The following is a 57671-nucleotide window of genomic DNA, read 5'->3' as shown; positions in this document are numbered from 1 at the left end:
CCACGATGATCCTCTCCTCGGGGACGCCGAGCGCCACGGCCCGGTCGACGGTGCGCCGCAGGTGGTCGCGGACCTCCCTGACGACGTCGCCATAGGTCGGCCGGGGGACCACGGCCCGGGGTCCGCGCACGTGGGCGAGGGAGTGGGTGACCACGAGGTGCGCGCCCGCGGCGGCCACCACCCGGCCCAGGTCCGCGTGGAACAGCCCCGTGGTGTCGTTGACGACGTCCGCCCCCGCGGCCAGGGCCGCCTCGGCCACGGCCGGCTGGAACGTGTCCGCCGAGAGGATCAGCCGGCGTGACGCCTCGGACGACCCGGCCCCGTCCCCGCTCCGCAGGGCCGCGATCAGGGGGACCACCCGCGCCGCCTCCTCGGCCGGGTCGAGCTCCGCCCCGGGCGCGAACGGCACGCCGCCGACGTCGACCCACTCGGCTCCGGCGTCCGCCGCGGCGTGGGCCTGGGCGAGGGCGTCCTCGAGGACGGCGCCGGCGCCGTCGTCATAGAAGGAGTCCGGGGTGCGGTTGACCACGGCCATCGTGACGATCCGGCGGCGGAAGTCGATCTCGTGGTGGGCGAACCGGTGCACCGGGTGGACGAGCGGGACGGAGGGGGTCGGCACCCGGCCATTCAACCACCGGCGCCGCACGGTGACAGTGCGCCCCGGAAGGACTATGTTTCCCTCCCGTGACATTTACCTCGTCGCCGCGGGTCGGCCCGCGCCGGCCCCGCATCCGTCCGACCCAGCTCGTGGTCGGGTCCTTCCTCGTCGCCATCGTGACGGGCACCGGCGCACTGCTGCTGCCCGCCTCGTATCAGGGCCGCGCGCCCACCCCGCTGGAGGCCGCGTTCACGGCGACCAGCGCCACCACGGTGACGGGCCTCGGCGTCGTGGACACCCAGACGTTCTGGACACCCCTGGGTCAGCTCGTGATCCTCACGCTCATCAAGCTCGGTGGCCTGGGCGTCATGACGTTCACGTCGCTGCTGGGGCTGGTGATCCTCCGGCGGCTCGGCCTCACCCAGCGCCTCGACGCCGCGGCCTCCACCCGGGCCGAGGGGATCGGGGACCTGCCCCGGGTGCTGCGGGCCCTGATCCTGTACTCCACGGCCGTCGAGGCCTCGGTGGCGCTGCTGCTGAGCCTGCGCTTCTGGCTGGGCGCGGGAATGTCCCCGGGCCAGGCACTGTGGCAGGGGGTCTTCCACGCGGTCTCCGCGTTCAACAACGCCGGGTTCGCGCTGTTCAGCGACAACCTCATGGGCTTCGTCTCGGACCCGTTCATCTGCCTGCCGATCGCGGCGGCGATCATCTTGGGCGGCCTGGGCCTGCCGGTCGTGCTGACCCTGCGGCGAGACCTGCGCCGACCCGAGCGGTGGAACCTCACGGTCCGGCTCGTGCTCGTGGGCACCGCGGTGCTGCTGGTGGGCGGCACGCTCATGTACCTCGTCCTCGAGTGGTCCAACCCGCGGACCCTGGGCGGTCTGGACCCGGCCTCGCGCGTGCTCGCGGCGTTCTTCCAGTCCGTCACGACCCGCACCGCCGGCTTCAACACCCTGGACTACGGGCAGATGCACCCCGTGACGCTCTTCGCCACCGACGTGCTCATGTTCATCGGCGGCGGCCCCGCCGGCACCGCCTCGGGCGTGAAGATCACGACGGCGAGCGTCCTGCTGTTCATCGTGCTCGCGGAGATCCGGGGGGAGGGCGCCGTCCATGCGTTCGGCCGCCGGCTCTCCCGGACCACGCACCGCGAGGCGATCACCGTGATCATGCTCTCCGCGACCGCGATCGCCGTCGCCACGATGGCGCTCATGGGCCTGTCCTCGTTCACGACCGACCAGATCCTGTTCGAGTGCGTGTCCGCGTTCGGCACGGTGGGCCTGTCCACCGGCATCACCGCCCAGCTGCCGCCGGCCGCGCAGGGCATCCTGATGCTCCTCATGTTCGTCGGCCGCATCGGCCCCGCCACCGTCGCCGGCAGCCTGGCCCTGACCGACCGCACCCGCCACTTCGAGTACCCGAAGGAGAGGCCCCTCATTGGCTGATCTCACCCGTTCCCTGTTCGCCCCCCGCCGGGGCGACCGCCCCACCGTGGCCGTCCTCGGGCTCGGCCGGTTCGGCTCCGGGGTCGCCCTCGAGCTCATGGAGTCCGACTGCCACGTGCTGGGGGTCGACGCCGATGCCGAGGCCGTCCAGGCGCTCAACGGCCGGCTGACCCACGTCGTCCGCGCGGACAGCACGGACGAGGAGGCGATGCGCCAGCTCTCGGTCCACGAGATGGACCACGTCGTCGTCGCCATCGGCGGCGACCTCGCCGACTCGATCCTCACCGTCTCGCTGATGCGGCGGTTCGGGACGCACCAGCTCTGGGCCAAGGCCAATGACGACCGCCACGGCGAGATCCTGCGTCAGCTCGGCGTGGAGCACGTGGTCCACCCGGAGCGGGACATGGGCCGCCGCGTGGCGCACCTGGTCAGCACGTCCTTCCAGGACTTCGTCGAGGTCGAGCCGGGCCTGGCCATGGTCCGGGCCGCGCCGCCGTCGCGCCTGCTGGGCAGGGACCTGCGAGCCACCGGGCTCGCGGGGGAGCGGGGCATGCGCGTGGTCGCGGTCCGCAGCCGCGGCACGTGGCTCTACCCGCCGAGTCACTACGTGCTCGAGCCCGAGGACACGATCCTCCTGGTGGGCCCGACCCGCGACGTCGAGCGGTTCCTCGCCCGGGACTGAGCCGGGGCACATCCGGGGCGGCTCCTAGACTGGCCGGGTGACCACCCCGGACCGCGTGCACCTGGACCACGCCGCCACCACGACGGTGCGCCCCACCGCGCTCGCGGCCCTGGCCGAGGCGGCCGCGCTGCCGGGCAACCCGGCCTCCCTCCACGCCTCGGGCCGCCGGGCCAAGCTGCGCCTCGAGGAAGCGCGGGAGCGCATCGCCGCGGCGCTCGGGGCGCACCCCACCGAGGTGATCCTCACGTCCGGGGGCACCGAGGCGGACAACCTCGCCGTCCAGGGGCTGTACCGGGCCCGCCGCGCGGCCGCGCCGGAGCGCACCCGGATCGTGCTGACCGGCATCGAGCACCACGCGGTCCTCGACGTGGTGGACTGGCTCGCCGCACACGAGGGTGCCGAGCCGGTGCTCGTCCCGGTCGACGACGACGGGCGGGTCGACCTCGTCGCATGGGAGGCCGCGCTGGCGACCGCGCCCGAGCGGACCGCCCTGGCCACGCTGATGTGGGCCAACAACGAGATCGGCACGGTCCAGCCCGTGGCCGAGGCCGCCCGGCTCGCTGCCGACCACGGGGTCCCGTTGCACACCGACGCCGTCCAGGCCCTCGGGGCGGTGCCCGTGGACTTCGCCGCGTCCGGGGCCGCGACCCTGGTCGTCTCGGGGCACAAGGTCGGCGCCCCCGTGGGTGTCGGCGCCCTGCTCGTGCGCCGGGACGTCACGCTGGAGGCCGTCGTGCACGGCGGCGGCCAGGAACGTCGCCTGCGCTCGGGCACGGTGTCGGTGGCCCTGGCCGCAGCGCTGGCGGCCGCCGTGGCGGAGGCCGTCGGGGAGCAGCCCGCCGAGGCCGCCCGCCTGGGCGGGCTGCGGGACGAGGTGATCGCCGCCGTCGACGCCCTGGACGGGGTGCGCCTGACCGGGCCGCGAGACCTCGACCCGGCGACGGGGCAGGTGCTGTCGCCGGGGACGCGCCGACTGCCCGGCAACGTCCACATCACCGTGCCGGGCCGGACGGCGGACGCGCTGCTGTTCTCCTTCGACATGGCCGGACTGGACACCTCGTCCGGGTCGGCGTGCACCGCCGGGGTGGCGGAACCGTCGCACGTGGTCGCCGCCCTGCCGGGGCGGACGGAGGCCGACGCGCGGGCCACCCAGCGGTTCACCCTCGGCCGGACGACGACGCCGGCCGAGGCAGCCGCGCTCATCGACGCGCTGCGGGCGCTGCTGGGGCCGGGCGTCTAGACTGGACCGCCCGTCCGTCGTCGAGAGAGGAGTACGCCCGTGAAGGTCCTGGCCGCCATGTCCGGGGGAGTCGACTCCGCCGTCGCCGCGGCGCGTGCCGTGGACGCCGGGCACGACGTCGTCGGCGTCCACCTGGCCCTGTCCCGCATGCCCGGCACCCTGCGCACCGGCTCGCGCGGCTGCTGCACCATCGAGGACGCCTCGGATGCGTGGCGCGCGTGCGAGCGGCTCGGCATCCCCTTCTACACGTGGGACTTCTCCGAGCGGTTCGCGGAGGACGTCGTGGACGACTTCGTGGCCGAGTACGAGGCCGGCCGCACGCCCAACCCGTGCATGCGCTGCAACGAGCGCATCAAGTTCGCGGCGCTGCTCGAGCGCGCCCTCGAGCTGGGCTTCGACGCCGTCTGCACCGGCCACTACGCCGCCGTGCGGCCCGGTCCGGACGGCTCGCTGGAGCTGCACCGCGCCGCGGACGACGCGAAGGACCAGTCCTATGTGCTCGGTGTGCTGACCGCGGATCAGCTCGCCCACTGCCTCTTCCCGCTCGCGGACACGCCGTCCAAGGAGCTCGTGCGCGCCGAGGCGGCCGAGCGCGGCCTGTCCGTGGCGGCGAAGCCGGACTCCCACGACATCTGCTTCATCCCCGACGGCGACACCCGCGGCTGGCTGGCCGAGCGCATCGATCTGGCCCCCGGCCCCATCGTGGACCCGGAGGGGCGGGAGCTCGGCACCCACGCGGGCGCCCAGGCGTTCACGGTCGGCCAGCGCAAGGGCCTGGCCATCGGCCGTCCCGCGCCCGACGGCAAGCCCCGGTTCGTGCTCGAGGTGCGGCCGAAGGAGAACACCGTGGTGGTCGGCGGACGCGAGCTGCTCGACGTCGACCGCATCACCGGCATCCGCCCGTCGTGGGCCGGCGCCCCGGTGCCCGAAGCCCGCACGGGCGCCTGGTTCGAGTGTGCGCTGCAGTTCCGGGCCCACGGCGAGATCGTCGAGGCCCGCGCCCGCCAGCGCGCGGACGAGGCGGGGAATCCGGGGTGGGAGATCGAGCCGGCGCGCCCCCTGCGCGGCGTGGCTCCCGGTCAGACGGCCGTCCTGTACCGGGGCACCCGCGTGCTCGGCCAGGCCACCATCGACACCGCCCGCAATGCCCGGCTGTCCGCCCCCGCGGATGCGTAGGCTTCGGCCATGAGCCCGGACTACGACCCCCACGCCAGCTCGCTGCCCGGCACCGCGGACCCGGCGGTCCTCGACGAGCTCTTCGCGATCCGCGGCAGCATCGACAACATCGACGCCTCGCTCGTCTACCTCCTGGCCGAGCGGTTCAAGTTCACGCAGCGGGTCGGTGCGCTGAAGGCCCGCCACGACCTGCCGCCCTCGGACCCCGGGCGTGAGGCCGCCCAGATCGCGCGGCTGCACCGGCTCGCGCTCGAGGCCGACCTCGAGCCCGCGTTCGCCGAGAAGTTCCTGAACTTCATCATCGCCGAGGTCATCCGCCACCACCGCGCGCTGGCGGCCGAGGGCCGGCCGGACGCCGAGGCGGAGTCGGGGGAGAGCCCCGGGGACGCGGATGACTGAGGCCGCCCACGACGCCGGCGCCACCGGCCCCGTCGCCCTCGGCGGCACGCCGTGGCGCGGCACCGACGTCGCCGAGGCGCAGCGCGTCACGCTCGGCGAGCTCGGCGCGGACCACTGGCCGGTGCTCCCCGAGCTGCCCGATCGCGGACCCGGCGCCGACGCCACCGGCCGCTCGGCCGCCCTCCTGCAGGAGCTGGCCGTCGACCTGCAGCCGCACGGCTGGCGGGTCAGCCCGCCCGGGGCCGCCGGCTCCGGCCGCGACCGACGCCGCGCCGTCTCCCTCTGGCGCGAGGACGCACACCGCTGGGCGGACACCGCGGGCGCCGAGGGCGCCGTCGTCGACCGTCTGGCCGTGCGGGTGCGCGGCCCGCTCAGCCTGCTCGCCGGCCTCTGGCTGCCCGGGGGAGAGCGCGTCCTCGGCGACCACGGCGCCCGCCGCGACGTCGCCGAGTCCTATCTCGAGGGACTGCAGGACGCCCTGCCCCGCCTTCGAAGGGCCACCGGGGCGGCCCGCCTCGGCGTCGTCGTCGACGAGCCGTGGGCGGCGGCCGTCCTCGCCGGAACCCTGCCCACCGCGAGCGGGTACCGCACCGTCCGGTCGCTGCCGCGCGAGGAGGCCCGCGGACTGTGGCGCGCCGCCCTCGACGGGCTCACCGCCCTGCCCGACGTCGCCCGGGTGTGGCTCGCGCCGGGCCGCCGCGCCGCCTCCCCGGGGGCCGAGCTGCCCGGGACCGCCGCGCTGGCGACGCTGACGGGAGAGTCCCTGCCCAGGCCCGACGCAGCCGCGGACGCGCCCGCCCCGGCCCCGGTCTCGCTCGTGGTGGGCGTGGGCCCCCTCGACGACGGCGCGGACGGTTCGCCCGGCACCCGCGAGGCGTGGGAGGCGGCGGCCGGCTGGGCCGACGTCGGGCGCGGGCTGACCCTGGCCCCCGAGCCGGGCGTGCGCCCGGTCGACGTCGTCCGCACGTGGGAACGGCTGGGGGTGGACCCCGGACGGGTGGGCGACGTCGGCCTCACGGCGGCGGGGCCGCACGACCCCGCCGTGCTCCGCACTCTGCGGCGGGACGCGGAGGAGCTGGCCGCGCGGCTCGCCGAGCTGCGCGGCTGAGCCGGCGCCCCGACGGACCGGGACGACCTCCGGCGTCGTCGGCCGTGGACGGGCCCGCCCGGCGGGTATCATCGGGCTGATCCTGAAAATTTCCTGTGCCCGGGGCCGGTCCCGCCTGCGGCGCCGGGGGGAGCGCTGACGAGGAGGTCAGGATGGGCAAGGCCAAGATCCTGGTGGTGGACGACGACGAGGCGCTGGCCGAGATGATCGGCATCGTCCTGCGCAACGACGGCTTCGAGCCGGCGTTCGCCGCGGACGGCACCTCCGCACTGCCCGCGTTCCACCGCGAGCGTCCCGATCTCGTGCTGCTGGACCTCATGCTCCCCGGCATCGACGGCATCGAGGTCTGCAGGCTCATCCGAGACGAGTCGGACGTGCCGATCGTGATGCTCACGGCCAAGTCGGACACGGCGGACGTCGTGCGCGGCCTCGAGTCGGGTGCGGACGACTACGTGCCCAAGCCGTTCAAGCCGGCCGAGCTCGTGGCCCGCGTCCGGGCCCGCCTGCGTGAGGGGGAGGCCAAGCCGGCGGAGGTCCTGCACATCGGGGACCTCGAGATCGACGTGGCGGGCCACGAGGTCACCCGCGGCGGCGTCGGCATCGCCCTCACCCCGCTGGAGTTCGACCTCCTCGTGGCCCTCGCCCGGCGGCCGCGCCACGTCTTCACCCGCGAGATGCTGCTGGAGGAGGTCTGGGGGTACCGGCACCAGGCCGACACCCGGCTCGTGAACGTCCACGTCCAGCGCCTGCGCTCGAAGGTCGAGCCGGATCCCGAGAACCCGTGCGTCGTGCTGACCGTCCGCGGCGTCGGGTACAAGGCCGGCCAGGGCTGAGGGCATGACGGTGTCCGGCCCGGGTCTGAGCGCGGCCCCGGCGGCCGAGCCCGGCGCCGAGCCGGTCGAGCCCGCCGCCGGCCGCCCACGGTCGTGGGTCCCCGGCCCCGCGTGGCGTGCGCTGCGCCGCCGGTGGCGTCGGTCCCTGCGGCTGCGCACGGCGGTGCTCGCGGCCCTGCTCTCGATCCTCGCGGGCCTCGTGGTCGCCGCGTTCCTGACGCAGCAGATCACCCAGGCCCTCTTCGAGGCCCGCTACGAGCAGGTCCAGGCCGAGGCCCGCCGTGGCCTGAGTCAGGTGCGCGAGACGTTCGCGCAGACCACCGCCACGGACGCGCAGAGCACGGACGTGCTGGTGACCCAGACCCTGCGTGCCCTCGAGGGGGACTCGGGCACGACGATCCGCCGCCGCTACCACCTCGCCCCGCTGCCGGGCTCCGAGTCCGCGTACGTGGGGACGATCTCCTCCGCCGGTCTCGATCCCGCGGTGATCCCCCAGGAGCTGCAGGACGCGGTCGCCTCCGGGCCGGGCGTGTACGACGCGAGCGTGGCGCTGCCGGACCCCGGCGGCGGCACCCGGCCCGGCCTCGTGTTCGGCGCCCAGGTGGTGCTGCCCCCGGGTGCCACCTACGGGCTCTACCTCGTCTACGACCTCGCGGACGTCCAGAGCTCGCTCGACTCGGTGCTCAGGGTGCTGCTGGTGTTCGGCGTCGGCTTCCTGGTGATCAACGTGCTGGTCTCGTGGTGGGTCTCGCGGCGTGTGACCCTGCCCGTGCAGCAGGCGGCCCGGGCGGCCGAGTCCCTCTCGAGCGGCAACCTGGCCGTGCGGATGCCGGTCGACGGTGAGGACGAGATGGCCCGCCTGGGCATGTCCTTCAACCGGATGGCGGACAGCATCCAGGACCAGATCGGCCAGCTCGCCCAGCTGTCCCAGATGCAGCAGCGGTTCGTCTCGGACGTCTCCCATGAGCTGCGCACGCCGCTGACGACCGTGCGGATGGCGGCCGACGTGCTGCACGGCTCACGCGAGGACTTCGACCCGGTCAGCCGACGCTCGACCGAGCTGCTCTACCACCAGGTGGACCGCTTCCAGGCCATGCTCGCGGACCTGCTGGAGATCACCCGGTTCGACGCCGGCGCCGCCACCCCGGCCCTCGAGGCCACGGACATGCTCGAGCTGGCCCGCGACGTCGTGCTCACCTCTCAGCCGCTGGCCGATCAGATCGGCGTGCCCGTGTACATGGTGCCCATGGACCGGGACCGCGCCGACGGCCACGTCGCCTGGGTCGACCCGCGGCGGATCGAACGGATCCTGCGCAACCTGGTGAACAACGCGATCGAGCACGCCGAGGGCCGGCCGGTGGACGTGCTCGTGGCGGCCGACGAGGAGGCCGTCACGTTCGCCGTCGTGGATCACGGCATCGGCATGAGCCCCGAGCAGGTGCAGCGCGTGTTCGACCGGTTCTGGCGCGCCGACCCCGCACGCAAGCGCACCACCGGCGGGTCCGGACTGGGTCTGGCGATCGCCACCGAGGACACCCGGCTGCACGGCGGCCGGCTCGAGGCGTGGGGCGAGCTGGGGGAGGGATCCACCTTCATGGTGACCCTGCCGCGGGCGCCGCGCCCGGCCGTGCAGGGCGCGGAGGCCCCCGAACCGATCGGCCGCTCCGTGCTGCCCATTCCGCCCCGCTACAGCACGGCGGACCGCCGGTACGCCGATGACCTGTCCCGGCCCGTCCCGCAGGAGGCGGACGCCGACGCCGCCGGCGCGATCACGGACGTCGCCGCGGCGGCCGCGGCCGCCCCGCCGTCCGCGCGCCAGGCCGAGCAGGCCCTGACCGCGCCGACCCGGCCGGTGCGCGTGGTCCCTCCCGCCGACGGGTCGGCTGCCGGGGACCGGACCGGCGATAACGGGGCAGAGGAGGCCCGATGACCACCGTGGATCCGCAGCCGCCCCGCCCGCCGCGGGTCGCCGTCGTCGGCGTGATCGTCGCCCTGGTGCTCGCCCTCAGCGGCTGCACCCAGATCCCCCAGAGCTCCGAGGTGCGCAGCGCCGACCCGGTCGACGGGGCCACCGCGGCCGCCGACGCGCCGCAGTTCCATCCGCCGGGACCGGCCGAGTCGGACACAGCGGAGGAGGCCATCCGGGGCTTCCTGCTCGCGGGCACGAGCCCGCAGGACGACTACGCGGTGGCGCGCGAGTTCCTCGACGGGCCAGCGGCCACCCAGTGGACGCCCGGACAGCGCACTCTCGTGTACTCGGCGGAGCCGCGCATCACCCGGGGCGACGGCGCCGGGCACTACCAGATCCAGGTCGAGGTCGACTCGGAGATCGACGAGTACGGCCTGCGGACCATCGCGCCGCCGGGGACCACGCGGGCTTGGGCGGTCACGGTGCAGGAACGGCCGCAGGGCATGCGGATCACGTCCACGGAGAACGGCACGCTGCTCTCCCAGGCGCAGTTCGGACAGCTGTTCGCCCCGCACGAGCTCGCCTTCTACGACACCGCGAAGCGCTACGTCGTGCCGGACGTGCGGTGGTTCGTCAATCGGGGCACCACCGTGACCGCGGTGACGCGAGCGCTGCTGCGCGGGCCGGCACCGTATCTGGCCGGGGCGGTGGACACGGCCTTCCCGCTGCGCACCGGCACCGACCTGGCCGCGCCCACGGTGCCCGTCGACGACGACGGGGTGGCCCACGTCGACCTCACCCAGGCGGCTGCCGAGGGGGCCGACGCCGACCGGCGGCACCGCATGCGGGAGCAGCTGGAGCTGACCCTGACGGGCCTCCAGTCGGTCAAGGAGGTCGAGGTGACCGTCGCCGGCGCCCAGCTGTCCACGTCGGGAGACGACGGCCCCGCCCCGGTCCAGACCGACGCCGCCGTCGGCTCGGTCCAGGTGGGCATCGACACGGCGACGGGCGGACTCGTCTACGTGCAGGGGACCAGCGTCACGCCGGTGGGCGGCGCCCCGGACGTCACCGCGCTCGATCCGGTCCGCCCGACGATGTCCGGCGACCGCAGCCGCTTCGCGTTCGTCACCCGTGACCGGACGGCGGTCCACGTCGCCGGCACGGACGGCTCCCTGCGGGAGGTGCTGCGCGGCACCGGGCTCACCGTCCCGTCGCTGGACCTCCTGGGCTGGGTGTGGGCGGCCGACCGGGGGACGACCTCGCGGATCCGCGCCGTCTCGGCCCAGCCCGGCGGGCAGGAGCGCATCGTGACGGCCACGTGGCTGCGGCCCGGCGAGCGGATCGTCGACCTGCGGTTGTCCCGGAGCGGGGCCCGGGCCGCGATGCTCGTCGACGACGGCCAGCGGACCACTCTGCGCGTGTCCGGCGTCGTGCGCGGTTCGGACGGGGTGCCGAACGCCCTGACCGAGCCGATCCTGCTGCCCTCCTCCGGGTCGGAGGACTCGGTGGAGTGGGCCGGCGACACGAACCTGCTCGTCTCGGCGTACGCCGAGAAGCCCGACGAGCGCGTGGTGCCGCGGATCGTCTCGATCGACGGCACCGTCCGGGAGCTCAACCCGCTGGGCGGTCTGCGGGGGATCTCCGCCGGCGACGACGGCGCCTATTACGCGGAGACGGAGGAGTTCGTGTTCCTGCTGGTGGGCTCCTCGTGGCGGGCGCAGGAGCTCGACCGCGGGGTGCGCGACCTCTCGTTCCCGGACTGAGCCGGGCCCGCGCCGGGCGCCCGTCGTCCATTCCTGCACAGCCGCCCCGTCCCGCACAGCGGCCCGCCCCGGCGCCCGGACGGCGGTGGCGTGCGGTGGACTCATCGCATGCCTTCCCCGCCGTCCTCCCCGTCCCCGGCGTCGGCGTTCGGCGCCCTCGGTCGGGCCCTGGCCGACCTGGTCCTGCCCGCCGAGTGCGCGGTGTGCGCGGCGCCGGGCCACCGGCTCTGCCCGGCCTGCGCGGAGGGACTGACCGCCGCCCTGTCCCTGCCCTTCCGGGCGGAGCAGGACGCCCCGGCCCTGCCCTTGGGCCCCGGCGGCGCTCCCCTGCCGGTGATGGCGGCCGGTCGCTACGCAGAACCGCTGGCGGCCGCCGTGCTCGCGTTCAAGGACCATCACGCGCTGCACCTGCGCGGCGTGCTGGGCGAGGCCCTCTGCCGGACCGTCGCCGCGGCGCGCCTCGAGCCGGACCTGCCCGGGGCGCGGCACGCCCTGCTCGTCCCGGTCCCGGGCGGCGCGGTCGGATTCCGACGGCGCGGCTACGACCCGCTCGCCGAGCTCACCCGGGCGCTGCCGGCGCCGTGGCTGGTCTCCGACGCCGTCCGTGCGCGCCTGCTGCCCCGCGCGAGCACGCTCCGGGGCGGCGGCCCGTCCCACGCGGGCGCCGGGGCGGGCCAGCGCCGCCGGCGGGCCCGGGACTGGCGCGTCGCCGCCGGGCGGCTGCCGGCCGGCGCGCCCGTCCTGCTCGTGGACGACGTCCTCACCACCGGCGCCACCCTCGCCGCGCTCGCGGAGGCGGTGCGCCGCGCCGGCGGGCACCCCGTCGGGGCCGTCGTGCTCGCGGCCGTGGCCCCGCCGCGGGACCCCGCCGAGCCTGGCCCCCGGCCAGGCCCCCGGGTAGGGTGAACGGCACGGAATCGCCCCTACGGTTCCCGTCCTGCCGACGGCTGGAAGGAGGTCGCACCCTCGGACCCGCCGCCGCCCTGCGGACGCGACACCGAGGCGCACCTCCCCTCCCGAGGCCGGACCCGTGAGAGTCGGACCAGGAGGACGCCATGACCATGGATGTCAGCTACATCGCCCGCAACCTCAGGCTCCCGGAGAGCTTCCGCGACCACGTCGTCGAGCGCACCGAGCGCCTCCAGCCGCTCGCCGAGGGCGCCGACACGCTCGAGGTCCGCGTGACGAAGTCCTCCCACCACAAGCACTCGGACGAGACGGTCCGCGTGGAACTGACGGTCCGTGGCCCGCGGGACGTCGTGCGGGCCGAGGCCGACGCGGACGACAAGCTGGTCGCCTTCGACCAGGCCGCCACCCGACTGGCCGAGCGCCTGCGGCGCATGCGCGACCGCCGCAAGGACCGCCGTCACGGCAAGCTCGGCGCCTCCCGCGGCGCGGGCGAGGTCGGATTCGTGCCGCCGCTGCCGCCGTCGGGTGCCGCGCTGGCCGCGGAGGAGGCCGCCGAGCAGGACGCCCCCGAGGTGGGCACCCCGGTGCGCATCCGCCAGAAGGCGTTCCCCGCGACCCCCATGAGCGTGGACGAGGCCGTGGACGCGATGGAGCTGGTGGGCCATGACTTCTTCCTCTTCCAGAACGCCGAGACCGGCGTGCCCTCCGTGGTCTACCGCCGCCGGGGCTGGAGCTACGGCGTGATCCGCCTGGACGAGTCCCTCCCGCAGGATCACGTCTCCGCCTCCGAGGGGGAGCGGGCCTACCAGGCGCGCGAGGACTGACCGCCCCGCCGACGTCGACCACGACCTGCTGACGCCGCGGCGCCCGTCCCCTCCGGGACGGGCGCCGCGGCCCGTCCGGACTCGGCCCGTACACTGTCCCGGAGACCGCGCCACGGCCGAGCGCGAGGGGCATCCCGTCCCGCCCCGGCCACACCGCAAGGGAGCAGAGAACCAGTGCCTTCGATCATCGACCGCGTCCTGAAGATCTCGGACAACCGCGTCCTCAAGCGCATGCAGGCCACGGTGGACGCCGTGAACCTCCTCGAGGATGACTTCCGGGCGCTCAGCGATGCGGAGCTGCGTGCCGAGACGGACACGCTCCGGGCCCGGCATGCGGACGGCGAGTCGTTGGACCTGCTCCTGCCGGAGGCGTTCGCCGCGGTCCGGGAGGCCGCGGGACGCACGCTCGGCCAGCGGCACTACGACGTCCAGCTGCTCGGCGGCATCGCGCTGCACCAGGGCAACATCGCGGAGATGAAGACCGGCGAGGGCAAGACCCTCGTGGCCACCGCCCCGGCCTACCTCAACGCGCTGTCCGGCAGGGGCGTGCACGTGGTGACGGTCAACGACTTCCTCGCCTCCTACCAGGCCGACCTCATGGGCCGCGTGTTCCGCTTCCTCGGCATGCAGACGGGCGTCATCGTGGCGGGCCAGACCCCGGCCGTACGCCGCGAGCAGTACGCCGCGGACATCACCTACGGCACGAACAACGAGTTCGGCTTCGACTTCCTCCGGGACAACATGGCCTGGTCCCTCGACGAGCTCGTGCAGCGTGAGCACCACTACGCGATCGTCGACGAGGTGGACTCGATCCTCATCGACGAGGCCCGCACCCCGCTGATCATCTCCGGCCCCGCCCAGGGAGAGGCCAACCGGTGGTACGGCGAGTTCGCCCGGCTGGTGCGCCGCCTCGAGGCGGACACGGACTACGAGGTGGACCACAAGAAGCGCACCGTCGGCATCCTCGGCCCCGGCATCGAGAAGGTCGAGGACCACCTCGGCATCACGAACCTGTACGAGACGCAGAACACCACGCTCATCCAGTTCCTGAACAACGCGGTCAAGGCCAAGGAGCTGTTCAAGCGGGACAAGGACTACGTGGTCCTCGACGGCGAGGTGCAGATCGTCGACGAGCACACGGGCCGCGTGCTCAAGGGACGCCGCTACAACGAGGGGCTCCACCAGGCCATCGAGGCCAAGGAGGGCGTCGAGGTCAAGCCCGAGAACCAGACGCTGGCCACGGTGACCCTGCAGAACTACTTCCGCGGCTACGAGAAGCTCGCCGGCATGACGGGCACCGCCGAGACGGAGGCCGCCGAGTTCACGTCGACCTACGGCCTCGGCGTCGTCGTGATCCCGCCGAACCGGGAGCGACAGCGCGTGGACCGCAACGACGTGGTGTACAAGAACGAGAAGGTCAAGTTCGACGCCGTCGCCGACGACATCGCCGAGCGGCACGCGAAGGGCCAACCGGTCCTGGTGGGCACCACCTCGGTGGAGAAGTCCGAGTACCTCTCCACGCTGCTGGCCAAGCGCGGCGTCCGCCACGAGGTCCTGAACGCGAAGAACCACGCCCGCGAGGCCGCCATCGTGGCGCAGGCCGGCCGCCCGGGCGCCGTCACCGTGGCCACCAACATGGCCGGCCGCGGCACCGACATCATGCTCGGCGGCAACGCCGAGTTCACGGCGGTGGCCCGCATGCAGGAGCTGGGCCTCGACGCCGCCGAGGACCCGGAGGCGTACGAGGCCCGCTGGCCCGAGGTGCTGGCGCAGGCCGAGGCCGCCGTGGAGGACGCGCACCGCGCGGTCATCGAGGCCGGCGGCCTGTACGTGGTGGGCACCGAGCGCCACGACTCGCGCCGCATCGACAACCAGCTGCGCGGTCGTTCCGGCCGTCAGGGCGACCCGGGCGAGTCCCGGTTCTACCTCTCCCTCACGGACGAGCTCATGCGCAACTTCAACCCGGGCGTGGCCCAGCGGATCATGAACAGCCCGTCGATCCCGGACGACATGGCGCTCGAGTTCGGCTTCGTCTCGAAGGCGATCCAGAACGCGCAGGCGCAGGTCGAGGGGCGCAACGCCGAGCAGCGCAAGAACGTGCTCAAGTACGACGACGTGATGAACCGCCAGCGCGAGGCCATCTACACGGACCGCCGTTCCATCCTCGAGGGGGAGGACCTGCAGGACCGGGTGCGCCGCTTCGTGGAGGACGCCGTCGGGAACATCGTGGACGCGGCCACCGAGGAGGGCCACGCCACCGACTGGGACCTCGACCAGCTGTGGCGGGACCTGGCAGAGCTCTACCCCGTGGGCATCTCGCAGGAGGACGTCCTCGACGAGGTCGGCGGCCGGGGCCGGCTCAAAGCCGAGGTCCTCAAGCGCGAACTCGTCTCCGATGCGCTCCTGGCGTACGAGGACCGGGAGGCGCAGGTGGGATCCGAGGCACTGCGCGAGGCGGAGCGTCGCGTGGTGCTCGCCACCATCGGGCGCCGCTGGCAGGAGCATCTCTACGAGATGGACTACCTCAAGGAGGGCATCGGGCTGCGCGCGATGGCCCAGCGCGAGCCCCTCGTGGAGTACCAGCGCGAGGGCTACACGATGTTCCAGAACATGCTCGCCGCCATCCGTGAGGACGCCGTGCGCACGCTGTTCCAGGCGCAGATCAGTGCGGCCCCCGCGCCGACGTCTCTGCCCGGCGTCAAGGACGCCCGCGCCGTGACGATGGCACCGCAGATCTCCGTGGAGGGCATCGACGCCCCGCAGCAGCCGGCGCAGCTGCGTTTCACCGGTCCGTCCGAGGACGGGCAGAGCGCGGTCACCCGCAGTGGCACGGACTCCGGCGCCACGGTCGCGGCGGGCACGAACCGCCGCTCCCGCCGTCAGGCGGAGCGCCGCGGCCGCCGCGGCTGACCGGCATCCCGCCACGACGCAGCACGAGGGCCCGCAGACCTCCAGGTCTCCGGGCCCTCGATCGTCAGTCCGACGGGGCGATCCGGCTCAGCCGATCTCGACCGACGTCACCTTCCACCGGCTGAGCCGCCGCTCGAGTCGGAGCGCGAAGGCCCGGGCCCGGCCCTCCCACAGCACCGTCGCGCTGGCCTCCACCCGGCCGGGCGCGACCTCGCACACGCGGGCACCCACCGGGCGGGGTGCGGACGCGGGCGTCCGGGGCGGGACGGCCGCGGAGGGCCGTCGACCGGGCCCGGTCGGCGCGACGGCGCCCAGCAGCTCCATGCGACGGGTCAACTTGTCCAGGACCTCGGGCGAGAGCCAGGCGGAGAGGTCCCGCAGGGCACGGCGGCCCGTCTCTACCTCGACGCAGGCGACGGCGATCACGGCGGCGAGCGAGCGGACGCGGCGCAGCTCCTCGCGCCCCTGTTCGGTGCGGGCCCGCCGGGCGATCTCCTCACCGCGGGGCAGGACCGCGGGGCTGTGGGCGGGCCCGTGGAGGAGGGTGTCGGCGGTGCGCCGGGCGGACGCGGTGCGGGGGCGGGTGGCGAGGGCGGTCATGGCGGTCTCCTGAGGACGAGGCGAAGCGGGGGAGTGCAGGGTCGTGGATGTCATGGCCGTGGTCCGTCCACGCCGGCGTGCGGGGCGAACACGGGGGAGGTCAGCACGGTGCCGGGCAGCAGCAGGTGTGGATCGTCGCCGATCACCCGCCGGTTGGCCTCGTACCAGCGGCGCCACCGGGCGTCGATCTCTCGGGGGGTCGCGTCCGGGCCGAGCTCGGCGGCGGCGAGGTGCCACAGGCAGTCGCCGCGCCGGACGGTGACGGTGGGGTGATCCGGATCCGCACGGCCGGTGCCGGCGCCCGGCGGGGCCGGCGCCGGGGGCCGGGGCGTCCACGCGGCGTCCGGCGCCGGGGCCTCGACGCCGATGGCGTGCGCGGGGGACGCGGCCACGGTCCAGGAGGCGTCCGGCACGGGATGAGCCGCGTCCGCCCACGCGGCCGGCGCCGCGAGCAGCTGGGCACCGACGATGGCGCCGGCCACGCGTCCGAGCAGGGCGGGAGTGAGGCTCCGGCCCAGGCGGGCCCAGGCCGGCCGACCCGCACGGCGCCCCAGCGCGACGAGCGCCAGCCCGATCAGGCCCACCGCCCACCACGCGAGCAGTCCGAGCCCCGCGAGACCGGCACCGAGGCCCAGCACGCGGGTCAGTTCCGCCGCCGGCGCGCTGGGGCCCGTCTGCAGCAGCGCCGCGGCACAGGCGAGCAGGCCGGGTCCGGCCAGAAGCAGGACGGTGAGGCCGACGGCGTCCGCCGCGTCGACCGGACGGTTCGGGGCCGGGCCGGCCGGTGATGTCGAGCGCTCCATGGATTCCCCTCCTGTGCGTCCGTCCGGCCGGGATCCCGCGATCAGGCCGGTGATGATGACCACAGTGAACTGCACGGCCTGATGGTTGTCAAGAGTGATGTTTGATGATGTTTGATGATGACCGATGTCCGGCGCTGAGCCTCCTATGCTGAGCGCATGCGGTGGAACGGACTCTTCGACGACCTGGAGGCGCACTGGGCCGACCTCGGCTGGCAGGAGACGGTGGCCGAGGCCGCGGAGCTGACCCGAGCGGAGTGGATGGCGCTGTCCCTGGCGGACCGCCTGCGCGGAGCTCGAGGGCGGCAGGTCCGGCTCCACCTGGCCTGGGGCGAGGTCGTGGACGGTGTGGTGCACACGGTGGGGCAGGGCTGGGTCGGCGTGCACGTCGACGGTTCGGGGTCGGCGATCGTCGCGGTGGACTGCGTGGCGGCCGTGGAGGCCGACCTGACCCGGGCCGCGGTCGCGCCCGAGCTCGCCGCGGCCGGCTGGGGGACGGTGCTGCGCGGCATCGCGCGGACGCGCCAGCCGGTGGCGGTGACGGGGCGCCTCGGCGCGGCACTGGCAGAGGGCACCGTGGACCGGGTCGGCGGCGACCACCTCGACATCGCCCGCCACCCGCGGGACGAGGCCCGGCGGGCCGCGGCCGTCCGCGGGCGGCTCGTCATCCCGTTCGGGGCGCTGGGGACGGTCCGGACCGCGCTGCGCCCCGCCTGAGCAGACCGTGTGGGCTCAGCGGGCCTGCGCGTCCGCCTCGGTCCACTCCCGGACGCGGGCGCGCGTCACTTCCTTCTGACGCTCCACGTAGTCCTCGAGCCAGGACACCTCGATGCGCCACTGACCGCGGCCCCCGACCTGGATGGCCTGCAGCTCACCCGAGCGGACCAGGGCACGGGCGGCCTGACCGGAGATGTTCAGGGTCTCCGCGACGTCGGTCAGGGTGAGAAAGCGCTGCACGGTGCTCCTTCGGTCGAGGCGTCCAGGACGGTCGCGGGCGGCCCATGACGTCGACCCATTCAACCCCGGGAACACCCGGAGGCGACACTTTTCCACAGCGTACGCGGCGGATCCGGCGATCCACGGCCCCTGTGGTTACTCTGGGCGCAGCGCGGAGGGGCCGACACCGACGGGGTGCCGGGGCCGCGGCGGCCCGCGAGGCCGGTCCGAAGGGGGGAACATCCGGTGTCCACGACCATGTCCGCGTCCGCCGAGGGCGGCCGTCTGCGCCGGCCCCGCTGGCGGGATCCCCGGCTCCTCGTCGGTCTCGTGCTCGTCCTCGCCTCGATCGCCGGCGTGGTGGCGCTGGTCGCCTCCTCCCAGCGGACCGCCGCGTACTGGACGGCCGCGGAGGACCTGCCCCCGGGCACGCCCATCGCGGCCGGGGACCTGCGGCCCGTGGAGGTGAACCTCAGCGAGGCCGGCGAGCGGTACCTCAGCGCCGATGCTCCGGCGCCCGAGGGGCGGATGGTCTCCGGGACGGTCCGGGCCGGCGAGCTGCTGCCTGCGGCGGCACTGGTGGACGCGGACCCGGACGGCCGTCGTCCCGTCGGGGTGGCCCTGGACGAGCCGCTGCCGTCCGGCGTGGGCGTGGGGGACCGCGTGGACGTCTGGGTGGCCATGCCCGCGGAGGGAGGCCGCGGCCATGCGGACCCGGCCCGGCTGGCCGAGGCGCTCGAGATCTCCGAGGTCACGGCGGAGCAGAGTGGCTTCGGCGGCTCGGGCACCACCCGGGTGCAGCTGCTGGCACCGGAAGAGACCCTGCCGCGCATCGTGGACGCGAAGGTCAAGGACGCGCGGGTCACCCTCGTGCCGGCCCACGGGGTGCGCTGACCGTGCGCATCGCCCTGGCCACCACCGTCCAGCCGGGCCTGGACCACATCGGCCCGCTCGAGCGGCACCAGACGGACATCACGGTCCTCCGCCGGGCCGAAGACCTCGCCGAGCTGCTCGCGATCGCCCGCTCCGGTCTCGTGGACGCGGTCCTCGTAGCCGGGGACACCGAGTCCCTCACCGCCGCCTTCCTGGAGGAGACGGCCCGGCTGCCCCGACCCGTGGGCGTGGCGGCGCTCAGCGAGGTCCGTGCCGAGCGTCGTCGCCTCCGCGGCATGGGGGTGCCCTGCGTGCGCGCCGACGCCGACCCCGAGCAGATCGCCGCCGTCGTCGTGGAGTCCGCGAGCGCGGCCGCGGAGGGCCGCCGGCCGGCGACCTCGCACGGGGAGGACGCCGACCACGCCTTGGATCACGCCGAGGACCTCGACGACCTGCCGATCACCCTGGAGACGCTCGGCGCGGACGAGGTGCCCGGCCTCACGGACCCCTGGCGCGGCGCCGACGAGCCCGACGACGCCGGGCCGGGTGCCGCCCCCGCCGCGGCCACGCCCGACGGCGGCCCCGCCACGGCGGACGAGGGAGCCGACCCCGCACCCTCTCCGGAGGAGGGCGAACCGGCCGGACCCGCGCGGGAGTCCCTGGTGACCGTGGTGTGGGGCCCCACCGGCGCTCCGGGACGCACCACCGTCGCCGTGAACCTCGCCGCCGAGCACGCCGTGGCCGGCCGGAACACGCTGTTGATCGACCTGGACACGTACGGCCCCGCCGTCGGTGTGCACCTGGGGCTGACGGAGGAGTCGGCCGGCGTGGCGCGGGCCGTGCGGCGGGCCGACCACGGCCGGCTGGGCGCCGCCGACCTGGCGGCCGCGGGCGTCCGCGTCCGCGTCGCCGGCGCGGACCTGACGGTTCTGACGGGACTCACCCGCGTGGACCGGTGGCCCGAGCTGCGCCCCGCCGCCGTCTCCGCGCTGATCGCGGCCGCCAGGGAACACTGGGACCGCGTGGTCGTCGACGTCGGGTTCGGTCTCGAGCAGGACGAGGAGTTGTCCTTCGACGTGCCCGCCCCACAGCGCAACGGTGCGACCCTGGCGGCGCTCGCCGCGGCCGACGAGGTCATCGCGGTCGGCGGGCCGGACGCCGTCGCACTGCCCCGCCTGGTCCGCGGGGTCGAGGACCTGGCGGAGGCGGCCCCGGCGGCACGGCTGCGCGTCGTGGTCAACCGGCTCCGGCCCGCGGCCGCCGGCGTCGCCCCGCGAGGCCAGGTCGAGGCCGTCTGGAACCGCTACGCCTCGCCCGCCACGCCGCTGGAGGCGTTCCTGCCGTGGGACCCGGCCGCCGCGGACCCCGCGCTGCTCGCCGGCCAGGTGCTCGCCGAGGCCGCTCCGAACAGCCCGCTGCGTCGCGCCCTCGCCACGCTGGCCGGCGTCCCTGCCCGCCCCGCCCGCCGCGGACGGCACCGCGCACGGCCCTCGCAGACCATCGCCGCCGCGTCCTCCGACGACGCCCGCGACGCCACGGACCCGGGCCGCCCGGCACGTCGCCGTACCCTGATCCCATGGTCAGTTCGCTCGCGCAGGACCCCTTGACGTCGCACCCGGACATCGGAGACGAGGACCGCGCCTGGCTGCAGCGGCTCGTGGGGGACTGGCAGCTCGTGGCGGACCTGGCGCTCGCGGACCTCGTGCTCTGGTGCCCCGTGCCCCGCCGCGACGAGGCCGGAGGGTTCGTCGCGCTCGCCCAGGTCCGGCCCTTCACCGCTCCCACCCTCTTCCACCGCGACATCGTGGGCTCGCGCGCCCGCGCGGACCTGCGGGCCGTCGTCGGGCAGACGTGGCACGGCGGGGAGCGGGCCGAGGGGGCCGGCCCCGTCGAGGCCCCGGGAGGCACGCTGCAGGTGCGTCTGTGGCCGGTGGTCCGCGCCGGGAGGGTCATCGCGGTCGTCTCCGCGCACGCGGACCCGAACGGCCGGCCGGCGCGCTCGGTGATCGAGGAGAACTACAGCCGGACGGCCAGCACCCTGCTGGACATGATGCAGCACGGCCGCTGGCCGGCGCCCGAGGAGCCCTCCGGCCTCTGGGCGGGCGGCACGCCGCGGGTGGGGGACGGCCTCGTCGTGCTCGGGCCGGACTCGGTCGCCGAGTTCACCAGTCCCAACGCGGTCTCCGCCCTGCGCCGGCTGGGCATCGCCTCGACCCTCGAGGGGCACCGGCTCACCGACGTGCTGGCCAGCACCGAGGCCGCCCGCGTTCCCACCGACGAGGGGACGTGGGCGGTGCTCACCGGCCTGCGTGCCGGACGGCGGGAGGTGCAGTCCGGCGGGGCGTCCCTCACGGTGCGCTCCGTCCCCCTGCTCGGTCCGGACGGCTGGCAGGGGGCGCTGCTGCTGCTGCGCGACGTGACCGAGCTGCGCCGCCAGGAGCAGCGTCTGCTCACCAAGGACGCGACCATCCGCGAGATCCACCACCGCGTCAAGAACAACCTGCAGACCGTGGGATCGCTGCTGCGCATGCAGGCGCGGCGCACGTCCTCGCCCGAGGCGGAGCGTGCGCTGCGTCAGGCGATGCAGCGGGTGGACACGATCGCCCTCGTCCACCAGACGCTGAGCGAGGAGATCGAGGACCAGGTCCCCGTGGACGGTCTGCTGCAGCGGCAGTTCCGCCTGGCCGTCGAGGTGGCCGGGGACGGGCGGCCGCTGCAGGTCGCGGTCACGGGCGAGTTCGGTGAACTGCCCTCCCACGTGACCACGCCGCTGGCGCTGGTGCTCAATGAGCTGGCGGCCAACGCCGTCGAGCACGGCACGGCGCCGGGCGGTGGCTGCGTGGGCCTGCACGCCGACCGCGAGTCGACCCCCGCGGGAACGGTGCTGGTCGTGTCCGTGACGGACGGCGGCCCCGCCGCCCCCGACGGATGGGTGCCGGGGGAGTCTCCCCGCGCGGGCGAGGGATCGGGGCTCGGCCTGCGCATCGTGCACTCGCTCGTGGAGGGGGACCTGCGCGGCACCCTGCGCTGGGAGCGGTCCGACGACGGCGGCACGCGCGTCGTGCTGCGACTGCCCCTGACGTGAGCCCGGCCGGGCATGACGACGGCCCCGTCGACGAGGTCGACGGGGCCGGTGGTCCGGGTGGGTCAGGAGGCGCGGCGGGCGCGCGCCGCGCGGCGCTTCATGGCGCGCCGCTCGTCCTCGCTCATGCCGCCCCAGACGCCCGAGTCCTGGCCGGACTCCATGGCCCACTTCAGGCACGTGTCCACGACCTCACACGAACGGCACACCGCCTTGGCCTCCTCGATCTGCAGGAGGGCGGGGCCGGTGTTGCCCACGGGGAAGAACAGCTCCGGGTCCTTGTCCAGGCACGCTGCTTTACTGCGCCAATCCATCGGTCCGCTCACTTTCTGTCGGAAGAGCCGGAGCCCGCGGGCGCCGGTGGTCACGGCCTCCGCCGGCGGCGGGCGCGGGGGCCTGCGCGGACGACGCGCGGCACGACCGATACGGAGGGCGACCCTGGTCATTGCAACGGGGACCGCTTTCGTACGAACGCGGCCCCCGGAAATCTTTCGCGTGCCATCCTCGCACGGCCCTCACGAGTGAACAAGAGGTGAATGAGGTGCATCACCGCACCTCCCAGTGAGTCCTTGGTCACACCCATGCCCGGGGCGGCGCGTCGCCGCGGACCTGGCCCGCGCACCGCCCGGCGTACGGTGGGGGACACGTCCGTCCCCGCAGCCGTCCCGCAGGAGAGGCCCCATGGCACAGTCCCGCCGCCCCGACCCCGTCGCCCCGTCCGAGTCGTCGGGCGCCGACGCGACGACGGTCCCGCCCCGCCCCGGCCGGGGCCTGCCGGTGGCCGTCCTCGTGGTCGCCGCGGCGCTCGTGCTCGAGGCGGGCGCGCTCCTCTGGCTCGCCGTGGACGCGGTGGTGCATGCGGCGGACGGGGTGCTCCCGGCCGGCGCCCGCGTGATGCTGGTCGTCATCTACGCGCTGCTCACCCTGTGGATCCTTGCGACCGCCGTCGCCCTGCTGCGCGGTCGGGCGTGGAGCCGCGGCGCCGCCGTCGCGATCCAGCTCTTCGGTGTGCTCCTGTCGTCATGGCTCTTCAGCGTGGACGCCGCCGCTCTGGGTGGGCCGCTGCTCGCGGTCTCCGGCGTCGCGCTGCTCACCCTCTTCACGACGCCGGTCACCCGGCATCTCACCCCCGCCCCGGAGGCCTCGACGGACGCCTGAGCCCGGCTCCGACGACGACGGCGCGCCCCCGGTCGGGGGCGCGCCGTCGTCGTCATCGGGGGGCGTGGTCAGTTCACCGGGCCGGTGAACTTCTCGCCGGGGCCCTTGCCCGGGGCGTCCGGGAACGGGGAGGCCTCACGGAACGCCAGCTGCAGCGAGCGCAGGCCGTCGCGCAGCGGGCCGGCGTGCTGGCTGCCGATCTCGGGGGCCGCGGCCGTGACCAGCCCGGCGAGGGCCGTGATGAGCTTGCGGGCCTCGTCGAGATCGATGAGCTCGCGGGCGTCGGGGGAGTCGGCCAGGCCGCACTTGACGGCGGCGGCGGTCATCAGGTGCACGGCGGTGGTCGTGATGACCTCGACGGCGGGGACCTCGTGGATGTCGCGGATCTCGGCGGGGGCGTCCATGGGGGTGGCGTCCTGGGCCTGACGTTCGTCTGTCATGGTGGTAAGCTTCCCATAGACCACTCGTGGTCCGCGCACGTCCTCGTCATCCGGTGACCCCGGAGCAGGCGTGCACGGGCCAGGAGCAGCAAAGTGGAGGCCTCTCTCCCACCCGCGTCAGCAGGATGTCCGGTTCGCCCCGGGCCGAGTTGCCGGGTCGCCGGTCGGGACCGCCGCGTCGTGGCGCGCAGCCCGCACCGAGGGTCCCGTCCGACGGGATCGTGTCGAGGCCTCCGTCTGCGTCCGCGCAGGGGAGGCCTTCCTCGTTTCCGAGGGCCCCTCCGGTGGGCGCGGGGTCACCCGTCGTCTCACACAGAGGAGTACCACCATCAGCGATCCCCGCATCAACGAGCGTATCCGCGTTCCGGAAGTCCGCCTGGTCGGCCCGAACGGCGAACAGGTCGGCATCGTCCGCGTCGAGGACGCCCTCCGGCTCGCCGCCGAGGCGGACCTGGATCTCGTGGAGGTGGCCCCCACGGCCAAGCCTCCGGTGTGCAAGCTGATGGATTTCGGCAAGTACAAGTACGAGGCCGCGGTGAAGGCCCGTGAGTCGCGCAAGAACCAGGTGAACACGGTCCTCAAGGAGGTCCGCTTCCGCCTGAAGATCGACAAGCACGACTACGAGACCAAGACCGGCCACGCCAAGAAGTTCCTGAGCCAGGGCGACAAGGTCAAGGCCATCATCCAGTTCCGCGGCCGTGAGCAGCAGCGTCCCGAACTCGGCATCAAGCTGCTGCAGCAGTTCGCCGAGGACGTCGCCGAGCTGGGCACCGTCGAATCGCAGCCGCGCCAGGACGGCCGCAACATGGTGATGGTGGTCGGCCCGCTGCGCACCAAGGCCGATGCGCGGGCGGACCAGCGCAAGAACTCGGCCGAGAGCCACCGCGAGCGTCAGGGCGGCGGTTCGCGTCGCGACCAGGCCGCCCGCGAGGCCAAGGAGCGCGCCGCGCAGAAGGCGGCGTCCGACTCCGCCCCGGTGCGGAATTCGGTCGGGGACGCGTTCCCCGAGCAGCTGAAGGCCATGGCCGCCCGGACGCAGGAGAACGCCTCCGCGGCCCCGGCCGAGACGAAGCAGGCGCCGAAGACCCCGGCCCCGGCGGCTCCCCGCCCGGCCGCGGCCGCCCCGGCTGCGAAGCCGGCCTCCAGCGCCACGCCCGCATCGGCCCCGAAGCCGGCCGCGACGCCGAAGCCGCAGTCCTCGGCTGCGCCGGCTGCCACGCCGAAGTCGCGGTCCGCCGCCAAGCCGGCCGCGCCGTCGTCGGCTCCGAAGCCGGCGGCCAAGCCGATGCCGGCCCCGTCCAAGCCCGCCGCCCCCCGCGGCGGTGCCCCCAAGCCCGGTCCTCGGGCCTGACCCCCCGGGGTCGCCACAGACCAGCCCGGTCCGGACGGACCGGGGTGACCAGCACTGCCGTGCGCGCCGCGCACGGCAGCGATGAGTGAAGGAGAACGGCAGCCATGCCGAAGATGAAGACCCACAGCGGTGCCAAGAAGCGCTTCCGCGTGACCGGCTCCGGCAAGATCATGCGCCAGCAGGCGAACCGCCGCCACTACCTGGAGCACAAGTCCTCGCGCCTGACCCGCCGTCTCAAGGGCGACCAGCTCGTCTCCAAGGGCAGCATCAAGCAGATCAAGCGGATGCTCGGCATCTGACACCCCCCCCGGCCTCGCCGGAACCCCTTCCTCCTCGGCCGTGACGCGCCAGTGCGCGCCCCGGGGACCACACAGATTGGAGTACGCACGTGGCACGTGTGAAGCGGGCAGTGAACGCCCACAAGAAGCGTCGGACCATGCTGGAGCGCGCCTCCGGCTACCGCGGCCAGCGGTCTCGCCTGTACCGCAAGGCGAAGGAGCAGATGCTCCACTCGTTCACCTACAACTACCAGCATCGCCACAAGCGCAAGGGTGACTTCCGTCGCCTGTGGATCACCCGCATCAACGCGGCCGCCCGCGCCAACGGCATGACCTACAACCGCTTCATGCAGGGCCTCAAGCTGGCCGGCGTCGAGGTGGACCGCCGCATGCTGGCCGAGATCGCCGTCTCCGACGCCGCGACCTTCGCCGTGCTGGTGAAGACCGCCCGCGAGGCGCTGCCCGCAGACGTGAACGCCCCCGCCGCCTCCCGCTGAGCCGGCTCCGGGGCCTTGAGGGCCCCCACCACCACGTCCCAGGCGTGAGCACCACCGCCGACGGGGCGGGTCCTCCACCGAGGCCCGCCCCGTCGGCGTCTGCGCACCCGCAGCCGAGCCCCGACCAGGAAGACCCCATGACCCCGCACGCCGAGCCGATGACCCATCCCCGCGCCGAGCGCGTGCGCGCGGTGGCAGTCCTGGCGGGCCGCTCCGCCCGACGCCGGACGGGCACGTTCCTCGTCGAGGGGCCGCAGGCCTGCCGCGAGGCCTTGCGCGCCCACCTGGGGGAGGGGCCGGCGGGCGCGGCGCGGCAGTGGCCGGCCGGTCGCGTCCTCACCCAGGTCTACGTCTCCGCCGGGCTCGCCGACCGGGACTCGGAGCTGGCGGCCCTCGTGGAGCGGGTGGCCGCCGACGGGCCCGACGGCGGCGAGCGGGTGTTCGTGCGGGAGGCCTCGGACGAGGTCCTGACGGCCATGGCGGACGCGGTGACGGGCCAGGGCGTCGTGGCCGTGGCCCGCGTCCCGGATCAGCCCGCCCTGGAGGACGCGTTCGACGGTGCGGCGCTGGCGGCCGTGCTGTGCCGCGTGCAGGACCCGGGCAACGCGGGGACGGTGCTGCGCGCGGCGGACGCCGCGGGCGCGGACGCGGTGGTGCTCACCGCCGGATCGGTGGACCCGTTCAATCCGAAGGTGGTCCGCTCCACCGCCGGGTCCCTGTTCCACCTGCCCGTGCTCGCGGGGGTGCAGGCGGAGGACGTGGCGGTGGCTGCCCGGGCGGCGGGTCTACAGGTGTGGGCCGCCGACGGCCACGGGTCCGATCGACTGGACGCCCTGTCCCCGGCGTCGCTGGGGGCGCGCACCGCCTGGCTGTTCGGCAATGAGGCCCAGGGCCTGGACGAGGCGGAGCTGGCCCTGGCGGAGCGCCGGGTGGCCGTGCCCCTCTACGGCGCCGCGGAGTCCCTGAACGTGGGCACGGCGGCCACGGTGTGCCTCTACGCCTCGGCGATGGCCTCGCCGACCACGCGGGACTGAACGCACACGCCAGAAGGGGCGGGGATCCGTGAGGATCCCCGCCCCTTCTGGGGTCGACCCGGCGGGTGCCGGGTCAGCCGATGTCAGCTCAGACGCGGGTGCCGCGGCGGCTGGTGATGGCCTGCCAGATGAAGGCCACGATGACGCCGCCGATCACAGACCAGATGAGCGTCTGCCAGCTGAACGCGTCGCCGAGCCCTTCCCCGCCGAGCAGGGTGGAGATCCAGCCACCGAGAACGGCACCCAGGAGGCCCGTGATGAGGGCACCCAGCCAGCCGGAGCCCTGTCGCCCCGGAAGAATTAGGCGAGCGATGGCACCGGCGATGAGGCCGATAATGATCCAAGCGATGATGGTGAACATGCTGATGTTCCTTTCGAGTTGCGGATGATGACGTACGGAAAGGAACTTAGCAAAGCCGATTCCACCTGTGCCACCTCTGACGGCCCGCTACCCCTCGATCGCGAGGTCAGCCGCCCGTGGACCGAGCGCGCCGCACGCGATTCACACGGTGGCGGCGGAGGGGCCGTCGTGCGGGACGGCGCCGACGGCGGGGGTGCGTCGGACCAGCAGGAGCGCGAGGACGAGGCCGCCGAGGGCAATGGCGGCACCGATGAGCGGCGGGGTCCTCAGGGAGGCTCCGGCGCCGATCGCGGCCGCGCCGACCCAGGCCCCCATGGCGTTGGCCATGTTCAGTGCGGAGTGGTTCAGGGAGCCCGCCAACTGCGGCGCGGTGGGGGCGGAGTCCACCAGCAGCACCTGCAGGGACGGGGCGATCCCGGAGCCGCTGACGGCCACCAGGAAGAGGAAGACCACCATCACGGGCGCCCACTGCGCGGTCAGGCCGACGCCCAGAAGGAAGACAGCGCTGAGTGCGAAGCTCAGACGCAGCGTGCGCACCGGGTCGCGGTCCGTGAGGGCGCCGCCGACGAGCGTGCCGACGACCATGCCCACCCCGTAGAGGGCCAGGACGGCGGGCACCCACCGCTCATCGAGGCCGGACACCGTGGTCAGCAGGGGGGCGATGTAGGTGTAGAGGGCGAACATGCCGGCGAAGCCGAGGACGCCGACGGCCACCGTGGCCCACAGGCGCCCGGACGCCAGGCCGCGCAGCTCGCGGCGCACGGACGCCCCCTCGGGCGCCGGGACCGGCGGCACGAGCCATGCGGTGGCGGCCACGCACAGGGCCGCGCACGTCGCCACGATGACGAACATCCAGCGCCAGCCGGCGGCCTGCCCGAGCGCCGTCGCGCCCGGCACGCCCAGCACGTTGGCCACGGACAGCCCGGCCATCACCCACGCCACGGCCTGGCCGCGGCGGGCGGGCCCGGCGAGGTCCGCCGCGGCCAGGGCGGCCGCGGAGAAGTAGGCGCCGTGGGGCAGGCCCGACACGAACCGGGCCGCCATCATGCTCCCCATGTCCGGGGCGAGGAAGGCGGCCACGTGCCCCACGACGAACAGCAGCATCAGCACGATGCTCGTGACCCGCCGGTCGACGCGGGCGAAGGACGCGGCCAGCAGGGGAGCGCCGATCACGACGCCCAACGCGTACATGGAGATGAGCACGCCGCCGGCCTCGAGACCGATGCCGAGGTCGGCCACCGCCTGCGGCAGCAGGCCCATCATCGCGAACTCCGTGGTGCCGATCGCGAAGCTGCCCAGGGCCAGCGCGAGGATGGCCGGCAGCAGACGCACGCGCCGGCCGCCCAGCAGCGCGCCCGGGCCCGTCGGCGCGGTCGGCGGGATGGGCGGGTCCGGGCGCGTCGGACGCGGGGCGCGGGGGGAACGGTCGTGGGCGCCGTCGGCGGCGGGAGTGGGGGTGGGCACCGACCCAGCCTACGGACTCCGGTCTGCGGGGGCGGGGGCCTCGCTAGCCTGGGCTCATGACCTCCGCCACACCTGCTCGCCCCGTGCTCCCCGCCAGCCCGACGACGTCGCCCCGGGACGGTGCGCGACCGCGGCTGGTCGTGGGGCTCGCGCTGCTCGACGATGCGGCCGCGCCGACCCGCCTGCTGGCGGCCCGCCGCAGCGCGCCCGCCGCGCTGCGGGGACTCTGGGAGTTCCCCGGGGGCAAGGTCGAGCCGGGGGAGGGTGCCCAGGAGGCGCTGCTGCGGGAGTGTCGGGAGGAGCTCGGGGTCGCCGTGCGGCTCGGCCCCGAGGTGGCGGCGCCGGAGCCGGACGGGTGGGAGCTGGCCAACGGCGCCCGGATGCGGGTGTTCTGGGGCGTCCTGGCGGAGGAGGGGACGACACCCCGAGCCCTCCAGGACCACGACCTGCTGGCGTGGCTGCCGCTCGCCGGGCCGGGCGTGCGGCACCTGGACTGGATCCCGGCGGACCGGCCGATCGTGGCCGAGGTGCTCCGTGGCGCCGCCACGGCGTTCTCCGCGGGGCGCTGAGTCGACACGCGGCCGGCCGCGCCCCGCGGACCGGTCAGAACAGCGCGGGCTGCGCCGCCGGAGCGGAGGGCCGGGGTGCCGGGGTGCGCCGGGCCGTGGGACCGTCCTCGCGCCGGATGCCGTGGGCGCCGCCGCGGGCCAGGCCGTGCCGTGCGGCGGCCTCCCCGGCCACCCGGGTGAGCATGCGGCGGTACGACTCGGGCGCGTAGGCGGACCGGGCGTACATCTGCTCGTAGCCGCCCAGCAGATCCGGGTGCTCGCGGCGGATCCAGTCCAGGTACCACTCCTTCGCGCCCGGCCGCAGGTGCAGGGCGCCCGGCATGACGCGCGCCGCCCCGGCGTCCGCCAGCGCGCGCATGAGGGCGTCGATCTCGCGGTCCCCGTCCGTGAGCCACGGCAGCAGAGGCATGGCCATGACGGTGACGTCCGCACCCGCGGCGGCGAGCCGCTCGATCAGGCGCAGGCGTGCGGTCGGCGACGGTGTGCCCGGCTCGACCGCGGCGGCGATGGCGGGGTCGAGCATCGCCAGGGACAGCGAGACCTGCACGGGCACCTGGCGCGAGGCCGCCTGCAGCAGGGGCACATCCCGCGCGAGCAGGGTCCCCTTGGTCAGCACGGAGAACGGGGTGCCGGAATCCGCCAGGGCTCGGATGATCCCGGGCATCAGCGCGTAGCGGCCCTCGGCCCGCTGATACGGGTCCGTGTTGGTCCCCAACGCCACCGCCTCGCGGCCCCACGTGGGGCGGGCGAGCTCGGCGCGCAGCACCTCGGCGACGTTGACCTTCACGACGATCTGCCGGTCGAATTCGGCCCCGGCATCGAGCTCGAGGAAGGTGTGGGTGCTGCGGGCGTAGCAGTACCGGCAGGCGTGGGTGCAGCCGCGGTACGGGTTCACGGTCCAGCGGAACGGCATGGCCGAGGCAGACGGCACCGAGTTCAGCGCGGTCTTCGCGAGCACCTCATGGAAGGTGACCCCCGCGAACTCCGGGGTGGTGACACTCCGCTGCAGGTCCGAGAGCGGCAGCAGGGCGGCGGAGCCGGCCGGTGTGCCGGCCGTCGCCCGCTGGGCTCCGCCCTCGGACCGCAGGGTCTGCGCTTCCCATCGCATGGCCAGAAGTAGAACACATGTTCGAATCGACCCGCAAGCGTGTTCGAGTCCGGGCGTGGCGCGGGCGCCGAGACGCGCCTACCGTGGTCGCCATGACCTCCCGTGCACCCGCCCCGGCCGCCCGCGTCCTGCTCACGGGCTTCGAGCCCTTCGGCGGCGACGTCCACAACCCGTCGATCGCCGCCGCGCGGGACGCCGTGGGCATCCTGGCGGACCGGGGTGTGACGGCCGAGGCGGTCGAGCTGCCGTGCGCGTTCGGCGCGGCGGGGCCTGCCCTGACCGCGGCTCTCGACCGGGTCCGGCCGGAGGCGGCGATCGCCGTGGGGCTGGCCGGCGGCACGGCGGCCGTCCGGGTCGAGCGGGTGGCCGTGAACCTGCAGGACGCCCGGATCCCGGACAACGCGGGGGACCAGCCCGTGGACCGGCCCGTGCGCGCTGACGGGCCCGCGGCCCTGTTCGCCACCCTGCTCGCCAAGCGTGCCGTCTCCGCGATCCGGGCGGCCGGCGTCGCCGCGGAGCCGTCCCTGTCCGCGGGCGCATTCGTGTGCAACCACGTCATGTACTCGCTCCTCGACGCCCCCGGCACCGCCCGGGCCGCCGGCTTCCTCCACGTGCCGTGGGATACCGAGCACCGCCCGACGCCGGACACCCCGGCGCTGCCCGCGGCCGACCTGGCGCGCGCGGTGGCCGAGGCCGCCCTGACGGCGCTGGCCGGCGGCCCCGACCTCGAGGTCCCCGGCGGCACCCTGCACTGACCCCCGGACCCCGGGTCCGTGTCGGCGCGACCGCCCGTGCCCGTCAGCGGCGGCGCCGCAGGCCGCGGACCACGGGCCGCTCGACGTAGCCGCCCAGGGTCAGGCCCGCGCGTCGTTCGAAGACGTTGCGCGACGCCGGGTCCCCGGTCCGCCACGTCGACCACGCCGCCGCCAGCGCGTACGCCGGCAGGAAGGGCAGACCCAGCAGGAGGGCGTACTGGCCCGCATGGCCGGCCTCGTGCCGCCACAGCGCGGGCGTCATGCGCAGGCCGGGGCGGGTGAACACGACGTCGCCGACCGTGAACGCGGCCCCGCCCGGGAACCGGTGCGTCCAGCCGCGGGCCTCGATCAGCCCGTGCGGCCCGGGCCGCAGCGCGCAGCCGGCGACGACGGCGCCCACCAGCCCCAGCGGCGTCGCCAGGTTCAGCAGGTTCCACAGCCCGCGCGCCCGCACGTGCGCCGGAGGCGACGGCCGGGAGGGGGCCGCGGTCATGGCTGTGCCGCCGGATCGGCGTCCCCGGCGGGGGACCCGGACGCGGGGACGTCGAAGTAGAGCGGGGCATGGGCCGCGCAGCCCGGGTTGAACGGCGCCCCGCAGGCCGGGCACGCGGGATCGGCGGCGGCCTCGAGGGCGAGGTAGGCGGTCACGCTCAGCTCGGTGCGGCACACCCCGCACAGCACGTGCGGCCGGTCGAAGTCGCCGGCCGGCACCGGTACGGCCGGGTGGTCGGCGAGTTCCGCGTGGCAGCGGTGGCAGGACCAGTACGCGGGGCAGCAGGCGGAGCGCAGGGCGACGACGTCCCGCGCCGTGGCGTAATGGGCGCAGCGGGTCTGCGCGTCCAGGCCCACGCCCCGCAGCAGCGGGTCGGTGCCGTCGAGGGAGTCCGGGGCGGTCATGCGCCTCAGCCTAGGCCGAGCGCGTCCGGGGCGGACACTAGACTGACGGGCGTCCCACCGTCCCCCATGCGAAGGTCGTTGCCCTGATGACACCCAGCCCCGAGACCGGCGCGGAGCCCACCGCGCCCGTGGCGGAGATCTCCCCCGTGGACGCGGAGGCGGTGGAGGCCGCCGTGCAGGCCGCGCTCGCCGCGTACGAGGCCGCGGCGGACCTCGATGAGCTCAAGGCCGCCCGCCTGGCCCACACCGGCGACCGGGCCCCCCTGACTCTCGCGAACAAGGCGATCGGCGCCCTGCCCAAGGAGCGCAAGGCGGAGGCCGGCAAGCTCATGGGCGCCGCACGCGGCCGCCTGGGCAAGGCCCTGGCCGCCCGCACCGAGGTGCTCGAGGCGGAGCAGGCCGCGCGGATCCTGCGCGAGGAGACGGTGGATGTGACCACCGCGGTCCGTCGCCGCCGCGTCGGCGCCCGTCACCCGCTCTCGCTGACCATGGACCGCGTCTCGGAGATCTTCGTCGGCATGGGCTGGGAGATCGCGGAGGGCCCCGAGCTCGAGTCCGAGTGGTTCAACTTCGACTCCCTCAACTTCGCGCCGGACCATCCGGCCCGCGAGATGCAGGACACCTTCTTCGTGGCCCCGACCGAGGCCCACCTGCTGCTGCGCACCCACACCTCCCCGGTGCAGATGCGCTCCCTGCTCGAGCGGGGCGCCCCCACCTACGTGCTGTGCCCGGGTCGCACCTTCCGCACGGACGAGCTGGACGCCACGCACACCCCGGTGTTCCACCAGTTCGAGGGCCTGGCCGTGGACAAGGGCCTGACCATGGCCCACCTGCGCGGCACCCTCGAGTACTTCGCCCGCCAGATGTTCGGGGCCGAGGCGGCCATCCGCCTGCGCCCGAACTTCTTCCCGTTCACCGAGCCCAGCGCCGAGCTGGACATCTGGCACCCCGGCGCCAAGGGCGGGCCCCGATGGATCGAGTGGGGCGGCTGCGGCATGGTGCACCCGAATGTGCTGCGCGCCGCGGGCCTGGACCCGGAGGAGTACTCCGGGTTCGCGTTCGGCATGGGCGTGGAGCGCACGCTCATGTTCCGCAACGAGGTCCCGGACATGCACGACATGATCGAGGGCGACGTCCGCTTCTCCCAGCACTTCGGAATGGAGGTCTGATCCATGCGCATCCCCCTGGACTGGCTGCGGGAGTTCGTCCCCGTGCCCGCGGAGCACCGTGCCGAGGACGTGATGGCCGACCTCGTCCGCGTCGGCCTCGAGGAGGAGGACGTCCACCGTCCGGCCGCCGAGCTGCAGGGCCCGATCGTCGTCGGGCAGGTGCTCTCCAAGGAGCCCGAGCCGCAGAAGAACGGCAAGACCATCAACTGGTGCTCCGTGCGGGTGGTTCCCGAGGGCGCCGCCCAGCCGCTCACCGGCGAGGGCATCGAGCCCTCCGGCGTGCAGGGCATCGTGTGCGGCGCCCACAACTTCGAGGTCGGGGACAAGGTCGTCGTGACCCTGCCCGGCGCGGTGCTGCCCGGCGACTTCCGCATCAGCCCCCGCAAGACCTACGGGCACGTCTCGGCCGGGATGATCGCCTCCAGCACGGAGCTGGGCATGGGCGACGACGGCACGGACGGGATCATCGTGCTCGGCGACCTCGGGCTCGACCCCGAGCCGGGCACCGACGCCCGGGACGTCCTGGACCTGCACGGCGAGGCCGCCGAGATCAACGTGACGCCCGACCGCGGCTACGCGTTCTCGATGCGCGGCGTCGCGCGCGAGTACGCGCACGCCACCGGCGTGCCCTTCACGGACCCGGCCGCCGCCGTCCACCCGCCCGCGGCCGACGACGCCGGCCCGGCCGTCCGCATCGACGACGACGCGCCGATCCACGGCGAGCCCGGGGCCACCCGCTTCGTGGCCCGCACGGTCTCCGGCGTGGACGCGACCCGCCCGACCCCGCCGTGGCTGGCCGCGCGCCTGCGCCTGGCCGGCATCCGCACCATCTCCCTGCCGGTGGACATCTCCAACTACGTCATGTGGGAGCTGGGCCAGCCCCTGCACTTCTACGACGCGGACACGCTCTCCGGCGAGATCGTGGTGCGCCGCGCGCGGGCCGGAGAGACTCTGACCACCCTCGACGGCAAGGAGCGCGAGCTCGACGCGGAGGACCTGCTCATCACGGACGACTCCGGCCCCATCGGCCTGGCGGGCGTCATGGGCGGGGCCGCCACCGAGGTCACGGACGCCACCACCACGATCGTGGTCGAGTCCGCGAACTTCGACCCCGTGTCGATCGCGCGTACGCGGCGCCGGCACCGCCTGCCCTCGGAGGCGTCGAAGCGCAACGAGCGCGGCGTCGACTGGGAGATCGCCGACGAGGCGGCCGAGCGGGCCGTCCAGATGCTCGTCGAGCTCGCCGGCGGCACCGCCGAGCCCGGGGTCACCGACGTCGGGACGCGGCCGCAGCCGGCCGTCGTCGAGATGGCCGCCGACTTCCCCTCCGCCCTGGTGGGCGTGGCGTACACGACCGACGAGGTCGTGGTGACGCTGGGGGCCCTGGGGGCCGAGGTGACCGTCGCCGAGGCCGCCGCCGACGTCGCCCCGCGGCTGACCGTGACCGCGCCGTCGTGGCGCACGGACCTGCGCATCCCCGAGGACCTCGCCGAGGAGGTCGCGCGCCTGCGCGGCTACGACGCGATCCCCTCCGTGGTGCCCGTGGCCCCGCCGGGCCGCGGCTTCACCCGCCGCCAGGCCCAGCGTCGCCGCGTGTCGGCCGCGCTCGCGGCCGCGGGACTCACCGAGGTGCTCGCCTACCCGTTCGTCTCCGAGGAGCAGAACCGGCGTTTCGGGGCGGACTCGGACGCGCAGGGCCAGGCCCTGGCGATGGTGGCCCTGGCCAATCCGATCGCCTCCCAGTACCGGTACCTGCGCCTGTCGCTGCTGCCGGGCCTCGTCGAGACCGCGCGCCGCAACCTCGGACGCGGCTTCCGCGATCTGGCGCTGTACGAGATGGGGCTGGTCTTCCTGCCCGGCGCGCAGCTGGGCTCGGCGACGATCCCCCCGCGCGCGGTCCACCCCTCCGCCGAGGTCCTCGCCGACCTCGAGGCCGGCATCCCCGCTCAGCCGTGGCACGTGGCCGGTCTGTACGCCGGGCACGACTCGGCGCCCGGGCCGGACCACGACCCCCGCCCGGTGGACTGGCAGGACGCGATCGCCGGGGCCCTCGACGTGGCCGACGTCCTCGGCGTCGAGCTGACCGTCCGGCAGGGCCGGCACCACGCGTTCCACCCGGGCCGGGTGGCCGAGCTCGTCGTCGTGACCGAGCACGGGGACCGGGTGGTGGGCGTCGCCGGCGAGCTGCACCCGCAGTGGCTCGAGGCCGAGGACCTGCCCGCCCGCACGAGCGTGTGGGAGCTGGACCTGGACGCGCTGTGCGCCGCGGCCCCCGAGATCGTGGTCGCCGCACCGCTGTCCACGTTCCCCGTGAGCACGCAGGACGTGGCGCTCGTGGTGGACGAGGCCGTCGTGGCCGGGGACGTGCGCGCGACCCTCGCCGAGGGTGCCGGGGAGCTGCTCGAGGCCGTCGAGCTGTTCGACGTCTACCGGGGCGCGGGCGTGCCGGAGGGGCGGAAGTCCCTCGCGTTCTCCCTGCGCTTCCGCGCCCCTGACCGCACGCTCACCGCGGAGGAGGTCTCCGAGGCCCGCGCCGCGGCCACCGCGCTCGCGGCGCAGCGGCACGGGGCGGTCCAGCGCTGACCGTGTCCGTCGCGACCGGCCCGTGGGGCCTGACCTCGGCCGTCCCCGCCTCGGCGGGGGCGGCCGACGCCGTCTCCGCGCTGCTCGGTCAGGTGCGCACCGCCCTGACGGCGGCCTGGGGCGTGCCGGTGGGGCCGCTCGGGCTCCGGCACGCCTGCCCGCGCTGCGGCTCGGCCGCGCACGGCGTCCCCGCGCTGACCGGCCTGCCCCCCGGCCGGGTCGCCCTCGTCTCGTTCACGCGCGTCCGGATGCCCGGCACTGAGGACCGGGCTCGGATCGGGGCGTGGTGGGCGCCGGCACGGCCCGCCGACGGGCTCGGCCTCGGGGTGGACGTCGAGCGGGCGGACGCCGCGGCCTTCGCGGACGAGGACGGCCTGGGCGGGGTGGGCTTCTCGACGGCGGAGCGCGCCCGGGTGCGGGAGCTTCCCGCCCCCGAGAGGCCCGCCGCGCGGGCCCGGCTGTGGACGCGGAAGGAGGCGCTCGTGAAGGCCGCCGGCACCGGCTTCACGGGCGACCCCGCCGCCGTCGACGCACTGACCGTGCCGGCCGACGTCGTGCTGGTGGACCTCACCGACCGGCTGCCGGGCGGTCTCCTCGGGGCGCTGGCGCTGCGGGGCCGCTGAGTCGACCGCGCGGGCGCCTCAGCCCGGGAACGGCGGCAGCTCGGGCCGCAGCGTCCACGCGTCGAAGAGCTCGTCCACCTGCGCTCGGCTCACCCCGGCGTGCGGGGCCCACGCGTGCACGTGCGTGCGCAGCCCCAGGGAGTCGACGGTGCCGAACCGGTGCTCCCGCACCCAGGCGCGCAGCATGGAGCCGAAGAGGTCCGTGCCCAGCAGGTGCCGCAGCGCCTCCACGGTGAGCGCGCCGCGCTTGTACACCCAGTCCTCGAATATCTCCTCCGGCCCGGGCTCGGCCAGCGCCTGCTCCACCGGGTGCGCGGCCAGCTTCTGCCAGGCCCGCCGCGCCATCGAGGTGATGCTGGACCGCCCCGAGGCCTCGGCCCACAGCCACTCGGACCAGCAGGCGAAGCCCTCGTGCAGCCACAGGTCGGACCAGCGGCCCAGGGTCACGGCGTTGCCGAACCACTGGTGGGACATCTCGTGGGCGATCAGCCGCTCGGACTCCCACGAGCCGTCCAGGTGGTTGGTGCCGAACAGCGACATGCTCGCGGCCTCGAGCGGGATCTCGAGCTCCTCGTCGGCCACGACCGCGGTGTAGTCCTCGAATGGGTATGGCCCGTAGGCGTCGATGAACGTGGCCATCATGGCCGGCTGGGGGGCAAGGGCCCGGAGGGCCCGCTGCTCGGTCCGCGGGGAGACCACGAGGCGCAGCGGCGGCAGGCCCTCGGCGGGAGGGGCGGCGTCCACGAGCCGGTAGCGGCCGATCTGCACGCTGAGCAGGTAGGCGGGCACGGGCTGGTCGAGCCGCCACCGCCACGTGACCCGCGAGCCGCGCGTGCGCACGGGCGCGCCCACGCCGTTGGCGACGGGCAGGTAGCCCGCGTCGCAGGTGAGGGTGATCTCCGCCGTCGAGCGGGAGGTGGGGGAGTCCACGCACGGCAGCCACGTGGAGGCGCCGTGGGGCTGCCCGGCCACGAGCACGCCGTCCGTGAGCTCCTCCCAGCCGATCGTGCCCCACGGGCTGCGCCGCAGCGTGGGCGTGCCCGCGTAGACCACGGTCAGCTCCACGAGCGTGCCCTCCGGCCGGCTCTCGTCCAGGTCGACGACGAGGCGGCTCGGGGCGCGGCCCGGCTGGGTGAACGAGGAGGCGACGGCGCGGCCGTCGACGACGGCGTCCACCCGGGACACGCGCAGCCGGTACAGGTCCAGCTCGATGCGGCGGCTCTGCTTCGTCAGGCGCACGCGCAGGACGGCGGTGCCGGAGACCCGGTTCGCGGCCAGGCGCACGTCGAGGTCCAGCGCGATGTGCTCGACGGTGGCGGCGTCGGTGCCGACGCCCGGGACGTAGGGATCGGTGCTCATGCTTCCTCTCGGGAGGGGGTGGCTGCGGCGGGGTCGCCGTCGGGACGACGCCACGGGGAGACCGGGTTGCCGAGCCACCACGTGCCGGCGGGCAGCTCCTCGCCGCGCATCACGAGGGACCCGGCGCCGACGGTGGTGCCGCGGCCCAGGCGAGCGGCGGGCAGCACCACGGAGTGGGGGCCGAGGGTGGCGCCGTCCTCCAGCACGACGGCGTCCAGGGACATCACGCGGTCGTGGAACAGGTGGGTCTGGACGACGCAGCCGCGGTTCACGGTGGCGCCGTCGCCGAGCTCCACGAGGTCGGCCTCGGGCAGCCAGTAGGACTCGACCCAGGCGCCGTGGCCGATGCGGGCGCCCATCGCGCGCAGGAACCAGACCAGGGCGGGGGTGCCGGCCGCGGCCCGGCTGAACCACGGGGCGGCGAGGAACTCGGTGAAGGTGTCCGCGACCTCGTTGCGCCAGATGAACGAGGACCACAGCGGGTGCTCGCCCGCGCGGATCCGGCCGACGAAGACCCGCTTGGCGAGCACGGTCAGGCCCGCCGCGACCGCGCCGGCCGCGAGCAGGACGACGCCGCCCAGGATGAAGGCCAGCGCCCACGTGCCGACCGCGATGAGGGCGGCCAGCGTCGCGCCGACGGCGATGGACAGGGCCACGTGCAGCCACACCGGGATCGCGCGCAGCAGCTCCCAGGCGGTGCGGGCGGCCTTGAGTCGGGTCGGCGGGTCGTAGGTGAGGGAGGCGTCCGCGGTGACCTCGTTGCGGCGCAGGCGCACGGGCGGGGAGCCCATCCAGGACGTGCCCGCCTTGGTCTTGGCCGGGGTGGTGGACAGCACCGCCACGAGCGAGTCGCGGCGCAGGGTGCGGCCGCCGGGCACCATGCCGGAGTTGCCCACGAACGAGCGCTTGCCGACCTTCGCGGGGGCCACGTGCATCCACCCGCCGTCGAGGGAGTAGGAGGAGACCATCGTGTCGTCGGCGAGGAACGCGCCGTCGCCCACGCGGGTCATGCACGGCACGAGCACCACGGTGGAGGCCTCGACGCCGCGGCCCACCTCAGCGCCCAGCAGGCGCAGCCACGTCGGCGTGAAGCGGGAGGCGTAGATCGGGAAGAGCTGGTCGCGGGCGGCGTCGAGGACGCGCTCGGTGGCCCACACCTGCCAGCCGACCCGGGAGCGCACGGGGTGGTGCCCCTCCGTGATGCCGAGCGCGAGCAGGCGCACGGTGACGAGCACGAGCAGCATCTGGGTCAGGAACCACACGCCGGCCACCAGGGGGCTCGCGGCCAGCAGCCGCGCCGCGGTGGTCCCGACGGCGGCCAGCGGCCCCGCCTCCGGGGCCGGCGGCCACCAGGTCAGCGACCACGCGGCCACCGCGGCCGCCGCGGCGGCGGAGACGAGCGGAAGGAGGGAGATGAGGGTCGAGAGGACGGTCGCCATCAGGCGCCAGCCCCGGGTCTCCCGCGGCGCCTCGGCGGGGCCGCGGGACTTCACCTTGCCCACCTTGACGGCGGGGGAGCCGGCGTGGCGCTGGCCGCCGCGCACCCGCCCGGCGACGGTGGACCCGGCCTCGACGTGCGCCCCGGAGCCGACCTGGGCGCCCGGCAGGAGCGTGGAGCGGGCGCCCACGACGGCGTCCGCGCCGATGCGCACCTCGCCGAGCCGGACGACGTCGCCGTCGACCCAGTAGCCGGACAGGTCCACCTCGGGCTCGATCGCGGCGCCCTCCTCGACCGTGAGCATGCCGGTGACCGGTGGCACGGTGTGCATGTCCACGTCCTTGCCGATCCGGTTGCCCAGCAGTCGCGCGTAGGCGGGCACCCACGTGGCGCCGGCCAGCGAGTAGGGGTCCACGAGGTCGCTGATCTGCTGGGCGAGCCACAGGCGCAGGTGGACGCGGCCGCCGCGCGGGTAGGACCCGGGGCTCACGCCGCGCAGCAGCAGCCGGGCGATCGCGGCGGTGAGCAGCATGCGGCCGGGCACGGTGACCACCAGCAGGCCGGCCACGATCAGCACCCACCACGGCACGGTGGGCAGCCCGGGCGCCAGCCCGGAGAGCGTCAGCAGGTTCAGGGCCAGGCCGGTCCACACGCCCAGGCGCAGGGCGGGCAGGACGAAGACCGGCAGCCCCACGAGGGTCTGGACCCACTGGGTGCGGTGACGGGTGCGGTCGACGTGCCGGTCGTGCACCTCGATGCCGCGGGGGCCGTCCTCGCCCACGACGGCGGCCACGAGGGCCCCGGCGGTGGGGTTGCGGTAGACGTCCTGGACGGTCACGGCCGGGTGGCGCAGGCGCAGGCGGGCCACGAGCTGGGCCGCGGCGAGCGAGCCGCCGCCGGCCTCGAAGAAGTCCGTGTCGGCGTCCTGGGGGGGCGCGCCGAGCACGTCCGCCCACTGGCGCAGCACCCAGCCGTCGGCGGTGTCCTCGTCCGGCTGGGGTGCGTCCTCGTCCACCTCGGCGCCGGGCAGGGGCCACGGCAGCGCATGGCGGTCCACCTTGCCGGAGGTCTTCGTGGGCAGGGAGTCCACGACGGCCAGTCGGGGCACGAGGGCGGCCGGCAGCTCCGCCGCGAGGTGCTCGCGGGCCATGTGCAGGTCGAGCTCGGCCTCGGGGTCCGCGGGCACGAGGTAGCCGACGAGGATCTGGTGGCCCGCCGGGGTGGTCTGCACGGCCGCGGCGCCGCCGTGGACGCCGGGCAGGGCCTGGAGGGCCGCGTCCACCTCGCCGAGCTCGATGCGGCGGCCGCCGAGCTTGACCTGGTCGTCGGCGCGGCCGACGAACAGCAGGCCCTCCGGCTCGAAGACCACGAGGTCGCCGGAGCGGTAGGCGCGCTCCCAGCCGAGGGAGGGCATGGGGGCGTACTTCTCGGCGTCCTTGGCCGGGTCGAGGTAGTGGGCCAGGCCGACGCCGCCGATGATCAGCTCACCCGTCTCGCCCTCGGCCACGGGCAGCGTGGTCTGCGGGTCGACGACGGCCAGGTCCCAGCCGTCCAGGGGCAGGCCGATGCGGACCGGGCCGAGACCGGTGAGCGGGGCCGCGCACGCGACGACGGTGGCCTCCGTGGGGCCGTAGGTGTTCCAGACCTCGCGGCCGTCCTCCGCCAGGCGCGCGGCGAGCTCGGGCGGGCAGGCCTCGCCGCCGAAGATCAGCAGCCGGACGTTGTCCATGGCCTCGGTGGGCCACATCGCGGCGAGGGTCGGCACGGTGGACACGGCGGTGATGCGCCGCTCGGCGAGCCACGGGCCGAGGTCCATGCCGGAGCGCACGAGCGAGCGGGGGGCCGGGACCAGGCACGCGCCGTGACGCCAGGCGAGCCACATCTCCTCGCACGAGGCGTCGAACGCGACGGACAGCCCCGCCAGCACGCGGTCGCCCGGGGCGAGCGGATCGTCCGCCAGGAAGATCCGGGCCTCGGCGTCCACGAAGGCCGCGGCCGAGCGGTGGCTCACCGCCACGCCCTTGGGGGTGCCCGTCGAGCCCGAGGTGAAGATGATCCACGCGTCGTCCTCGAGCCCGGGGGCGCGGGCCTCGGCGGCCGGGTCCACGGTGTGCTCGGGGTGCGGGGCATAGACCCGCTCGTCGGTGAGGACGCCGGCCACCTTCGCCTCGCCGAACACGAGGCGGGCGCGCTCCTCGGGATCGTCCGCGTCCACGGGGACGTAGGCCGCGCCGGCGGCGAGCACGCCGAGGATCGAGACGTACAGCGCGGCCGTGCCCGAGGCGATCCGGACGCCGACCCGGTCTCCCGCCCGCACGCCGGCGGTCCACAGGTGGCGGGCGGTCTCGTCGACGCGCTCCCGCAGCTCCGCGTACGTCAGCGGCTCGACGCCGTCGTCCAGGGCGGTCGCGTCCGGGTGCTCGCGCGCCGTGGCGTCGAAGATCTCGACGAGCGTCCGGGCGGGCGGGGTGCGCTCGGAGCCGGGCAGCTGCGCCCGATGCGGCGCGGCCGTGGGGTCGAGGGGGACGGGGGGCGGGGTGGGCGCGGCGGACGAAAGGGACACGGGGCCTCCGGAGGATCTGAGCGGCGAACCGAGGGTCGGACGCGGACCAGGCCGCAGCGGGACATTCTATGCCTCACCCGTGGTCGCGTGGGGCGCCTGGACGGCACCGGGCGGGTCCGGCTCAGGACAGGGTGAGCACCACCTTGCCCGTCGTCGACCGGGACTCGAGGGCGGCGTGCGCGGCGGCCGCGTCCGCCAGGGGGAAGCGCTCGCCGATCCGGACGTCGAGCTCGCCGGAGGCCCACGCCCCGAACACCTCTCCACCACGCCAGCGGGTCTCCTCGCCCGTGCGCGTGTAGTGCACCAGCGAGGGCCGGGTGACGTACAGCGCGCCGGCCGCGTTGAGCCGCTGCAGGTCGAAGGGGGGCACCTGCCCGGAGGCCCCGCCGAAGAGCACGAGCGTGCCGCGCACGCGCAGCACCTCGAGCGAGGTGTCGAAGGTGTCCTTCCCCACGCCGTCGTACACGGCGTGCGCGCCCTCGCCGTCGGTCAGCTCCGCCACCGTGGCGGCGAGGTCCGGATAGTCCACCGCGGCGACGGCGCCCGCGCCCCGGGACAGCTCCCGCTTCTCCTCCGTGGACGCCGTGGTGACCACGCGGGCGCCGCGGGCCGTCGCGAGCTGGGTGAGCAGGAGCCCCACTCCGCCGGCACCGGCCGTCACGACCACCGTGTGGCCCTCCTCCACCGGGAAGGTGGACCGGCAGAGGTAGTGGGCCGTCATGCCCTGCAGCGGAAGGGCGGCGGCCTCGGCCAGGTCGATGCCCTCCGGGACGGTGAGGAGACGATCCGCGGGGGCGGTGAAGTGCTCGGCGTACGCACCGGTGGCCGTCGCGGTGGCGACACGGGCCCCCAGGAGCGCGGCGTCCACGCCCTCGCCGAGCGCGACGACCTCGCCGGAGCCCTCGGTGCCGGGGGTGAAGGGCAGGTCCATCGTGTAGACCCCGGAGCGCTGGTACGTCTCGATGAAGTTCAGGCCCGCCGCGGCGGTGCGCACCAGCACGTGCCCCGGCGCGGGGGAGGGCACCTCCGTCTCGGTCCACTGCAGGACCTCGGGGCCGCCCGTGGCGGACACGACGACGGCGTGGTGGGTGCGGGGGACGGCGGGGGTGTTCGCAGTGGTCATGGCCCCACTCTAGGAGCGGGCCGGACCATCCGGCCCGGCCCGGGGGGCCCGAAGCGCCGCATAGATATTCGGTGCAGCGCATATCTGCGCTAGCATGAAGCCATGACCCACACCGTCGCCGTCTCCGGAGCCAGCGGCTACGCCGGGGGGGAGGCCCTGCGCCTGCTCGCCGGCCACCCGTCCGTCACCGTCGGAGCCATCACGGCCCACTCGAACGCGGGGGAGCGCCTCGGCGCTCTCCAGCCGCACCTGCACGCCCTGGCGGACCGCGTCCTCGCCGAGACCACCGCGGAGGTCCTCGCCGGCCACGACGTCGTGATCCTCGCGCTGCCCCACGGGGCCTCCGGGGCGCTCGCGGCCGAGATCGCCGAGCGATCCCCGGACACCCTGGTGATCGACGCGGGCGCCGACCACCGCCTCGAGTCCGCCGCAGACTGGGAGGCCTTCTACGGCACCGCGCACGCCGGGACCTGGCCCTACGGCCTGCCCGAGCTGCCCGGTCAGCGCGAGCGACTCGCCGGCACCCGCCGCATCGCCGTCCCCGGGTGCTACCCGACCACCTCGATCCTCGCCCTCGCGCCCGGCTTCGCCGCGGGGCTGCTCGAGCCGCAGGACGTGGTGATCGTCGCCGCCTCGGGCACCTCCGGGGCGGGCAAGGCGCTCAAGCCGCACCTGCTCGGCGCCGAGGTCCTGGGCGGGATGAGCCCGTACGGCGTCGGTGGCGGGCACCGGCACACCCCGGAGATCGAGCAGGGCCTGGCCCAGGCGGCCGGCGAGCCGGTCCGCGTCTCCTTCACGCCCACGCTCGCGCCGATGTCGCGCGGCATCCTCGCGACGGCCACGGCGCGGCTGCGCCCCGGCGTCGCCGCCGCGGACGTGCGCGCCGCATGGGCCGCGGCCTACGGCGGCGAACGCTTCGTGCACCTGCTGCCCGAGGGGCAGTGGCCCACCACGAAGGCGGTCCTCGGCTCCAACCACGTGCAGCTGCAGCTCGCCGTGGATGAGCGGGCCGGCCGCGTGATCGTCTGCGCGGTGCTCGACAACCTCACCAAGGGCACGGCCGGCGGCGCCGTGCAGTCCATGAACATCGCCCTGGGCCTGCCGGAGCACGCGGGGCTCGAGCAGCAGGGGGTCGCGCCGTGAGCGTCACCGCAGCACAGGGGTTCCGGGCGGCCGGTGTCACCGCGGGGCTGAAGGCCTCGGGCACGCCCGACGTCGCCGTCGTCGTCAACCAGGGCCCGCGTGACGCGGCGGCCGCCGTCCTCACCGAGAACCGGGTGGCGGCCGCCCCCGTGGTCTGGACCCGCCGCGCCGTGCGGGACGGCCGCGCGACCGCGGTCGTCCTGAACTCCGGCGGGGCCAACGCGGCCACCGGCGCCGAGGGCCTCGAGGACGCCCGTCGCACCGCCGAGCACGCGGCCGCCGCCCTCGGGACCGCCGCCGACGACGTGCTCGTCTGCTCGACCGGCCTCATCGGCGAGCGCCTGCCGATGGACACGCTCACCGCGGGCGTGTCCGAGGCGGTCGCCGCCCTGAGCCCGGACGGCGGTGAGGACGCCGCCGTCGCGATCAAGACCACGGACACCGTGGCCAAGACCGCCGTGGCCCGCGGCGAGGGCTTCACCGTGGGCGGCATGGCCAAGGGCGCGGGCATGCTGGCACCCGGCATGGCCACCATGCTCAGCGTCATCACCACGGACGCCGACGTCCCCGCCCCCGCCCTCGACGCGGCACTGCGCGAGGCCGTGCGCGCCACCTTCAACCGGGTCGACTCGGACGGGTGCATGTCCACCAATGACACCGTGATCCTGCTGGCCTCGGGTGCGTCCGGGACCGCGCCCGAGCCCGCGGCGTTCGCCGCGGCCCTCCACGAGGTCTGCGCGGACCTGTCCCGCCAGCTCGTCGCCGACGCCGAGGGCGCCCGGCACGACATCGCCGTGCGCGTGGTCCACGCCGAGACCGAGGAGGCGGCCGAGGCCGTCGCGCGCGCCGTCGGCCGCTCCAACCTGTTCAAGACCGCGATCTTCGGCCAGGACCCGAACTGGGGACGCGTGATCGCCGCCGTCGGCACGGTCCCGGAGTCGGTCGCCGCCTTCGACCCGCACGCCCTCGACGTGCGCTTCAACGGCGTCCAGGTGTGCCGCGCCTCCGGCGTGGGGGAGGACCGCTCCCGCGTGGACCTCTCGGCCCGCGAGGTGCGCGTCGAGGTCGACCTGCACGCCGGCGACGCCGAGGCCACGGTCTGGACCAACGACCTGACGCACGACTACGTCCACGAGAACTCCGCCTATTCCACGTGAGGACCCTCAGCATGAGCCCGCACACCGACCCGGCCACGGCGGCCGCACCCGTCCTGTCCACCGCGGACCGGCTCGACCGCGCCGAGTCCAAGGCGGAGGTCCTCGTCGAGGCCCTGCCCTGGATCCGGCGGTTCGCCGGAACCGTCATGGTCGTCAAGTACGGCGGCAACGCCATGGTGTCGGAGGAGCTGCGCCGGGCGTTCGCCGAGGACATCGTGTTCCTGCACCACGTGGGGGTCCACCCCGTGGTGGTGCACGGCGGCGGCCCGCAGATCAACGCGATGCTCGACCGCCTCGGCATCGCGTCCGAGTTCCGCGGCGGCCTGCGCGTGACCACCGAGGAGGCCATGGACGTGGTCCGCATGGTGCTCACGGGACAGGTGGGCCGCGAGCTGGTCGGCCTCGTGAACTCCCACGGCCCGTACGCCGTCGGCTTCTCCGGCGAGGACGCGGGGCTGCTGCGCGCCCGCCGCACGGGCGCCGTCGTCGACGGGCAGGAGGTGGACCTCGGCCTCGTGGGCGAGGTCACCGGCGTCGACCCGACCGCGATCCTCGACGTGATCGAGGCCGGGCGGATCCCCGTGGTCTCGTCGGTCGCCCCCGAGATCGACGACGACGGCGAGCCCACCGGGCAGGTCCTCAACGTCAATGCGGACACCGCCGCCGCGGCCCTGGCCGCCGCCCTCGGCGCCGCGAAGCTCGTGCTGCTCACCGACGTCGAGGGCCTCTACGCCGACTGGCCGGACCGGGACTCCCTCATCAGCTCGCTCACCGCCGCCCAGCTGCGTGCGCTGCTGCCCTCCCTGGCCTCCGGGATGATCCCGAAGATGGCCGCGTGCCTGGCGGCCGTGGACGCCGGCGTGCAGCGCGCCCACGTCGTGGACGGCCGCCGCCCCCACTCGATGCTGCTGGAGGTCTTCACCTCCGCGGGCGTCGGCACCCAGGTGGTGCCCGACGCCGAGCCCACCGCCCCGACCACCCCCGAGGAGGACGCATGAGCACCGACCAGTCCGCGCTGCTGGAGCGCTACCACGCCGCCCTGACCGGAGTCTTCGGCCGCCCCACCCGCGTCCTCGTGCGCGGCGAGGGGGTCCACGTGTGGGACGCCGACGGCCGGCGCTACACGGACCTGCTGGCCGGCATCGCCGTCAACGCGCTCGGCCACGGCCACCCGGCGCTGGTGCGGGCCGTGTCCGAGCAGATCGCCACACTCGGCCACGTGTCCAACCTCTTCACCTCCGAGCCGCAGATCCGCCTGGCCGAGCGCCTGCTGGAGCTGGCCGGCGCGCCCGCGGGCTCCACCGTGTTCTTCGCGAACTCCGGCACGGAGGCCAACGAGGCCGCGTTCAAGCTCGCCCGCCGCCACGGTGCGGAGGACCCGTCCGGCCGCCGGACGCGGGTGATCGCTCTCGAGCGGGCCTTCCACGGCCGCACGATGGGCGCCCTCGCGCTCACGCACAAGGAGGCCTACCGGGCGCCCTTCGAGCCGCTGCCCGGCGGCGTGGAGCACGTGCCGGGCGGGGACGCCGAAGCCCTGCGGGCGGCCCTGGCCCCGGACGACGACGGCGCCACCGTCGCCGCCGTCATCCTCGAGCCGGTCCAGGGCGAGGCCGGCGTGCACGGCTGGCCGGCCGGCTACCTGGCCGAGGTGCGGGCCGCGACCCGCGAGGCCGGCGCCCTGATGATCCTCGACGAGGTGCAGTCCGGCGTGGGCCGTACCGGCACGTGGTTCGGCTTCCAGAATCCGGCGGTCACCGGTGCGGCCGAGCCGGTGGTGCCCGACGCCTTCACCCTGGCGAAGGGACTGGGAGGCGGCGTGCCGATCGGGGCGCTCGTGTGCGTCGGCCCCGCCGTCTCGGGACTGCTCACCGCCGGCCAGCACGGCACCACGTTCGGCGGCAACCCCCTGGCCACCGCCGCGGGCCTGGCCGTGCTCCAGACCGTCGAGGACGAGGGCCTGCTCGGCCACGTCCGCGCCGCGGGTGAGGCCGTGGCCGCCCTGCTGGAGGACCTGCCCGAGGTGGCCGCGGTGCGCGGCCACGGCCTGTGGATCGGCGTCGATCTGGCCGACCCCGCGGGACCGGCCCCGGCCGGCGGGCTGGCCCCCGCCGTCGTCGCCGCCGGCCTCGAGGCGGGCTGGATCCTCAATGCCACCGGCCCCTCCACCCTGCGCCTGGCCCCGCCGCTGACCGTGCCCGTGGCCGAGCTCGAGCGCTTCGCCGCGGCCCTGCCCGGGCTCGTGGCCGCCGCCCTGACCCCCGCCGAAGGAGACCGCCCATGACCCCCACTGCCGCCGTCCGCCACTTCCTGGTGGACACGGACCTCACCCCGGCCGAGCAGGCCGAGGTGCTCGACCTCGCCGCCCAGATGAAGGCCGACCGGTTCCGGCACCGCCCGCTGGCCGGGCCCCGGACCGGCATCGTGTTCTTCGACAAGACCTCCACGCGCACCCGCGTCTCGTTCGCCGCGGGCATCGCCGAGCTCGGCGGGACGCCGTTGATCGTGAACCCGGGGGAGTCGCAGCTGGGCCACAAGGAGTCCGTGGCCGACACGGCCCGCGTGCTGGAGCGGATGGTCGGCGTCATCGTCTGGCGCACGTTCGCCCAGGCCGGCCTCGAGGAGATGGCCGCCCATTCCTCGGTGCCCGTGGTCAATGCGCTCAGCGACGACTACCACCCCTGTCAGATCCTCGCCGACCTGCTGACGGTGCGCGAGCACCTCGGCGGCACGGCGGGCCGCACTCTGGCGTATCTGGGGGACGCGGCGAACAACATGGCCCACTCGTACCTGCTCGGCTGCGCGACGGCCGGCATGCACGTGCGGGTCGCCGGACCCGAGGGGCATCTGCCTGCCGAGGACGTCGTGGCCGCCGCCCGACAGCGGGCAGCGGAGACGGGCGGTTCCATCCTCGTCACGACGGACGCGGCCGAGGCCCTGGCGGACGCGGACGTCGTCGTGACCGACACGTGGGTGTCCATGGGCCAGGAGGAGGAGAAGGAGGCACGCCTGGCGCTGTTCCGCGACTACCAGGTGGACACCGCCGCGATGGCGCGGGCGGCCGACGAAGCGATCTTCCTGCACTGCCTGCCCGCGTACCGGGGCTACGAGGTCACGGCCGAGGTGATCGACGGGCCGCGGTCCGTGGTGTTCGACGAGGCCGAGAACCGCCTGCACGCGCAGAAGGCGCTCATCGCCTGGCTGCTGTACCGCTCCGGTCTGGCCGAGGAGCCGCGCTGATGGCCGCCCCCACGACGAAGATCGCCCGTCAGGCCGCGATCCGGGAGATCCTGGCCACCCGGGGCATCCGCTCCCAGGCCGAACTCTCGGACGCCCTGGGCGATCGCGGGCTGTCCGTCACCCAGGGGACGCTCTCGCGGGACCTCGTGGACCTCGGCGCGGTGCGGACGCGCGGGCCGGCCGGCATGGTCTACGCCCTGCCGGCGGAGGGCGACGACGGCGCCGCGCCGGGCCGCGGCTCGGACGCGCAGCTGAACCGGCTGGCGAGCATGGCCCGCGAGCTGCTCGTCTCCGCCGAGCCCACCGCCAATCTCGTGGTCCTGCGCACGCCCCCGGGCGCGGCGCAGTTCCTGGCCAGCGTGATCGACCAGGCGCGCGTGGAGCACGTGATGGGCACGATCGCCGGCGACGACACCATCCTCGTCATCACCCCGGGGAGCACGTCCGCCCCGGCCGTCGCGGCCCACCTGCTGGGTCTGGCGGGCTAGCCGGACCCATCCGGCCCCGCCCGCGCGGGTGACGGGCACCAGACACGAGGAAGGCCCCCGCCGATGGCGGGGGCCTTCCTCCTGTCGTACCGGTCCGGGGGACCGGTCAGGCGTCTCAGGCCTGCGGCAGGACGAGCTCCTGGCCGACGTAGATCACGGCGGCGTCGGAGACGATGCCCTTGTTGGCCTCGTAGAGGGCGGTCCAGCCACCCTCGACCTCGTACTCGTTGGCGAGCTTCCAGAGGGAGTCACCGGACTTGACGACGATGGTCTCGGCCTCGGCGACGACGGCCTGCTCAGCGGCAGCGGCCTGCTCAGCGGCAGCGGCCTTCTGAGCGGCAGCCTTCTCCGCGGCGGCGGCACGCTGGGCGGCAGCCTTGTCGGCGGCGGCCTGCTCGGCAGCAGCCTGCTTGGCGGCCCAGCGCTCGGCGGCGGCCTGCTCAGCCGCGGCCTGCTCGGCAGCAGCCTGCTCAGCCGCGGCCTGCTCGGCAGCAGCCTGCTCAGCCGCGGCCTGCTCGGCAGCAGCCTCGTCTGCGGCGGACTGACGCTGCACGGTGGCGGTGCGCTCCACGGCGACCGGGGCGGCCTCGGTGGCGTCCACGTCACCGGCCTCCGCGTCAGCCTGGGTCAGGCCCAGCTTCTGCGAGCACAGCGGCCAGGCGCCCCAGCCCTGCAGGTCCTGGAGGATCTCGGCACGCTTGATCTGCTCGGCCTTCGAGGCCTGGTGCGGGTAGCCCTCGCCGCCGACGGCCTGCCAGGAGGACAGGGTGAACTGCACGCCGCCGTAGAAGCCGTTGCCGGTGTTGATGTCCCAGGTGCCGTTGGACTCGCACTCGGCGAGGCGATCCCAGGTGTCCACGGTGGCAGCCTGGGCCGGGGCGGAGAAGCCCACGGCGGCGGCGCCGGCGAGGGTCATGCCCGCGACGATCGAGGCAGTGGCACGGCGGGAGCGGGTGGCGGAAGTGGTGAAGAGAGTCATGGTGTCCATGGCGAGTCCTCGCTGATCGGCGGCCGAGGCGCACCGGGGTCGTCCTTCTCCTTGGTCGGGTCATGCCCTCCGTCGGTTCGAGACGACCCAGCAGCGGGCGACCGTCGGAGGGGGTTCGATGTCGTGGCCTCCCCGTGCCCGACCTCTCGGTCAGATCACGGTTCGATCACGAATCGGCTACGGAAGAGTCAACGACGGGAGCCCCCCTCGCGTCAAATCATGGGTCGACGAATTCTTGCCCGTCTGCCTCAAATTTGAGATCGGGTGACGAATCGATCCCTAGAGTCGTGGGCGCGTGGATGAAATGCACGCTACTGGCCGGAGTTGCTGTCATGGTGTCTGATCCACCGGTGTGGACAACCTCCGTCACAGGAGCATGGGCAAAGGTCACGATCGACGGCCGAGGCCGTGACCTGAGTCGCGTTCGACCCGGGATTCGAGGGCGGGGCGATGGTTGCCCGTGGCCGTCGCTGTCGGCGCAGAGGCGCTGCGCAGGGGCCATTGAGAGCTGATATTCCGTCAGTTGCATATTTATTCAAGACCCGGGTAGGATCGCCACCGAGCACGCCTCCGACGGCCACGCGCCGCGCTCGGAGACCCCCCTATATAAAGAGGAGAAAACGTGAAGGAACGCATCATCCTTGCCTACTCGGGCGGCCTGGACACCTCGGTGGCCATCGGCTGGATCGCCGAGGCCACGGGCGCCGAGGTCGTCGCCGTCGCGGTCGACGTGGGCCAGGGGGGCGAGTCCCTCGAGACGATCCGCCAGCGCGCCCTGGACTGCGGCGCCGTCGAGGCCTACGTCGCCGACGCGCGTGACGAGTTCGCCGAGCAGTACTGCATGCCCACGCTCAAGGCCAACGCCCTCTACATGGACGCCTACCCGCTGGTCTCCGCGATCTCGCGCCCGGTGATCTCCCGCCACCTGGTCGCGGCGGCCCGCCAGTTCGGCGCCTCGACGGTGGCGCACGGCTGCACCGGCAAGGGCAACGACCAGGTCCGCTTCGAGGTCTCCATTCAGACCCTCGGGCCCGACCTGAAGTGCATCGCCCCGGTGCGCGACCTCGCCCTGACCCGTGAGAAGGCCATCGAGTACGCCCAGCGCAACGACCTGCCGATCGTCACCACCAAGAAGAACCCGTTCTCGATCGACCAGAACGTGTGGGGCCGCGCCGTCGAGACCGGCTTCCTCGAGGACATCTGGAACGGCCCCACGAAGGACGTCTACGACTACACGGACGACCCCGCCTTCCCGCCGGCGCCGGACGTGGTCACGATCGCCTTCGAGCGCGGCGTCCCCACGGCCCTCGACGGCCGCGCGCTGAGCCCGCTGGAGATCATCGAGGAGCTCAACCGCCGGGCCGGTGCCCAGGGCGTGGGCCGGATCGACATCGTCGAGGACCGCCTCGTGGGCATCAAGTCCCGCGAGATCTACGAGGCACCGGGGGCCATGGCGCTGATCGCGGCCCACCGTGAGCTCGAGAACGTCACCCTGGAGCGTGAACAGGCGCGCTTCAAGAAGCATGTGGACCAGCGGTGGACCGAGCTGGTCTACGACGGCCAGTGGTACTCCCCGCTGAAGCGGAACCTGGACACGTTCATCGACGCGACCCAGGAGCACGTCAACGGTGAGATCCGCCTGGAGCTCCACGGCGGCCGCGCCACGGTGCAGGGTCGCCGGTCCGAGACCGGCCTGTACGACTTCAACCTCGCCACGTACGACGAGGGCGACTCGTTCGACCAGTCCTCGGCCCGCGGGTTCATCGACATCTTCGGCCTGTCCGCGAAGACGGCCTCCGAGCGCGAGCAGCGCCTGCGCGGCAGCGACGACCTCCAGGACGTCGCCCGCCTGTCCAACGACTGACCCCGCACGCCCCGTGCACGACGGCGGCCCGCCCGCGACCGGGCCGGCCGCCGTCGGCCTGTCACCGACCTCGAGGAGACCTTCGATGACCGAGAACACCGATGCCCGCCACGGGACCAACGAGGGCGCCCTGTGGGGCGGCCGCTTCGCCGGCGGCCCTTCCGAGGCGCTCGCCGCGCTCAGCAAGTCAACGCACTTCGACTGGCGCCTGGCGCCCTATGACATCGCGGGTTCCCGTGCCCACGCCCGGGTGCTGCACACCGCCGGTCTGCTCAGTGCGGACGACCTGGACGGGATGATCGCGGCCCTCGACCGTCTCGAGGCGGACGTGCGTTCCGGTGCCTACACCCCGGCGGCGTCCGATGAGGACGTGCACGGCTCGCTCGAGCGCGGCCTCATCGAGCGGGCCGGTCCCGAGCTCGGCGGCCGCCTGCGGGCCGGCCGATCCCGCAACGACCAGGTCGCCACCCTCGGCCGGATGTTCCTGCGCGACCACGCCCGCATCATCGCGCGGGGCGTGATCGCCACGGTGGACGCGCTGCTCGATCAGGCGCGGGCGCACCCGCACGCGCCGATGCCGGGCCGCACCCACCTGCAGCACGCGCAGCCCGTCCTGCTCTCGCACCACCTGCTCGCGCACGCCTGGGCGTTCGCGCGGGACCTGCAGCGGCTCGTGGACTGGGACGCGCGCGCGGCCGTCTCGCCGTACGGCTCCGGGGCCCTGGCAGGCTCCTCCCTGGGTCTGGACCCGAACGCCGTGGCCACCGAGCTCGGCTTCGAGTCGGCCGTGTGGAACTCGATCGACGGCACCGCCGCCCGCGACGTGTACGCGGAGTTCGCGTGGGTCGCCGCGATGGTCGGCGTCGACCTGTCCCGCATCTCGGAGGAGGTCATCTTCTGGGCCACCAAGGAGGCGGGCTTCGTGACGCTGCACGACGCGTACTCCACAGGGTCCTCGATCATGCCGCAGAAGAAGAACCCGGACGTCGCCGAGCTGGCCCGCGGCAAGTCCGGCCGCCTCATCGGCGACCTCACGGGGCTGCTGGCCACGCTCAAGGGCATGCCGCTGGCCTACAACCGCGACCTGCAGGAGGACAAGGAGCCCGTCTTCGACGCCGCGGACACCCTCGAGCTGCTGCTGCCCGCCGTCTCCGGGATGATCGCCACCCTCGAGTTCCAGACGGAGCGCATGGCGGAGCTGGCCCCGCAGGGCTTCGCGCTGGCCACCGACGTCGCCGAGTGGCTCGTCCGCCAGGGGGTCCCGTTCCGCGAGGCCCACGAGCTGTCCGGCGAGGCCGTGAAGGCGGCCGAGGCCCGGGGCGTGGAGCTGTGGGACCTCACGGACGATGAGTACGCGGCCATCTCGCCGGCGCTGACCCCGCAGGTCCGCGAGGTGCTCAGCACGGAGGGCTCGCTCGCCTCTCGCGACGCCCAGGGCGGGACCGCGCCGACGGCCGTCGCGGCGCAGATCGGGGCGCTCGAGGACGCCCTGGAACCGCTGCGCCGCTGGGCCGACACGCCGGGCTCCGTCGTCGACGCCCGCTGACGCGGTCGCCCGGTCGAGTCGGCGTCGGCCGGGCCGGACGCGGCGGTGCCCGGCAGGGCACCGCCGCGTCACCCGCCGTTCACCGCGGTCGGCGTAGCATGGGTGGTCACTTTTCCGCCGGGCGGGCCGCAGCGTGGTCCGCCTCTCACCGCACCGCGAGGGCCCCCGATGACCGATACCGTGTCCGTCCGCCAGTCCGAGCTCGACCTCGAGCGGGGTCGGGTCGCCGAGCGGTACGCCCGCCTCGACGCCCTGCGTGAGGAGAAGGAGCGCCAGCTCGCGGCCGTGCGCCGGACCGGCCCGCAGGGGTCGCTGCAGAACCACTCCGAGCGCGACGCCTTCGCCAGCCTCTACGAGGACCGACTCGCCCAGCTCTACGCCGTGGACGACCGCCTCGTCTTCGGCCGGCTCGACCTCGACGCCGAGCGGGAGGGTGGGGCCGACGAGCAGCGGTACATCGGGCGCATCGGCCTCACCACCGAGGACCACGAGCGCCTCCTCGTCGACTGGCGCGCGGCCGAGGCCGGCGCCTTCTACCAGGCGACGGCGGCCCACCGGGGCCGCGTGCGCCGTCGTCGTCACCTGATGCTGCGGGGGCGCGAGGTGCGCGACCTCGAGGACGACATCCTGGACCCGACGCTGCTGGGCGAGGACGGCGTGCGCGCCGATGCCCAGGGTGCGCTGCTGGCCGCCGTCACCGCCCGACGCACGGGACGGATGGGGGACATCGTCGCCACGATCCAGGCGGAGCAGGACGAGGTGATCCGCGCGCCCCTGCCCGGGGCGGTCGTGGTGCAGGGCGGGCCCGGCACGGGGAAGACCGCCGTCGCCCTGCACCGCGCCGCCTACCTGCTGTACACCCACCGGGAGCGCCTCGCCCGCTCGGGCGTGCTGATCGTCGGCCCCTCGACCGCGTTCATGCGGTACATCGAGCGGGTGCTGCCCTCGCTGGGCGAGACGGGTGTCGTGATGTCCTCGCTGGGGACGCTGATGCCGGGCGTGCGGGCCGTCCCGGAGCGGGACCTCGACGCGGCGGCGGTGAAGGGCCGGCTGGACATGGTGGACGCCGTCGCCCACGCGGTCGCGCAGCGCCAGCGCCTGCTCGTCGAGCCGCGGCGCCTGATGATCGACGGCACGGCCGTCAAGCTCAAGCCGGCCATGGTCCGGCGCGCCCGGGACAAGGCACGGGCCACCCGCAAGCCCCACAACGAGGCCCGGGTGACGTTCGTGAAGATCCTCGTCCGCGAGCTCGCGGAGAAGCTGCGCAAGAAGCTGGAGAAGTCCTCGGGCGCCCCGGTGCAGCGTGACCTCCTGCTGGAGGACGTGCGCACCTCGCGCGACGTGCGCATCGCGCTCAACCTCTGCTGGATGCCGCTGACGCCGGAGAAGCTCATCGGCGACCTCCTCACCCGGGAGGACCTGCTCCGGGCGGCGGCCCCGTGGCTCTCCGACGCCGAGGTCGGCACGCTCCTGCGGCCGGCCGACGCCCCCTGGACCGAGGCCGACGTGCCCCTGCTGGACGAGGCGGCCGAGCTGCTCGGACGCCTCGAGACCCCGGGCCGGGGCGGTGAGTTCGCGGCCCAGCACGAGCGCAACCTCGAGAACGCCAGGGCGTCCCTGGAGAACATGCACCAGACGCTCGCGGACCTGGGCGTCGACGGCGTCGTGGACGCCGAGCAGCTGGCCGCGGCCAATGAGGCACGCGGGGTGCGACGGACCACCGCTGAGACCGCGGCCCACGACCGCACCTGGACGTACGGGCACGTGGTGGTGGACGAGGCTCAGGAGCTCTCTCCGATGCAGTGGCGCCTGCTGGCGCGCCGCTGCCCGATGAAGTCGTTCACCATCGTGGGGGACATCGCGCAGTCCTCCCGTCGTGACGCGGCCGGCTCGTGGGCGTCCGTCCTCGCCCCGGAGTTCGGGGACCGCTGGCGCCTGGAAGAGCTGACCGTGAACTACCGCTCGCCCGCGCGCGTGATGCGCTGGGCCGCGCAGGTCGCACGGGCGGCCGGGCTCGAGGTCTCCCATCCGCGCGCCGTGCGCGAGGGCGACCACCGCCCGCGCCTGGTGACGGAGCCGGGCGGGGACGTCGCGGCCCTGGCCCTCGACGCGGTCGAGGTCGAGCGGGACCGCGTGCCCGAGGCCCTGACCGCCGTGATCGCCCCCGCCGAGCGGACGGGGGAGCTGCTCACGGCCCTCCGGGAGCGGTGGGGGGAGGCGGCCGTGGACACCGCGCCGCTGCCCGGCGTCGAGATCGTCGTCGCCACCCCGTGGGAGACCAAGGGGCTGGAGTTCGACACCGTCGTGCTCGTCTCGCCCGAGCGGATCGTGGCCGACGCGCGCGGCGTGGTGGGCGATCTGTACGTGGCGATGACCCGCGCCACCCAGTCGCTGTCCGTCGTCGCCGGGACGGACGCGGCCGCGCTGCCGGCCGGGCTGGCGGACGTCCCGGAGTGAGCCCCGCGGGCGACGTCGCACGTGCACGGCGTCGCGGAGGCGCGCGGGCGCGTCGCTAGGCTGGGGGCTATGGCACCCCAGAACGAGGAGCGCGCGGCCCGACTGCGCGCACAGGCGAACGACCCGAGCTTCGAGAACGTCTGGCAGGAGCTGCGCTGGCGCGGGCTCGTGCACGTCTCGACGGACGAGGCCGCGCTGGAACAGGCGCTGGCCGGGGAGCCCGTCTCGTATTACTGCGGCTTCGACCCGACCGCTCCGTCTCTCCACCTGGGACACCTGGTCCAGCTGCTCACACTGCGCCGCCTGCAGCTCGCCGGCCACCGCCCGTATGCCCTCGTGGGCGGCGCCACCGGCCTCATCGGCGACCCGCGGCAGACCTCGGAGCGCGTCCTGAACTCGCAGGAGACCGTGGCGGCGTGGGTGGAGTCGCTGCGCGCGCAGATCGAGCCGTACCTCTCCTTCGAGGGGGAGAACGCGGCGACCATGGTCAACAACCTGGACTGGACCGCGGGCATGAGCGCGCTGGACTTCCTGCGGGACGTCGGCAAGAACTTCCGCGTCGGCACCATGGTGAAGAAGGAGATCGTGGCCAAGCGCCTGAACTCTGATGAGGGCATCTCCTACACGGAGTTCTCCTACCAGGTGCTGCAGGGCAACGACTTCCTCGAGCTGCACCGCCGGCACGGCGTGACCCTCCAGACCGGCGGCTCCGACCAGTGGGGCAACCTCACCGCCGGCACCGAGCTGATCCGCAAGGTGGAGGGGACCCACGCCCATGCGCTGGGCACGCCGCTGATCACGAACGCGGACGGCACCAAGTTCGGCAAGTCCGAGGGCAACGCCGTCTGGCTCGACGCGAAGATGTGCTCCCCGTACGCCTTCTACCAGTTCTGGCTCAACACGGCGGACGCGGACGTCGTCGACCGGCTCAAGGTCTTCACGTTCCTGACCCGCGCGGAGATCGAGGAGTACGCGCAGAAGGTGGCCGACGAGCCGTTCCGCCGGGAGGCCCAGAAGCGCCTGGCGTGGGAGGTCACGGCGCTGGCCCATGGAGAGGAGACGACGACGAAGGTCATCGAGGCCTCCCATGCCGTGTTCGGAGGCGGCGACCTCACCACCGTGGATCCGGACACGCTGACCGCCGTGCTGGCCGAGCTGCCGCAGGCCGACCGGACCCAGTGGGAGGGGGAGCCGGGCACCGTGACCGCGGTCGAGCTGCTGGTCTCCACCGGGCTGGTCGCCTCGCGCTCCGAGGCGCGTCGGACGGTGCGCGACGGCGGCGCCTCGGTGAACAACGTGCGGGTGACGGATGCCGACCAGGTGTTCACCCGAGACGACGCCCTCGCCGGCCGACACCTGCTGGTGCGCCGGGGCAAGAAGAGCATGGCGGGTGCGGACCTGGGGGAGGGCTGACCGCGGCTGCAGACCACCGGTGTCCACCGTGAGTCGCGAAAAGTGACCGAGGACACGACGGGCGGCGACGGCGAAGCAACCGCCCACGGGAGGAGCACAGGGCCCCGTTCCCCGCAGGATTCTGCGGAGAACGGGGCCCTCCTTCGTGCCCGGACGCCGGGTGTCACCCCTGATTTTGTGTTCGGTGGGGTTCGTGTGTAGAGTTCCATCTCGTGCTCAAGACGCCGACCGGGTGACCGGGAGGCGGGGTGAAGAACACAGAATCCGCGGATTCATGCCGAGAATGGCAGGTCCAGGGCGGGTGGTGCTCACCGGGTGCGCGGCCGGCAGTGATGCGGGTCGGGATTCCTGAAGAAGATGATCTGGTTTGACAGCCGGGGATCATGTGGTAAGCTTTTCGAGGCCTTCCACGTGGATGGTCCGGTGAGTGTCTGGCCCTGCGGAAGCGGAGTTGACATGGTCGGATCACGTGGTAAGGTTTTCTAGCCCGGCCATGTGAACGGACGGTGAATGCTTCGGAC

The 57671-nt window shown here is 74.6% G+C and carries 51 protein-coding genes (1 of these 51 running past the window's edge); 36 read left to right on the top strand and 15 right to left on the bottom strand.

The annotated features are described in order from the left end of the window. A protein-coding gene (folP, locus tag KVS67_RS06900; RefSeq protein ID WP_063189524.1) for a dihydropteroate synthase crosses the window boundary here: on the bottom strand, positions 1–619 show its 5' portion. Its footprint begins 374 nt before the window's first position; the window shows 619 of its 993 coding nt (coding positions 1–619); the start codon lies at positions 617–619; the stop codon falls past the left edge of the window. Positions 620–684: 65 nt separating this feature from the next. Between folP and KVS67_RS06895 the strand changes: the two genes are divergently transcribed. The 12 genes from KVS67_RS06895 (at position 685) to secA (ending at position 15796) form a co-directional block, all read left to right on the top strand. Continuing rightward, positions 685–2043 carry a TrkH family potassium uptake protein gene (locus KVS67_RS06895; RefSeq protein WP_166437547.1) on the top strand — a complete coding sequence of 453 codons (1359 nt, stop codon included), beginning with the start codon at positions 685–687 and terminating at the stop codon, positions 2041–2043. Then, positions 2036–2725 carry a TrkA family potassium uptake protein gene (locus KVS67_RS06890; protein WP_063189522.1) on the top strand — a complete coding sequence of 230 codons (690 nt, stop codon included), beginning with the start codon at positions 2036–2038 and terminating at the stop codon, positions 2723–2725. The genes KVS67_RS06895 and KVS67_RS06890 overlap by 8 nt, the downstream gene beginning before the upstream one ends. 37 nt (positions 2726–2762) lie before the next feature. Beyond that, on the top strand, positions 2763–3965 hold the full coding sequence (locus KVS67_RS06885; protein ID WP_061873071.1) for a cysteine desulfurase family protein: 1203 nt from the start codon (positions 2763–2765) through the stop codon (positions 3963–3965). A gap of 39 nt (positions 3966–4004) precedes the next feature. After that, on the top strand, positions 4005–5141 hold the full coding sequence (gene mnmA, locus KVS67_RS06880; RefSeq protein ID WP_061873070.1) for a tRNA 2-thiouridine(34) synthase MnmA: 1137 nt from the start codon (positions 4005–4007) through the stop codon (positions 5139–5141). Positions 5142–5150: 9 nt separating this feature from the next. Next, on the top strand, positions 5151–5540 hold the full coding sequence (locus KVS67_RS06875; protein ID WP_061867004.1) for a chorismate mutase: 390 nt from the start codon (positions 5151–5153) through the stop codon (positions 5538–5540). After that, complete coding sequence (locus KVS67_RS06870; RefSeq protein WP_061867003.1) at positions 5533–6648, top strand: hypothetical protein; 1116 nt, start codon at positions 5533–5535, stop codon at positions 6646–6648. Before KVS67_RS06875 ends, KVS67_RS06870 begins: the two co-directional genes overlap by 8 nt. Positions 6649–6800: 152 nt before the next feature. Further along, positions 6801–7481: an MtrAB system response regulator MtrA gene (gene mtrA, locus KVS67_RS06865; protein WP_061867002.1), complete on the top strand. Its 681-nt coding sequence runs from the start codon at positions 6801–6803 to the stop codon at positions 7479–7481. A gap of 4 nt (positions 7482–7485) precedes the next feature. Continuing rightward, positions 7486–9411, top strand: a complete 1926-nt coding sequence (gene mtrB, locus KVS67_RS06860) for an MtrAB system histidine kinase MtrB (RefSeq protein ID WP_063189520.1) — start codon at positions 7486–7488, stop codon at positions 9409–9411. Then, positions 9408–11153, top strand: a complete 1746-nt coding sequence (locus KVS67_RS06855) for an LpqB family beta-propeller domain-containing protein (RefSeq protein WP_063189513.1) — start codon at positions 9408–9410, stop codon at positions 11151–11153. Before mtrB ends, KVS67_RS06855 begins: the two co-directional genes overlap by 4 nt. Positions 11154–11261: 108 nt before the next feature. Next, positions 11262–12059, top strand: coding sequence for a ComF family protein (locus KVS67_RS06850; protein ID WP_041105230.1), 798 nt, complete (start codon positions 11262–11264; stop codon positions 12057–12059). Between the two features lie 149 nt (positions 12060–12208). Next, positions 12209–12886, top strand: coding sequence for a ribosome-associated translation inhibitor RaiA (gene raiA, locus KVS67_RS06845; protein WP_060973936.1), 678 nt, complete (start codon positions 12209–12211; stop codon positions 12884–12886). Positions 12887–13060: 174 nt separating this feature from the next. Beyond that, positions 13061–15796, top strand: coding sequence for a preprotein translocase subunit SecA (secA, locus tag KVS67_RS06840; protein ID WP_063189511.1), 2736 nt, complete (start codon positions 13061–13063; stop codon positions 15794–15796). 87 nt (positions 15797–15883) lie between these two features. Here the strand turns inward: secA and KVS67_RS06835 are convergent, their stop codons facing one another. Together KVS67_RS06835 and KVS67_RS06830 are read right to left on the bottom strand one after the other, a co-directional pair. Continuing rightward, a complete protein-coding gene (locus KVS67_RS06835; RefSeq protein ID WP_063189509.1) occupies positions 15884–16396 on the bottom strand; it encodes an Rv3235 family protein in 513 nt (170 codons plus the stop codon). A gap of 50 nt (positions 16397–16446) precedes the next feature. After that, positions 16447–17199, bottom strand: a complete 753-nt coding sequence (locus tag KVS67_RS06830) for a LysM peptidoglycan-binding domain-containing protein (protein ID WP_063189507.1) — start codon at positions 17197–17199, stop codon at positions 16447–16449. Between the two features lie 156 nt (positions 17200–17355). On the opposite strand from KVS67_RS06830, the gene KVS67_RS06825 reads away from it, so the two are divergent. After that, positions 17356–17913, top strand: coding sequence for a hypothetical protein (locus tag KVS67_RS06825; protein WP_049147319.1), 558 nt, complete (start codon positions 17356–17358; stop codon positions 17911–17913). A gap of 15 nt (positions 17914–17928) precedes the next feature. Here KVS67_RS06825 and KVS67_RS06820 read toward each other — a convergent pair whose 3' ends face one another. Further along, entirely contained in the window at positions 17929–18153 is a 225-nt protein-coding gene (locus KVS67_RS06820; protein WP_049147317.1) for a helix-turn-helix domain-containing protein, read from the bottom strand. 225 nt (positions 18154–18378) lie between these two features. Between KVS67_RS06820 and KVS67_RS06815 the strand changes: the two genes are divergently transcribed. From KVS67_RS06815 to KVS67_RS06805, 3 genes are read left to right on the top strand one after another with little or no spacing between them, the layout of a single operon-like run. Beyond that, on the top strand, positions 18379–19026 hold the full coding sequence (locus KVS67_RS06815) for an SAF domain-containing protein (protein WP_002854857.1): 648 nt from the start codon (positions 18379–18381) through the stop codon (positions 19024–19026). Positions 19027–19028: 2 nt separating this feature from the next. After that, the gene (locus KVS67_RS06810; RefSeq protein WP_063189505.1) at positions 19029–20612 is read left to right on the top strand and encodes a tyrosine-protein kinase family protein; all 1584 of its coding nucleotides are present in this window, start codon (positions 19029–19031) and stop codon (positions 20610–20612) included. Next, positions 20582–22090, top strand: coding sequence for a sensor histidine kinase (locus tag KVS67_RS06805; RefSeq protein ID WP_036316015.1), 1509 nt, complete (start codon positions 20582–20584; stop codon positions 22088–22090). Before KVS67_RS06810 ends, KVS67_RS06805 begins: the two co-directional genes overlap by 31 nt. Before the next feature lie 62 nt (positions 22091–22152). Here the strand turns inward: KVS67_RS06805 and KVS67_RS06800 are convergent, their stop codons facing one another. Further along, positions 22153–22401 carry a WhiB family transcriptional regulator gene (locus KVS67_RS06800; RefSeq protein ID WP_002854852.1) on the bottom strand — a complete coding sequence of 83 codons (249 nt, stop codon included), beginning with the start codon at positions 22399–22401 and terminating at the stop codon, positions 22153–22155. Positions 22402–22768: 367 nt separating this feature from the next. Between KVS67_RS06800 and KVS67_RS06795 the strand changes: the two genes are divergently transcribed. Then, positions 22769–23245 carry a hypothetical protein gene (locus tag KVS67_RS06795; protein WP_041105247.1) on the top strand — a complete coding sequence of 159 codons (477 nt, stop codon included), beginning with the start codon at positions 22769–22771 and terminating at the stop codon, positions 23243–23245. Positions 23246–23313: 68 nt separating this feature from the next. Here the strand turns inward: KVS67_RS06795 and KVS67_RS06790 are convergent, their stop codons facing one another. Next, a complete protein-coding gene (locus KVS67_RS06790; protein WP_036313345.1) occupies positions 23314–23685 on the bottom strand; it encodes a DUF1844 domain-containing protein in 372 nt (123 codons plus the stop codon). A 328-nt stretch (positions 23686–24013) separates the two neighbouring features. On the opposite strand from KVS67_RS06790, the gene infC reads away from it, so the two are divergent. The 4 genes from infC (at position 24014) to KVS67_RS06770 (ending at position 26845) form a co-directional block, all read left to right on the top strand. Beyond that, positions 24014–25036 (top strand): translation initiation factor IF-3, encoded by a 1023-nt coding sequence (gene infC / locus KVS67_RS06785; protein ID WP_217565153.1) that lies wholly within the window; start codon positions 24014–24016, stop codon positions 25034–25036. Positions 25037–25140: 104 nt separating this feature from the next. Next, a complete protein-coding gene (rpmI, locus tag KVS67_RS06780; RefSeq protein ID WP_002853699.1) occupies positions 25141–25335 on the top strand; it encodes a 50S ribosomal protein L35 in 195 nt (64 codons plus the stop codon). Between the two features lie 89 nt (positions 25336–25424). Beyond that, a complete protein-coding gene (gene rplT / locus KVS67_RS06775) occupies positions 25425–25811 on the top strand; it encodes a 50S ribosomal protein L20 (protein ID WP_002853696.1) in 387 nt (128 codons plus the stop codon). Positions 25812–25948: 137 nt separating this feature from the next. Continuing rightward, positions 25949–26845, top strand: coding sequence for an RNA methyltransferase (locus KVS67_RS06770; RefSeq protein WP_063189503.1), 897 nt, complete (start codon positions 25949–25951; stop codon positions 26843–26845). Positions 26846–26933: 88 nt separating this feature from the next. Here KVS67_RS06770 and KVS67_RS06765 read toward each other — a convergent pair whose 3' ends face one another. Continuing rightward, on the bottom strand, positions 26934–27206 hold the full coding sequence (locus tag KVS67_RS06765; protein ID WP_036315639.1) for a GlsB/YeaQ/YmgE family stress response membrane protein: 273 nt from the start codon (positions 27204–27206) through the stop codon (positions 26934–26936). Between the two features lie 141 nt (positions 27207–27347). After that, positions 27348–28670 carry an MFS transporter gene (locus tag KVS67_RS06760; protein ID WP_063189501.1) on the bottom strand — a complete coding sequence of 441 codons (1323 nt, stop codon included), beginning with the start codon at positions 28668–28670 and terminating at the stop codon, positions 27348–27350. A 56-nt stretch (positions 28671–28726) separates the two neighbouring features. Here KVS67_RS06760 and KVS67_RS06755 point away from each other — a divergent pair, with 56 nt between their 5' ends. Next, positions 28727–29239 carry a (deoxy)nucleoside triphosphate pyrophosphohydrolase gene (locus KVS67_RS06755; protein ID WP_063189499.1) on the top strand — a complete coding sequence of 171 codons (513 nt, stop codon included), beginning with the start codon at positions 28727–28729 and terminating at the stop codon, positions 29237–29239. Positions 29240–29273: 34 nt separating this feature from the next. On the opposite strand, the gene KVS67_RS06750 is transcribed toward KVS67_RS06755, so the two are convergent. Further along, positions 29274–30347, bottom strand: coding sequence for an Rv2578c family radical SAM protein (locus KVS67_RS06750; RefSeq protein WP_063189497.1), 1074 nt, complete (start codon positions 30345–30347; stop codon positions 29274–29276). A gap of 92 nt (positions 30348–30439) precedes the next feature. Here KVS67_RS06750 and KVS67_RS06745 point away from each other — a divergent pair, with 92 nt between their 5' ends. Next, positions 30440–31102: a hypothetical protein gene (locus tag KVS67_RS06745; protein WP_063189574.1), complete on the top strand. Its 663-nt coding sequence runs from the start codon at positions 30440–30442 to the stop codon at positions 31100–31102. A 43-nt stretch (positions 31103–31145) separates the two neighbouring features. Here the strand turns inward: KVS67_RS06745 and KVS67_RS06740 are convergent, their stop codons facing one another. Together KVS67_RS06740 and KVS67_RS06735 are read right to left on the bottom strand one after the other, a co-directional pair. Continuing rightward, entirely contained in the window at positions 31146–31595 is a 450-nt protein-coding gene (locus KVS67_RS06740; protein WP_063189495.1) for a hypothetical protein, read from the bottom strand. Beyond that, on the bottom strand, positions 31592–31999 hold the full coding sequence (locus tag KVS67_RS06735) for a CHY zinc finger protein (RefSeq protein WP_063189494.1): 408 nt from the start codon (positions 31997–31999) through the stop codon (positions 31592–31594). The genes KVS67_RS06740 and KVS67_RS06735 overlap by 4 nt, the downstream gene beginning before the upstream one ends. Positions 32000–32085: 86 nt before the next feature. Here KVS67_RS06735 and pheS point away from each other — a divergent pair, with 86 nt between their 5' ends. From pheS to KVS67_RS06720, 3 genes are read left to right on the top strand one after another with little or no spacing between them, the layout of a single operon-like run. After that, entirely contained in the window at positions 32086–33168 is a 1083-nt protein-coding gene (pheS, locus tag KVS67_RS06730) for a phenylalanine--tRNA ligase subunit alpha (RefSeq protein ID WP_063189492.1), read from the top strand. 3 nt (positions 33169–33171) lie between these two features. Then, positions 33172–35751: a phenylalanine--tRNA ligase subunit beta gene (gene pheT / locus KVS67_RS06725; protein WP_063189490.1), complete on the top strand. Its 2580-nt coding sequence runs from the start codon at positions 33172–33174 to the stop codon at positions 35749–35751. A gap of 2 nt (positions 35752–35753) precedes the next feature. Beyond that, the gene (locus KVS67_RS06720) at positions 35754–36374 is read left to right on the top strand and encodes a 4'-phosphopantetheinyl transferase superfamily protein (RefSeq protein ID WP_036337488.1); all 621 of its coding nucleotides are present in this window, start codon (positions 35754–35756) and stop codon (positions 36372–36374) included. An 18-nt stretch (positions 36375–36392) separates the two neighbouring features. Here KVS67_RS06720 and KVS67_RS06715 read toward each other — a convergent pair whose 3' ends face one another. The 3 genes from KVS67_RS06715 to KVS67_RS06705 form a co-directional block, all read right to left on the bottom strand. Further along, positions 36393–37733, bottom strand: a complete 1341-nt coding sequence (locus KVS67_RS06715; protein ID WP_166437549.1) for a M1 family metallopeptidase — start codon at positions 37731–37733, stop codon at positions 36393–36395. Continuing rightward, positions 37730–41734, bottom strand: a complete 4005-nt coding sequence (locus KVS67_RS06710) for a Pls/PosA family non-ribosomal peptide synthetase (protein ID WP_166437550.1) — start codon at positions 41732–41734, stop codon at positions 37730–37732. Before KVS67_RS06710 ends, KVS67_RS06715 begins: the two co-directional genes overlap by 4 nt. A gap of 121 nt (positions 41735–41855) precedes the next feature. Beyond that, a complete protein-coding gene (locus KVS67_RS06705; protein WP_002853672.1) occupies positions 41856–42857 on the bottom strand; it encodes a quinone oxidoreductase in 1002 nt (333 codons plus the stop codon). A 102-nt stretch (positions 42858–42959) separates the two neighbouring features. Between KVS67_RS06705 and argC the strand changes: the two genes are divergently transcribed. Genes argC through argR form a run of 6 tightly spaced genes read left to right on the top strand, consistent with a single transcriptional unit; the run spans position 42960 to position 48882 of the window. Further along, the gene (gene argC / locus KVS67_RS06700; protein ID WP_063189486.1) at positions 42960–44000 is read left to right on the top strand and encodes an N-acetyl-gamma-glutamyl-phosphate reductase; all 1041 of its coding nucleotides are present in this window, start codon (positions 42960–42962) and stop codon (positions 43998–44000) included. Then, positions 43997–45157, top strand: coding sequence for a bifunctional glutamate N-acetyltransferase/amino-acid acetyltransferase ArgJ (argJ, locus tag KVS67_RS06695; RefSeq protein ID WP_063189484.1), 1161 nt, complete (start codon positions 43997–43999; stop codon positions 45155–45157). Before argC ends, argJ begins: the two co-directional genes overlap by 4 nt. Before the next feature lie 11 nt (positions 45158–45168). Continuing rightward, on the top strand, positions 45169–46155 hold the full coding sequence (gene argB, locus KVS67_RS06690) for an acetylglutamate kinase (RefSeq protein WP_002853666.1): 987 nt from the start codon (positions 45169–45171) through the stop codon (positions 46153–46155). Next, entirely contained in the window at positions 46152–47438 is a 1287-nt protein-coding gene (locus KVS67_RS06685; protein WP_063189482.1) for an acetylornithine transaminase, read from the top strand. Before argB ends, KVS67_RS06685 begins: the two co-directional genes overlap by 4 nt. After that, the gene (argF, locus tag KVS67_RS06680; RefSeq protein WP_002853660.1) at positions 47435–48394 is read left to right on the top strand and encodes an ornithine carbamoyltransferase; all 960 of its coding nucleotides are present in this window, start codon (positions 47435–47437) and stop codon (positions 48392–48394) included. The genes KVS67_RS06685 and argF overlap by 4 nt, the downstream gene beginning before the upstream one ends. After that, a complete protein-coding gene (argR, locus tag KVS67_RS06675) occupies positions 48394–48882 on the top strand; it encodes an arginine repressor (RefSeq protein WP_002853659.1) in 489 nt (162 codons plus the stop codon). The genes argF and argR overlap by 1 nt, the downstream gene beginning before the upstream one ends. A gap of 115 nt (positions 48883–48997) precedes the next feature. On the opposite strand, the gene rpf is transcribed toward argR, so the two are convergent. Beyond that, positions 48998–49870, bottom strand: coding sequence for a resuscitation-promoting factor Rpf (gene rpf / locus KVS67_RS06670; protein ID WP_136940998.1), 873 nt, complete (start codon positions 49868–49870; stop codon positions 48998–49000). Positions 49871–50492: 622 nt separating this feature from the next. Here rpf and KVS67_RS06665 point away from each other — a divergent pair. From KVS67_RS06665 to tyrS, 4 genes are all read left to right on the top strand, one after another. After that, the gene (locus KVS67_RS06665) at positions 50493–51734 is read left to right on the top strand and encodes an argininosuccinate synthase (protein ID WP_063190209.1); all 1242 of its coding nucleotides are present in this window, start codon (positions 50493–50495) and stop codon (positions 51732–51734) included. A gap of 85 nt (positions 51735–51819) precedes the next feature. Further along, positions 51820–53280, top strand: a complete 1461-nt coding sequence (gene argH / locus KVS67_RS06660) for an argininosuccinate lyase (protein ID WP_063190210.1) — start codon at positions 51820–51822, stop codon at positions 53278–53280. 168 nt (positions 53281–53448) lie between these two features. Continuing rightward, a complete protein-coding gene (locus tag KVS67_RS06655; RefSeq protein WP_063190211.1) occupies positions 53449–55737 on the top strand; it encodes a UvrD-helicase domain-containing protein in 2289 nt (762 codons plus the stop codon). 69 nt (positions 55738–55806) lie between these two features. Next, positions 55807–57150, top strand: coding sequence for a tyrosine--tRNA ligase (gene tyrS / locus KVS67_RS06650; protein WP_036315682.1), 1344 nt, complete (start codon positions 55807–55809; stop codon positions 57148–57150). The last annotated feature ends 521 nt before the right edge of the window (positions 57151–57671 follow it).

The organism is Micrococcus sp. GbtcB5, assembly GCF_019091605.1.
Classification (GTDB): Bacteria; Actinomycetota; Actinomycetes; order Actinomycetales; family Micrococcaceae; genus Micrococcus; species Micrococcus luteus.
This window is presented reverse-complemented; position numbering and strand designations above follow the sequence as displayed.

Coding starts and splice junctions, on each gene's coding strand:
- KVS67_RS06875 (WP_061867004.1), top strand. CDS start 5,151: ATGAGCCCGGACTACGACCCCCACGCCAGCTCGCTGCCCGGCACCGCG.
- KVS67_RS06870 (WP_061867003.1), top strand. CDS start 5,533: ATGACTGAGGCCGCCCACGACGCCGGCGCCACCGGCCCCGTCGCCCTC.
- mtrA (WP_061867002.1), top strand. CDS start 6,801: ATGGGCAAGGCCAAGATCCTGGTGGTGGACGACGACGAGGCGCTGGCC.
- mtrB (WP_063189520.1), top strand. CDS start 7,486: ATGACGGTGTCCGGCCCGGGTCTGAGCGCGGCCCCGGCGGCCGAGCCC.
- KVS67_RS06855 (WP_063189513.1), top strand. CDS start 9,408: ATGACCACCGTGGATCCGCAGCCGCCCCGCCCGCCGCGGGTCGCCGTC.
- KVS67_RS06850 (WP_041105230.1), top strand. CDS start 11,262: ATGCCTTCCCCGCCGTCCTCCCCGTCCCCGGCGTCGGCGTTCGGCGCC.
- raiA (WP_060973936.1), top strand. CDS start 12,209: ATGACCATGGATGTCAGCTACATCGCCCGCAACCTCAGGCTCCCGGAG.
- KVS67_RS06835 (WP_063189509.1), bottom strand. CDS start 16,396: ATGACCGCCCTCGCCACCCGCCCCCGCACCGCGTCCGCCCGGCGCACC.
- KVS67_RS06830 (WP_063189507.1), bottom strand. CDS start 17,199: ATGGAGCGCTCGACATCACCGGCCGGCCCGGCCCCGAACCGTCCGGTC.
- KVS67_RS06825 (WP_049147319.1), top strand. CDS start 17,356: ATGCGGTGGAACGGACTCTTCGACGACCTGGAGGCGCACTGGGCCGAC.
- KVS67_RS06805 (WP_036316015.1), top strand. CDS start 20,582: ATGGTCAGTTCGCTCGCGCAGGACCCCTTGACGTCGCACCCGGACATC.
- KVS67_RS06800 (WP_002854852.1), bottom strand. CDS start 22,401: ATGGATTGGCGCAGTAAAGCAGCGTGCCTGGACAAGGACCCGGAGCTG.
- KVS67_RS06795 (WP_041105247.1), top strand. CDS start 22,769: ATGGCACAGTCCCGCCGCCCCGACCCCGTCGCCCCGTCCGAGTCGTCG.
- KVS67_RS06790 (WP_036313345.1), bottom strand. CDS start 23,685: ATGACAGACGAACGTCAGGCCCAGGACGCCACCCCCATGGACGCCCCC.
- rpmI (WP_002853699.1), top strand. CDS start 25,141: ATGCCGAAGATGAAGACCCACAGCGGTGCCAAGAAGCGCTTCCGCGTG.
- KVS67_RS06770 (WP_063189503.1), top strand. CDS start 25,949: ATGACCCCGCACGCCGAGCCGATGACCCATCCCCGCGCCGAGCGCGTG.
- KVS67_RS06765 (WP_036315639.1), bottom strand. CDS start 27,206: ATGTTCACCATCATCGCTTGGATCATTATCGGCCTCATCGCCGGTGCC.
- KVS67_RS06755 (WP_063189499.1), top strand. CDS start 28,727: ATGACCTCCGCCACACCTGCTCGCCCCGTGCTCCCCGCCAGCCCGACG.
- KVS67_RS06750 (WP_063189497.1), bottom strand. CDS start 30,347: ATGCGATGGGAAGCGCAGACCCTGCGGTCCGAGGGCGGAGCCCAGCGG.
- KVS67_RS06745 (WP_063189574.1), top strand. CDS start 30,440: ATGACCTCCCGTGCACCCGCCCCGGCCGCCCGCGTCCTGCTCACGGGC.
- KVS67_RS06740 (WP_063189495.1), bottom strand. CDS start 31,595: ATGACCGCGGCCCCCTCCCGGCCGTCGCCTCCGGCGCACGTGCGGGCG.
- KVS67_RS06735 (WP_063189494.1), bottom strand. CDS start 31,999: ATGACCGCCCCGGACTCCCTCGACGGCACCGACCCGCTGCTGCGGGGC.
- pheS (WP_063189492.1), top strand. CDS start 32,086: ATGACACCCAGCCCCGAGACCGGCGCGGAGCCCACCGCGCCCGTGGCG.
- pheT (WP_063189490.1), top strand. CDS start 33,172: ATGCGCATCCCCCTGGACTGGCTGCGGGAGTTCGTCCCCGTGCCCGCG.
- KVS67_RS06715 (WP_166437549.1), bottom strand. CDS start 37,733: ATGAGCACCGATCCCTACGTCCCGGGCGTCGGCACCGACGCCGCCACC.
- KVS67_RS06705 (WP_002853672.1), bottom strand. CDS start 42,857: ATGACCACTGCGAACACCCCCGCCGTCCCCCGCACCCACCACGCCGTC.
- argC (WP_063189486.1), top strand. CDS start 42,960: ATGACCCACACCGTCGCCGTCTCCGGAGCCAGCGGCTACGCCGGGGGG.
- argB (WP_002853666.1), top strand. CDS start 45,169: ATGAGCCCGCACACCGACCCGGCCACGGCGGCCGCACCCGTCCTGTCC.
- KVS67_RS06685 (WP_063189482.1), top strand. CDS start 46,152: ATGAGCACCGACCAGTCCGCGCTGCTGGAGCGCTACCACGCCGCCCTG.
- argF (WP_002853660.1), top strand. CDS start 47,435: ATGACCCCCACTGCCGCCGTCCGCCACTTCCTGGTGGACACGGACCTC.
- argR (WP_002853659.1), top strand. CDS start 48,394: ATGGCCGCCCCCACGACGAAGATCGCCCGTCAGGCCGCGATCCGGGAG.
- rpf (WP_136940998.1), bottom strand. CDS start 49,870: ATGGACACCATGACTCTCTTCACCACTTCCGCCACCCGCTCCCGCCGT.
- argH (WP_063190210.1), top strand. CDS start 51,820: ATGACCGAGAACACCGATGCCCGCCACGGGACCAACGAGGGCGCCCTG.
- KVS67_RS06655 (WP_063190211.1), top strand. CDS start 53,449: ATGACCGATACCGTGTCCGTCCGCCAGTCCGAGCTCGACCTCGAGCGG.
- tyrS (WP_036315682.1), top strand. CDS start 55,807: ATGGCACCCCAGAACGAGGAGCGCGCGGCCCGACTGCGCGCACAGGCG.